Origin of the sequence: Mesorhizobium sp. M0437, from assembly GCF_040321335.1 — a bacterium.
Lineage (GTDB): Bacteria > Pseudomonadota > Alphaproteobacteria > Rhizobiales > Rhizobiaceae > Mesorhizobium.
Map to the genome: position 1 here is coordinate 1 of NZ_JAMYRK010000041.1, position 57,671 is coordinate 57,671.

Consider the following 57,671-nt stretch of genomic DNA (forward strand, 5'->3'; position numbering starts at 1 on the left):
CAGACTCAACTGACCCAGAACACGATCCACCATCGCGAATCTCCCTGCTCCAACCTCACAACAGAATCACTGATCGGCTTCTGTGCAAAGATCTCCCAAGGGGAGAAGGCAAGAACCTACTGCAAACTCGAACCGAAATCCTCATTGTCGCGCGCCAGCGCCATTTCGGTGATGGCGATCAGGGTCTCGGCGCGTGTCTTCAGATCGGCCGCTTCGAGCAGCGCCTGTTTCTCGGCCGGCCCGTAGGGCGCCATCATCGACAGTGCGTTGACCAGCATGGCGTTTTCGGCGCGGCTGACGCTTTCCCAGTCGGCCTCCAGATCGTTAGCCTGCAGATAGGCGCGAAACGCTTTGAGCAGCGCCGGCCGGTCGATCTCGGCGTCTGCCTGCTCCTCGTCGAGATCGGCGAGAAAGGGTGCCAACCGGCACTGCCGGAACGGTGTTTTGACCGTGAGCTCCTGGACAATACGGAACCGGCACACGCCCTGCAGCGAAATCAGGTAACGGCCGTCGCCGCTCTCGGACAGCGCAATGATGCGCCCGGCGCAGCCTACATTGCAGAGCTCCGGCTCGCCGTTGGGACGCAGCGCACCGTCAAGGCTGGGCTGGATCATGCCGATCAGCCGCGGCCCGGCGATCGCCTCGTCGACCATCTGCAGATAGCGCGGCTCGAAGATGTTGAGCGGCATGCGGCCTCCCGGCAGCAGCAATGCGCCCTCAAGCGGAAAGATCGGCATGGTCGACGGTAAGTCCGCAGCGAGCCGGTAATGCGCGTTTCCCGCCTGCACCTCAATCCTCCGATCGCTTTGTCAGGAAGCGCACAAATCCGTCTCCTCCCGGCCGGCACAAGGCGCAACACCGGAAACCTGAAATCGAACGCCGTCCGAAAACCTAATCTGGCGCAGCCGCGGCCCACCGCAAGCCCGCGCGACAAAACAGTCTGCGCCGGCTCAGGAAAACAGCAGCGACGACAGTTTGCGCCGTGCCGACAGCGTTGCTTCGTCGGTCATGCCCCATGCCTCGAAGAGCTGCAGCAACTGGGTTCTGGCGCCGTCGTCGTTCCACGAGCGGTCGGCCTTGATGATCGCCAGCAGATTGTCGGCCGCCGCCATGCGATCACCCTTGGCGTTCTGGATCATGGCAAGCTCGAACCGTGCCTGGTGATCCCCGGGGTTTTCGGCCAGCCGCCGTTCCAGTTCCGCCGGATTGCCGAGCACTGCTGCTTGCGCGGCGAGCGCCATCTTGGCCCGCAGCGCGGCGAGCTGGGGCGCATCCTTCTTTGCTTCCGGCGCCCGCGCCAGCACCGCCTCGGCACCTTCGGCATCGCCGGCCTCGAACAGCAGATCGCCCAAGCCAGCGATCGCCTCGATCGTCTCCGGCGCCTGTTCCAGGATGGCATCGTAAATGTCGGCCGCCGTCTGCACGTCCCCGGCGTCGCGCGCTTCGGCGGCCGCGGCCAGCGCCTCGGCAACTTGCGGCGCACCGCCGTTCTTGCCGCCGACCTTCTGGATGAATTGCGTGATCTGGCTCTCGGGAATGGCGCCCATGAAGCCGTCGACCGGCTGGCCGTCCTTGAAGGCAATGACCGCCGGTATCGACTGGATGCCAAGCTGGCCGGCGATCGATGGATGGTCGTCGATGTTCATCTTGACCAGCTTGACCTTGCCACCGGCGGCTTTCACCGCCTTCTCCAGCAGCGGCGTCAATTGCTTGCAAGGGCCGCACCACGGCGCCCAGAAATCGACCAGCACCGGCTGGTGACGCGATTCCTGGATCACGTCGGCGGCAAATCCAGCGGTCGTTGTGTCCTTGATGACGTCGGCCGGCGCCTCCGCAAGCGCGACCTTCTCACGCGCGGCATCGGTGCCGCCATATTGCACGGTGGTGGCATACCGGCCGCCATTGCTGCCAAATGGGCCGCCAAAGGGGTTGCTATCACTCATCTCTTCGCCTTTCGGTCGCGCCGCCGGCCAAGGGACGGGCGCAACATCCTTCTTTAGAACCCGGTTTCAGTCACCCATGTGGCGATCATGCCGAGACTTTCAAGATAACAGCATCATGTCCGGTTGCCTCGACGAACTTGACCAGGTCCGCGGCAGCGATGGAAGTCGTCGCTTCGTTGGTCAGCGGGTGGGCATTGACCACCGCATGGCTCATCAGCTCCTCGTCCAACACGACCTTGATCCTTCGCTCGGTGTCGTTGATCAGCCCGAACACCGTGACCGCGCCCGGGACGACGCCGAGAAGCTGCATCAGCATCTCCGGCCGGCCGAAGGACACGCGCCCGGCAGCGCCGATCAGATGGTGTATATGCTTGAGATCGACCACCGCCTCCTCGCCGACGCTGACCAGGAAGAAATTGTCCTTCTTGTCCTTGAGGAACAGGTTCTTGGTATGGCCGCCGGCAATCTCGCCGCGCAGCGCCTGCGAATCGGCGACCGTGAACAGCGGCGGATGCCGCCGCGTCGATACCTCGATCCCGAGTCCGGCGAGAAAGGCGAAAAGTTCGGCTTCGGTCTTCGGCATCGGTCTTTCTTCTGATGGCCCGCTTTCAACGGCTTGTTCGGCTAACGCCGTTTACGGCCAATGATGCGGCCAAGACAAGCCCGTCGCGCAACGCGGGGGTGATTGCCTTGCGACGTCCCGAGGAGCGCTTGTCCGCATTGCCGACGAAGCAAAAAGCCTGCGAATTCCCTGTTGCAATCGCCGCGCTCTTCAGCCATATAGGCGCGGCTTGCGGCCCAAAAGCCGCACGAGCGGGTGTAGCTCAGGGGTAGAGCACAACCTTGCCAAGGTTGGGGTCGAGCGTTCGAATCGCTTCACCCGCTCCAGTTTCCTTGAGGGGAACCAAGCGATTAAGAGGCGCCTTTCGGGGCGCCTTTTGCTTACGTGGCGAAAAGAGTGTCCCTGCCATGAGCGATGCGCGGAAAGCCGCACTGTGACCAGCAGGTGTCACAGCTCTTCTATTCCGTTGTGCTGGCTTTTTTTCTGCGCCGAATAGTGTGCGACTGCGCGACGGCCATTTTCAACTCGGGCGTGATCTCCAACGGTGCATTCTCTGCCCCATGTTGGTTCTGTAGCCCCTGGACCTGGACGGTCGGAAATGGGAGTTCGATGCCCTGTTCCTTGAAGACCTGGCGGAGGCGTACATAAAATTTGCGTTTCATACCGAAGGCACCTCCCGGCTTGGTTGTGGCCTTGACCCTCAATACGATGCCGTATTCGCCGAACTCCTGTACGCCCTGCATCTTGATCGGGTCGAGCACCCAGTGTTTGAACTCGGGATCTTCCGCCAGTTCGAGGCCGATCCGCTTGATCAGCTTGCGAGCGAAGTCGATATCGGTGTCATAACCAACGGTGATGTTGAATTTGTCGATAACCCAGTCACGGCTCTGGTTCTGGACTGCCCCGAGTTCACCGAAAGGTATTGTGAACAGCGGACCACGATGGTGGCGCAGCTTCACCGAGCGCAGCGAAAAGCTTTCCACAGTACCCTTGTAATTGCCCGATGAAATGTATTCGCCAACACGGAACGCATCATCGAGCAGAAAAAACACGCCTGAAATGACGTCCTTGACAATGGTTTGTGCCCCAAAGCCCACGGCGACGCCGACGACGCCAGCGCCGGCGATCAATGGGCCGATCTGGATACCCAGCGAGGCGAGCATCATAAGCACCGCCATCACGATGATCGATGCGAGCAGAATATTCTGGAGGATCGGCAAGAGCGTATGCAGCCGCGCCTGCTGCGGATCGAGGATCGGGACGTCCTCGTCGCTGATCACAGGGTGCGGTGTTTCGATGCCCAGCTTTCGTTCGATCAAAGCTTTGATGATCGACCAGCCGAAGTCGGCGGCAAGGGCAATGACCACGACATTGATCAAGCCGCGCAATATGAATGTTGTCGTCGTATCACTGCCCCGCATGGATTGCATGTCCAGACCCCAGACACGTGCGAGAAGGTAAGCCGCCGCCAGGATGAAAATCATTCGGATTCCGCGATCGATGACAGCGATCGTCACCGCCGGGATCGTGGGCCGGCCGACGTCTTCCGAACCTGGCCGCAGAACGAAATTAACCCCGCGCTGCGTCACCACGATTGCCAAAGGCAGGAAGAATGCGGCGAAGGTGAACCAGAAGTATGTATAAAGGCCGGCGATACGCTGCAGGAACAGGACGACGAAATAAGCAGTCAATAGCCATGTCGCTTCCGTGTGACCGATGTGGCGCGCACCGTCTCGCTGCGTTCTTGGCCGACGCCAAATGGCGAGCAGCAGGAGCAGCAGCAGCACGAAATCGGCGACCAGTGACAGGACCGTCATTCCGTCCTGATCGATGCCGAGACCTGGCAAGAGGATAAACGCGGCGCCGAAGAAGGCGAAGACGCCGACGATCCGGGGTAGCCAATAGGACCAATGGTCAGCCGCTTCGTTGGTGATCGGCAAAGCACGAACCTCGACGGCGTTCTCGACGTTCATGAAGGAAGGGACGAGCGTGGCCATGACGTACATGCGCACACCCCATGTAACGACTGCCGCCATCAGAAATGTCAGTACAATCTCGCGGATAAGCATCGGCCAGTCGAACAACATGAACGCGCCGGCGCTGCCCAGTGCGAAAGAGACTATCAGCATGCTGGAATAAAGCAGGCGGCCACCAATCTTCTTGGCTCGCCCAACGGGCGTATCCTTCGGTTGCGCGATAATCCAAAGACGAAATGGACGGGTGAGCTTGAACGTTGCCCAAGTGAGTGCCAGGCCGGCAGCGATGAACATTGCAATCAGCACAAATACGCCGGCGGGCCCCCTGCTGGACATATCCTCCATCGTCTCTGCCCGAACGCGCGCGAACTGGCCTGGCAGCAAGGGCAAAGTTCGCACGATTCTTTCGATATGATGCCTGATCCCATCGAGCGTCGAGGATGCCATCGTATTCATCTGGCCTGGTGCGGCCACGGCGCCGGACGATGCGTCGGTCGGCGAAGCCCCTCTCTCGGCGGGCGCTCCCGTTGACCCGGCGTCCTGATTTCGCTGTTCGGCCACCCAGGCCTTCACTGACGGATCGTCGAGAAGCTCGAACAATTGTTTGACCCTTTCAGGCGGGACGGTCGCCGGCGCCTGCGCTTGCGCCTGACCAGCCAACAAAAGGGCGATCCCAAAGACGAGCGGCCTGGCAATCAGGGCAAACATCGCAGTCAGGTCTCCGAGACGCCGTGCCGGGCGCGCCAGGTTCCTGGCTCCCAATCGTCGAGTCATGAGTGGCATCGTGCTGTTAACCTTCCGATCAGATCGGCGAGCAACGACATCTATGTCCGTTGTTGCCCCACCTTGAAGAAACCGATGTTGCGGTGCAAGACGTCATCGTTCCGAGCCAGACCGCTGTGCCGGGTACGTGGCGGTGTTTATTTAGCCGCCGGGGGCAGGGCATTCCGACCTCGGCCCAGGCCTCCGGCCGTTCTATGAACTGGGCATCGACGTTAAATCTCAGGAACTGATTTCCTGAGATGACCAGGACAGACCTTTGGCGGTCACTCGGTGGTCAACTGCTTCGCGCACCGCTGCGGACATTCGAAACCATGATGTTGCTTGAGATGCAATGCGCTTCCGGGTCGGCACTGCCATGCGGCAAATCAGGCCGGGAGCCGCCACATTCGCACACGACCTGTACCACGCAATTCCGTTTCCTGGAGTGGGTCGCAAGCAAAATTTGGTCCAAGCAGTTGACGAGTTGCATCCGAAATGCGGATTTCATCGGGCTCCGCGGACGTTTGGATACGTGCGGCGAGATTAACGGTGTCGCCCCATAGGTCATAGGCAAACCGCCTTTTGCCTATGACGCCCGCCACGATTGGTCCTGAGTGAATTCCAATTCTGAGTCTTATCGGTTCTCCTGCGAAGCGTTCGCGCTTAACCGCGTTCCGCAGTTCAAGTGCATAGTGCGCAAGGGCTTCCGCATGATCGGATCGCGCGGTGGGCAGGCCAGCGACCACCATCACACAATCGCCGATTGTCTTGATCTTTTCGCAGCCGTATCGCTCCGAGAGCAGATCCGCCGCCTTGAAGAAGTAATTTAAAATAGCGAGCGTCGTCACGGCTCCGACGCTCCGCGCTCTTTCCGTAAAGCCGACGATGTCGGCAAAAAGCACACTCACCTCCGCATGGTTGTCTGCAATTTGTTCGTGCGCTTTTAGCCGCTCCGCGATCGACGCCGGAAGAATGTTGAGGAGTAGGGCTTCGGCGCGCTGGTATTCACGCGACAATCCCTCTTGGCTCGCCCTCAACGCCTCGTTTGTCGATTGTAATTTCTCGTTGAGTTGACGCTCCCTCTCTTGCAGAAGCGTCATTTCATAAGCCTTCTGTTGAAGCCGCTGCCTATTGTCGCGTTCGGCAGTGGCGTCAAGAAAGAGCAGCCACACGCAGGCATTGTCAGCAAAAAGATGGAGGTCCGCGACACGCCCGCTGGGCAGTTCGACCATGGCCATATCATATGGAAGCTCCGGGCAGGGCAACAAACCTTCCATGAATTCAAGCTGCTCGGCAACAGGCTTACCTATGCGAACTGACGAGAGTCCGTAATGGTTAACGTTACCGCCCTTCGCAGCTATGCAAAGCTGGGCGTCGATTTTCAGATATGCGACCGAGCGCTCGTTGTAGAAGAAATCGTAAATCCAGCTTTTAACTTCTCTTGGCAAGACATTCATGGTTTATTTGCTGACCATCGAAGCAAGTTGACGAAACGCATCATCAACATGTTCGCCCGAAAGCGCACTTGTTAGATAGATTTGCCATCCAAGTTGCCTCAGTTCGTCAATTTCACTATCCGATATTGCCCACCGATCGGCCAGATCGGATTTGTTGAACAGCAATACAAACGGCATAGCGCCGAATTCAGCCTCGGCCCGCTCGCGCAACGTGAGCGCAACGGCAAGAGTAGCAGCGCGTGTTCCATCGACGACAAGCACGAGCCCACTCGCACCTCGCACATAGCTGACGCGGAATGAGCCGATATCGTCTTCGCCGGCCAAATCCCACAAAATCAGATCCACGGTTTTGTCCGGGAATGCGACACTCTTCTTGTCGATTTTCACTCCCACCGTGGTCAAGTAGGTTTCTGAAAAGATGCTTTGCACAAACCTGCGAACCAGACTCGTCTTTCCGACAGCGAACCCGCCCAACATGCAGATCTTCTTTTGCAATATCCTGGGCTCCGCCTAGTGGAAGTTTACCGTAACCGAAACTCTGCGGTTGGCGGAGTTCCCGGTTCGGCTATTTTCAATCTCCGCTGGCTCAAAGGTGCCCGCGCCGCGAACCAAGAGCAACTCCGGATTGACGCCGCGCTTCTTGAGAAGCGCACGAACTGTCTCCGCGCGCGCGGCGCTGATCGACAACTTGGCCGTTTCACGGCCCGTCTCGTCCGAATGGCCGGTCAACATGAACTGTGCTGTTACGCCTGCCTTGCGGGCGTCCTCGGCCAATTCCTTCAACTGATTCGCCAATTTGTCGAGAACCGGCAGTTGCTCTGGTCCCGGTACAGCCTTGCCAGAATCGAAGAAAATGTTGACCGCTTGAATAGCCTCCCTCAAATGAGTGAGTTGCGGAGGGGTCAACTCACGCAGCTCGGAGAGTTCTAGAGAGAGTCCGTCCGCGGAGAGCTGTTGGGCGGCGACCCGCGCCCGATCTATCCAGGCGGCAGGAGCTTCACCCTGGGCAACGATGCGATCCTTGATGATCGAAAGCCGTACTGAATCCGGCGGAGTCAGCGACGCCATCAGCCGCTTCACCACGAACTTCGGATCAAGGCTTTGATAGAATTGCCACTGTGAATGAACGCGAGCAGGATCGACCCCTGTTCCGGACAGCAGAGCCTTCGGGTCGGCGGCCTGCGGGTCTCTCAGGCCGGAAATATAGAAATGTCCCCCCCTCGCCGTTTGTTGGGCGACGATGATTCCCGCTTGGGCCTCCAGTCGCGACACATAAGTCTGCCAGTGCTCCGCCGCGCGTGCCTCGGGGCTCACATCACGAACCTTGGAGATGTCGAATTCCGGTCCGCCTGCCGAGAGCTGTCGGGCCGCTGCGCGTGCGCGGTCTATCCAGATGTCGGGAGCCTCACCCTCGGCAACGATGCGATCCTTGACGATCGAAAGCCGTACTGAATCCGGCGGGGTCAGCGATACCATCAGCCGCTTCAGGACGAACTTCGGATCAAGGCTCTGATAGAATTGCCACTGCGAATGAACGCGGGCGGGATCTACCTCCGTTCCGGACAGCAGAGCCTGCGGGTCGGCGGCAAGCGGGTCTCTCAGGCCGGCAATATAGAATTGGCCATCACGCACCTTTTGTTGGGCGACGATGATTCCCGCTTGGGCCTCCAGTCGCGACACATAAGTCTGCCAGTGCTCCGCCGCGCGTGCTTCGGGGCTCACATCACGAACCCTGGAGATGTCGAATTCCGGTCCGCCTGCCGAAAGTTGTTGGGCCGCTGCGCGCGCCCGATCTATCCAGGTGTTGGGAGCCTCACCCTCGGCAACGATGCGACCATTGACGATCGAAAGTCGTACTGAATCCGGCGGAACCAGCGACGCCGTTAGCCGCTTCAATACGAACTCCGGATCAAGACTCTGATAGAATTGCCACTGTGAATGAACGCGGGCGGGATCGACCTGCGTTCCGGCCAACAGCGACTGCGGGTCGGCGGCAAGCGGGTCTCTCAGACCGGCAATATAGAATTGGCCATCACGCACCTTTTGTTCGGCAACGATGATGCCCGGCTGGGTCCCCAGTCGCGACACATAGGTCTGCCAGCGCTGCACGGATTGCCAGGAAAGAAGGAACCAACCGCCTGCCGGAATCGAAACCAGCAGGACTGCAGCCACGACCAGCCACGGAAATCCCTGGTTTGATTCCTCCTGCTTCAGTTCAACGCAGGTCTGCAACTGCGTCTCTACGCCGGCCAACTGCGAACTGTCGCCGTCAAACTGCTCTAGAGCCTGTGAGCATTCATCATGGATGCGAAGCAATACATCGCGAATTATTTCATGTAATTCCTCCGGCGGATTTCCCCGGATCACCGCAACCAAGGTCGCAAACGGTCCAACTTCCGACCAGAGACGAAGCTCTCCGAAACGAATGGTATCTAGGCCGCTCTGTTCTTTCTCGTTAAATGAGTCTTTTACAAAATCTTGAATTGCACTAAGCATAGAAGAAATGAGTTGAGGATCTTCGCTAGTTGCATTAGCGGCAGTTACATGCGCTATCAAAAGCCCGGAATTGCGATTGATTAGAAAGACGTGTTCTACACGATAAACAAGAGAATGCTTAAGAACAACTTCTGAGAAGCTTGCTCCTGTTCTCCACGCTTCAAGTCTCCACTTGAGCCCGTGCCAGGTAAATATATGTCTTAAAGTTTCATTCAACGATTGAAAGGTCTGGTCGATCTTTTCGCCGATCGACTTGCGAATAGCCGGCAGAAACACCGGGTACAATATATCCGTCAGCGTACGCGGGCTCTTCTGGATGGACCGTTGCACGGCCCTCTCGACAGCTGGCGCAAGGGCCTCTCCGAGTTGCGCATGAGGCGCACGTGCGGCTGCACTGGGGAGAACGCTCCCCACTGCAGCCGCAAGCTGCTCGGGTTCGTCGAGCAGGTGCGTAACTCGTGAAAGCTCCGAAATTTCGCGGCCGACCAGCAACTGGCGCAGCGTTTCCATGCGAGGGTCGGCGGTTGGGATTCCGTCGAGACGCGCACGATAGTCCGGATCAACGTTCCGGGCAATTTCGATCAAAAGGCGAGCCAGCGCCTCGCGATCAATCTCTGTATCGTTCGAAGCTGCTCTTTGAGGGAGGCTGATTGAGTCGACAGTCGACGTCAAGTTCCGATCAACTCACTTTCCAGGTACGCTCCGAGTTGTTCTTGCTGCCGACGGGATCCTGATTTAGACATTTTGCAACCTCAACAAACAGGCCAGCCAAAAGATTTCGGTCGGTCTTGACATTGCCAAGATCGGAAAACATTTTCTCCATCAGCATCTGAATGCTTTCATTCTTTTGCTTGATTTCCTCACGCAGCAAATGATCGTTTCGATTTATCCGGTCCGCAACTTCCCGCTCAAGCTCGCTCAACTGATCCGACAACGCGCGCACCTGCTTTTCGAGCGCCTGATTTTGCTCGCGAAGATTCCGATCAATCTCCTTATCGGCGTCGGCTCGCGCGTCTTTTTCGTTCCGCAATTGCGCCGCAAGCGAGTCAACCTGCTTCTTTGCATTTGACTCGTACATTTCAAGATTGCGCTTGGCCTCGGATTCGACATCCTTGAAGCGCTGCAAGACCCGTTCTTCAAGCTTGGAAAAGCGGCGGTCATAGTCCTGCATCTGGTTGCCGAACAGCAGATCACGTATCTTGTCGACACCTACAGCGTCGCCGGGGGCTCCGCTCTCGCGAGCCTGGCCCGCCATGAAGGTCAGCCCGCTTCCGTCTGCATTACTTATCAGATTTGCGTCCGCTTTATTTGCCGAAGAAGCGGTACTCGAAGATTCCTTGGCCATCCCATGCCCCTTCTTTTGAACATTGCCACAGCGCTAATTTAGCAACTGGTAAACTTGCCAGTAAAATTGTCGACCCGCAAGCCGGAATCTTCGCGGCTTAAGTCGGTTCGAACGTCCCCATTGGGGTAGATTTCGACATGCGGCTCGATCCGGATCAGCTCGCGCTCGCGTCTTCGCCCGCGATCATCTTTATGCAGATGAAATGCGAGAGCGGAGATGCCCTGGCGCATCGACCCCAGCTCCAAGCCGTCGGGCATGCGCGCTGCCATTCAGCCTGTGTTCAAGTCTTTTTTGCCCGCCTCCAATTCGCCCTTATCTTGACAGGGCAGTGCTGCCAGCCGATGCCGTCATCCGGTTTTGACATTTGCCAACTCTTGCCGAAGAAAACGAAAGCTCGATGATCCAGGATGCTACCGCAGGGCGGTGTGGTACCGATGCTCAATGCCGAGCAAACCGTCGGCACAATGCGTGCCGGCATCCGCCGGCAGACCTGCCAGATACTGGATATAGTGGTGATGGACGATGGGTCGACGGACTGATCGGCGTCGATTGTGACGGCCTACGCCGAGAAAGATCAACACATCTTGTTCTACCTCGAACCAGGCGCGGGTAAGACGGCGTGGCGCATGATCCCTTGGTTTCAATCGTGGTTCCTGCGCACAACGCGGAGGTAACGCTGGCGCGCTCACTCGATTGCCTTCTTGATCAGGAAATAGTGGATTGGGAGGCGATCATCGTCGACGACGCCTCCACGGACCGCACCCCTGCGATCATCGCCGGTTATGTAGAGCACGATGCCCGATTTCGGATGTTGAGCTCTTGCGCGCATAGCCCCGCCGGCGCGCGCAATAGCGGGATTTCGAAGGCGCGCGGCCACTGGCTCATGTTTCTGGATGCGGACGATTGGGTGGATGCCAGCTTCCTTGCCAAAATGCTGGCCGCACTGAAATCCGCTCCCGATGCAGTGGCTGCCTATTGCGGTTCCCGACGCGTGATGCCCGATGGCGAACTCACGGCGTCGAGCATCGCAACGGAGGTTGCGATTCAACCCTTCGAAACGTTCGCCCGCCGGTGTGCCGTCCGCACTCACGCGCTGCTGGTCGATCGGGAGATAATTGTCGAGTTGGGCGGTTTCGACGTGTCGCTGCGCACCTGCGAGGACTGGGATCTGTGGCAGCGCCTCGCACGTCTAGGCAAAAATTGGGTGATGGTCGACGAGCCGCTCGCTTTCTATCGGGCCAGCCCCAACGCGCTCAGCCGCAATTCGGCGCAGATGCTGGCAGATGGCGAAGTCGTGATCGCTCGCGGCTTTTCCGCCGATCCCAGGGTCAAACACCCGCCATCGGCTCACGCCAATGGAGCGACCGACGCGAACGGCCACACCGCTTCAGAAGCACTCGCGTGGTTCGCGTTGTGGAACGCCGCATCGGATTGCGGCTGCGGCTCGCGCTCGATCAACCCGCAGTCCCTGCGCGCGCTCCCAGCAGGACGTAAGTGGGCGCGTGAGATCGCCAAGGTGGCCGTCGATGGCCTTATGGTAGGAAGCCTGTCGGTGCCAGCGCAATTGGCTGCCAGGTGGGACAGGTTCGGCGCTTCCCTCACCGAGTTGATCCTCGAACTCGGCAAGGTCTGGAATAATCCGGACGCGGCTCGCCGCGTGCAGTATCACTTTGAGCAAATGCTGCTCGATGTCGACGATCTTGCCGCGCCGCGCAGGCTGGCGCGGACACTTGGAATTCGTGTCGACGTGCGAAATCCGGCCTCGATCGAAGTACCGAAAGGAATCGATCAAATCTATGCCCATCTGATGATGGATGGCCAGATCGAGGCTCTCGTGCAGTTCGGCGTACTCGGGAGAGTGACGAGGCGTCATTGGATTGAATTGATCCTGAATTTCCTGCCCTCTGAGCGGCCTATGCACAGTGCCGCGCGACTTGCGAGGCGATCGCCTGTAGATGCACCGCAAAAGGGCGCCGGTGCCGACAAGTCAAACATGTCTGCAGCCGAGGCATTGTTGTCCATGGCGGGACGCCGGTCTGATCAGGACAGCCATTTCGGCAAACTTGCGGGATTGGCCGCGGAAGCGCAGGCGCTGGTTCGGTCGAGCGCCGAAACTAAAGAGCCTTTTGCAGCGCCGCGCCGTGCACGGGCCGCGGATGGGCGCGACAATGACCGCACATCTTTCTGGAATCGCCATTTTGCGATCGAGGATCCCTGGAACTACGGTTCGCCCTATGAGCAGGAAAAATATGAGCGGCAGCTCGAAATTCTGCCTGCCGGTCCCATCGGACGGGCGCTTGAGCTGGCCTGCGCGGAGGGCCACTTCACGCGGCAGCTGGCGCCGCGCGTGGGCCATTTGACCGCAACTGACATCTCCGCCGTAGCCGTCGGGCGGGCGGGCGCGCGATGCAGTGATCAGCCGAACGTTGAGTTCGGCGTACTGGATTTTTCTGCGGACACGCTGCCGGGCGAGATGGATCTGATCGTCTGTTCGGAAGTGCTCTACTACCTGGACGATCTCACCGAGTTGCGGCGCATCGCCAAAAAACTTGTTGAGGCGTTGGCGCCTGGTGGCAGTTTCATCAGCGCACACGCATTCGTGCTACGAGACAATGTTGAAAGGACGGGCTTCGACTGGAACACATTCGGTGCACAAGCGATCTCAGAGACGCTGGCAGCGACCCACGGCCTCGTTCTCGAGCAATCGATCCAGACCGAGCTCTACCGCATAGACCGCTTCCGCCGCCTGTCACCAGGCGACGTGGCGACGGAACCGACGATAGATCATGTGCCAATCCGCGCCCCCATCGAAATCGGAGTCGCGCGAAATATCGTCTGGGGCGGGGCGCGGGCCTTGCGCCGCGACGTCGCACATAGCGAGCGGCGGCAGCGTATCCCTGTCCTCATGTATCACAGTGTCTCCGATCAAGGTCCGGCCGCGCTCGCCCGTTTTCGGCTCGCGCCCGCCGCATTCGCCAGCCAAATGACATGGCTGCGCGCCAATGGCTTTCACGCGATTAGCTCCGAGCAGCTGGAATGGTTCATCGCCAACCGTCAGCCTTTCGTTGGCCGCCCAGTGCTCATCACCTTCGATGACGGCTTCCAGAACTTTGCCGACCATGCCTGGCCGGCCTTGCGCGCGAACGACCTGACTGCGGAAGTGTTCCTGGTGACGGACTTGGTGGGTGAAAGTGCACAGTGGGACGCCTACAGCGGCCCGCCGACGCAGCTTATGGACGCCGGGACGGTGCGACGCCTCGCCGGCGAAGGTGCGTTCTTCGGAAGCCATCTGGCGACGCATCGCGCGATCGATGGTCTGTCGAGCTCTGACTTGGCCGCCGAGCTCCTGCGCTCTCGTATGTTCATCGAACGGTGGACCGGTCGGCCAACCGCGGCGTTCGCGGCACCCTTCTCTGTCACCGACCGACGGCTTGGCAGGCTGGCCAAGGAGTGCGGCTATCGAATCGGCTTCGGCGGCAGACACGGACCGGCGGACCTCGATTGCGATCCCATCGACCTTCCGCGCATCGAGATTCGTGGGGATCGTTCGCTCGATGACTTTGTTGCCGTTGTCGAGGCCGTGCTCGCATGAACCGTGAACTTGTCAGTGTCTAGATTCGTAACAAATTGGTTCCGCTTTTTATTCCGTGTCCCGCCCGCTTACCTCGTTCGCAAGTCTATTGGGCGACTTGCGATACGGCTGACATCAGCTCCTGCGGGCTTGGCGCCCCAAACATGTATCGCCCACCCTCTGGAACCTCCGTGAAGCTCCAGCGGACGATCCCCTGCCGGTCCAGCAGGAACTGACCGACCAATTGTCCGTGTCCCGTTGCTAGCATCTGCTCGTCGGCTTCGGTCAGCTCGTAATGGTCCCTCTTGTTGAGCATTTCACTGGCCGCAAGAGGATCCATAGGACCGGGCAACTCGCCTGGTATGTCGACCCGCATATCCTTTGCCGCTGCCATCGAGACCTTGTACGGCCAGTTCGTCTCGTTTTGGGTGAATTCGAGATTGGGCAGTCCAAAAGCACGATGTGAAGCGCGTTCAGGATCGGAGGCCGCAAGCAGATTCGGCATCGGATGGTAGCGGAAATAGAGACGCGCCCGTTCGATCGGCGTGTTGACCACCGTCAGGCTCTCCACGCCCCTTTCGCGCAGCTCCGGATCAAGCCGCGCCTGGGCGGCGATATGGCGCCGGCAAAACGCGCAATGCAGACCTCGAAACAGGCCGACCAGCACCGGTTTTTGGCCGCGAAAATCGTCAAGCGCGATCTTGCCTTCCTGGGTAATGGCGTCGAGTACCACGTTTGGCGCACGGTCGCCCGGTTGAAGCGGCACCAAGTCACTACGCGCGGACATTTCCAACCTCCAACCCCGGCTAGTCGAGAAAAGGCAGCACCACAAGCGCTTCCGGGTCGAGCCCGTGCTGGGCGCATATACCCTGCGCCAGGGAAAAGTAGCGTTCGGCCTCGGCCAGATTGTCGAGATCGAGATTAAGCGTTGCGAGACCATCATAACACGGAAACAGCAGTTGGGGTTCGCCCGTTTCGCGAGCTACGTCCAGTGCTTCGTGGAACAACCCAACCGCCAGGTCCGGACGGCCGTTGCACTGGTGGATTTGCCCAAGCACGATCAAAGGCACCGGCAGGTGCTCGCGCTGGTCGAGCGCCCGGTCGATCTCGATGGCCTTCTCGGCAGCGGGTACGCCCTCCGTTGGACAGCGATCCGTGAAAGTACAACAAGCGACCGCCAGATTGGCGAGGAGGCGCGCCTGGAAACCCAAATCACCAATACGGCGCGCCACTTCAAGACCGCGCCGACAGACCTCCATCGCCTTTGCGGGATCGATGGTCGTGTAAAGCACGCCGAGATTGGTGTAGCCGCGGCAGGCCGCGCCCAGCAGACCGGCGGCTTCGGCCAATTCAATGCTACGCTCAACCTGACGCACGGCCTCACGGTTTCGCCCAAGGCGAGCCAGCGCGACAGCCTTGGTATTGAGTGCCTCGGCGGTCACAAGAGTGGCATCACACCTTGTCTCGGAGACATGCTCCGTTGTCAGTGTGCCTACGCAATCCAGCGCCGCGTCTGCCCATTTTGCCGCGAGAGCGTGATCTCCGCTACGGAACGCCTGTCGGCCACGTTCTTGCCACAGATGCGCCTGCTCGATCGGGGCATCCGCTCCATCGAGGAGCGCTGCCGCCTCAGCATAGCGGGGTTCTGCCTTGTCCCGCTTGCCGACATCCCAGAGTAGCCGACCGATCTTACGCAAAACTCGCGCCGAGGCGACGCGATTGGCTGACTCGCGGTATGCCTGCAACACCGTCTCATAGTGGTGGTGCGCGATCTCGCGGCGGCCTGCCGGGCCGCTCAAATCGGCAATGCGCTCTGCAATTGCCAGTTTGAGCGGTGTTTGCCCGATCGCGCCCAACGCAGTCAGTGCTCGCTCGTAGAAACGAAGGGCGTCGTCGTTGGCATATATCATGCGAGCGCGATCGCCTGCCGCCTGCAGGTAATGCGCGCCCTTCTCCCGCTCGGCGCTCTGTGCAAAATGATGACCGAGCACGGTCAAATCCTCGAGCCGTTCCGGCTCGTCGCCGCACAGTTGCTCCAAGGCAGCACCGATCCGCCCGTGGATTTCGGTCCGGCGTTGCAGGAGCAGATTCTGGTAGATCACGTCCTGCAGCAATGTTTGCGTAAAGCGGTAGCTTTGAGACGAGACCGAGCCTGATCCGGCAACTTCCTCGATGATTTCCGCATCGCAAAGCAGTTCGCAGCCGGCTTCGAGCCGGCCGGGGTCGGCTGTCACGGTTTTCAGAAGTGTGGCATCGAAGCGCGGGCCGATTACCGCGGCCTCCTGGGCCAACCGGCGCACCTCTTGGGGCAGCCGGTCGACGCGAGCAAGCAACATTGCCTGGATAGTGGCGGGGATGCCGGTTGCGACTTCGCCTGCCACAGTCCGCCATCGCTGGCCCTCTCGCACCAGTACACCGCGATCGATAAGGCCGCGAACGATTTCCTCTACAAAAAGGGGGTTGCCGCCCGCGCGCTCGAGGATCTGGTCGAGAAGCCCTCCCGCGGAGCTTACCCAGCTCTCGCCGAAAAGCGCTGCCAGCAGGCTGCGTCCGTCATCATTGTTGAGTGGCGGAAGCCTGAGCGCTGTGTGACTGACCCGACTTGAGTCGAGCTGGTCGTTGTCCGGCGCCGGACGATGCGTGACCAGCAACATCAACCGCGTGCGTTCCAACCTGTCCATCACGAAACGTAGTGCCTCGAGCGACACGGCGTCGGCCCAGTGCAGGTCTTCGACGACAATCAATAGCGGCGACAACGCAAGCCGCCGTTCGATGATTGTGCGGACTGCGTAGAGAATTTGCCGCCGCAGCTGCTCGGGCTCGACATGCTGCAAGGTGGCATCGGGGTCGCCAAGGCCAAGCACATGGTAGAGCAAAGGCATCAGCCGCTTCGCCTCCTCGCCCTGCAGGCCGAGATCGGCAAGCAAGCCTGCGAGCTTCCCCCGCATTTCGTCCCCATTGTCGTTTTGCATCATCCCGGCAGCGCTGCGCACCACTGCGCCCAAGGCGCCAAAAGATTGTTCACCCAGCGGTGAGCACGTGGCCTGCCGCACGGCGACGTTGCGAAAACGCTCGTCGTCGCCGACGCGGGCGACGAACTCACTCACCAGCCGCGATTTCCCGATGCCGGCTTCTCCGACGAGGCGGACAAGTTGGGCCGAGCCGCCGCACGCCTGGTCAAGGCTCGCCATCATTCTATTGAGCTCCGCACCACGACCTATTAGCGGCGCACTGAGGCCGAGCGCCTCGAGCCCGCGCGCTGCACGCGGCACCGCTAGCGGTGCGTCCAGTCGATGAACGAGCACGCTGCCAGCCTTGCCGCGAAACACGACATCACCCAGCGACTCATAAGAGAAGGCATGCCGGGTCAGCCTGTGAGTGAGCTCGCCTACCAGCACCTCACCCGGTGCGGCCAGCGATTGCAGGCGTTGCGCCGTATTCACTGTGTCGCCGGTCACGGAATAGGATCTGGCGGTGCCGACGCCCAATCCGCCAGTAACGACCGGACCAGTGTTTATGCCGATGTGGAGTAACAGAGGCGAGCCGGAGTGGGGGGTGCTTTCGCCGAGCCGCGCCGTCCGGGCGATCATGTCGAGAGCGGCACGAAGCGCGCGTTCCGGATCGTCCTCATGCGCGACCGGCGCACCGAACAAAGCGAGCAGCGCATCGCCGATGAATTTGTCGACGAACCCACCAAAGTTTCGCACGGCCGCCGTCAATTCCTTGAACAGTTTGTTCTGCAGCGCTTGCATGACCTCGGGGTCGAGCTGCTCGCTGAGTGTCGTAAAGCCGCAAAGGTCGGCGAACAGGACCGTTACCGTCCGGCGATCGGCGTCAGAGACGGGATGCAGCCCTTCTTCGCTTTCGATGTTCGGAAGCAGCGACGGAGTTCGAGAAGGCGACACAATGGTCCGGCTTGGTGCCGGAGCAGGCCGTTCGACGGCTTTTGCGGGCGCACCGACGCTTGCCCCGCATTTCGGACAGAACTCGAAATCAGGTGCGCAGGTGTAGCCGCAACTGGCGCATGGCACGGGCTGGCGCCTGCCACACCTCGGACAGAAGGCGTAACCGCCCTCAATCTCGAAACCGCAGCCCGAGCAGTCCATCGAACAAGACCTCACTAGTGGCCGTGACGGCGTGATCTCGCTCGCACTTCACGGCCAGGCTATTCACAAGGATGCACCGATAGCCGTCGGCGGGCAAGCGGCAGCGGGCGATCCGTGTGGGTCCGGTGGCAGACCGCTACCCATGACCTCTGATGCAACGGCTGGCTCGCAAACGCTGTCACCGACGTCTCGCGCGCGTTTCTGGCCGCCAGCTACGGTCATCTGGGCCGCTTCGCCGAGGCCCGCGCGCCATGGCAGGAGGTGCTTCGCGTCAATCGCGACTATTCGCTGGATACCGCTACAAAGTCTTGGTCTGCCACAAGAACCGGTCGATTTCGAACACGTGGTGGATGGGCTCCGCAAGGGCGGTGTGGTGCAATGACAGGTGAGGCCTGTGCGGCGGGGTCAGACGCCAGAGGCTCCCCGATGGATCGCCGTCGCTTGCGGTTGCGAATTAGGCTCAGGTCGGCTTGATCTCTGCCTGGCCGATCTTGCGCCATCTGGCGTTTTCGCGAACCAGTTTCAGGTCGTCGGTCGTCTCGGCAAATGTCCGCAATCGGTATTGCCGGAGCAGGTCCGGGAAGAGCGCTCCTTCCGGCAGGACGGCAAGCTGCTCGCGGACTGAGATCTTTTCATCGATGACCCGCATGCCCCAGGCATTTTCCCGAACCTGCAGTTCCGCGGCCAGATCGCGCTCTTCCGGCACGTTTTCGTCCAGCACGGCCAGGAGGATCGAGTGGAAAAGCGCTACATAGCCAATCTGTCTCAGGCCGCCCACGACCCGCACGCGCGGCAATATGGCAAGGACGAGGAACGTCAGGAACAAGTTCGGCAGCAGCACGCCGTCCAGCAGCGCCTGCCTGAGATACGGCCGCTCGAACGGGATGGAAAGACCTTGCGGCCTGTCGGGCTCGATCAGGTGCCCGTTCTCGAGAACGAGCTTGCGCACGCGCTCCTCGCGGATGCCCCAGAAATAGTCCGTGGCATTGGGCAGGAATCTGCCAAATGGGCTCGATGCGGCCTCTTGCCAGGCATGTTCGAGACGCTGGCGTCTTGCGGGTTCAATCAGCAGCCTGGAAAGAAGGCTGCCGTCATATTCTAGATGCCGCGCCATGGCAGCCGCGGCGACTCGATCATCGACGAAAACCGGCAGGGCCATGCCGGCACGATCCCAATTGGCGACCAGATCCTCATTCAGTTCAGTCAGCGCATCGGCGGCGGTTTCAAACACCTTGTCCCGGCTGGCAAGCAGTGTGCCCAGCCAGCGGCTGGCATCCGTTTCATCGCCCACCGCTTCGAGCGCGCGCTTGTCGATGGAGACGGGACCGGCCACGCAGGCGCTTTTGCGGCACAGTTTGTGGCGCCCCATGCCAAACAGGTTGACCTTGTCGTCGCCGACATCGAGCCATCCCGGCCCCTCCCGGCCAACTGTCTCCATGGTCATCGTCGTTCCCATGAAGCCGACGAAGGCCGACAGCCCGTTTTCGACCGCGCCGAGCCAGGCAAGCAGAAGGGCATCGAAGGTGATCCGGTCCATCAGAAGCAAGCAGTGCAGGCCGGACTGAATCACCGGTCTGTGCTCGAACTCGTCGAGGGCTTTGCCGATCTCCTCAGGCTGCATGATCCTACCGAGGCGCTGATGCAGGACTTCGCGCAGGATCGAGCGGGCAGCGATCGCCGGGCCCGATGCAGGCCTTGCCACCGGCCGCCACAGATGGCGGGCGTAATCGGAAACCGGTGCATTCCAGTTCTGCTCGATGTCGCGCACGACCTCCGGGCAGAGCAGCGACAGCACAGCCAGAATTTCCCGCGGAGGGGTAGGGGTTGGATCAAAGACGGCGGTCATTGGTCCCGTCTAGCCGCTTGCGGTGTAAACGCCAAGCGAGACCAGACTTGCTGGATGCGGCCGGCCCACATAGATCGTCAATTCGATCAAGGTGGTGTGAGACGAAATGACCGTATCCTACGCAGTTCTCCTTGAGCAATCCCCTGTTCGCTGCCTCGGCACGAATTGTCAGATTGGCCAAACAGCTAAGGCAAACAGCGGATCTTAGAACCGCAGCCGGGCCATGCTCAGGAGGTCGTGGTACTGCCCGTCGGTAAAGCCGGCCTTCACATGCCGGCCTTCGATCTCAAAGCCGTGGCTCTTATAGAGACGGAGGGCCGCTTCGTTGTCGGCATAGACGGTCAATTCGACTCGCTTCAGGGCGCGCCAGTTGTCGGCCACGTCAAGCAGCGCGCCAAGTATGGCAGAGCCGATACCTTTGCCGACAAAGGCATCGTCAAGGCCGATATTGATCTCGCCGATGTGCGAACGGCGCGGTGAACCTTGCACGACCAGGCTGCCATGGCCGACGACCTTGCCGTCCAGCTCGGCAACGATCCAGGTGGTTTCCGGGCCGGACTTGGCAATGCGCCGCGCCACCTGCTCCACCATCTCGAAAGGCATCCTGAGCGTGCCCCAGCGGAAGCCCGGCATGTTGAAGATAGCGCAAAGCGCCTCCGCATCGCTTGACCGGACGGACCGCAGCAGCGGCTGGATTTTCTCGGCGGGTGGCGAGGTCGTGCTGGTCATGGCGTTCCCGGCGAAGGCAATCGGCCCGGTACGATGCACCGGACGCCACCTGAAAATCCAGCCGTCTCTGACCTATGATACCGATTGCGGGCTAAAAATACCGGGAGGCAGCGTAGAGTTTGAACACGCCGCTGATGCCTATCCAGCCGAAAAGGGCGAGCCAGCACAATGTCCCGGTCGCCGTCCAGTCGATCCGGTGCACCGCAGCGTCGGTGATGACGACGCCGAGGATGGCAAGCAGGCCAACCAGAAACTGCGCCAACCCGATCACCAGCAGTTCCTCGCGCGGCGCGCTTCTCCAGACGAGATATATACCGCCCGCACCGGCGAGGAAGATGGCGCTGTAGACCTGAGCGTGGAAGGCATCGATCGGCCATGGCCAGATGCCACTGAATGTCAGGGGAAACAGCAACAGGCCGACGCCATAGAGCCCAAGGATCGCGGATTCCGCCGGCATGTAGCCGCGCCATGCGGGATTTAAGGTCACGCCTTTTGCGGAAGGACGGGCCCTGGCCCGCCACAGGAACAGCCCGGATAGCGCGGCCGAAGCAAGATAGACCAAAAACCACAGCCAAGGCGCTTTGCGCTCGAAGTTGAAATAGCCGAGATTGATGAACGAAGCCACCGACACGATGACGGTGAAGATGAAGGCCATGACGAGCACGAGCCTGCCGGGCGACCAGCGATTCCAGACCAGCAGTGCCGCCATCACGACCATTTCGGCGGTGTAGAAGCCACCGAGGAAGCGCGCATTGAACGGCGTGACGGCCCAAGGCCAGCCCGGTTTCACCAGCGCAGGCATGAAAAACAGGCCGGCGCCTACGATCAGGACGACGATGACCCCCGCAGAAAAAAGGCGCAGGACCGCGGGAAATGGCGGATTGTCTGATGTCGGCATGGAAGAAAATCCCAAAGATGAATGCTCCATGGACCATCATAGTGCTGCTTGCGGCCGGTTAAAATCCGCCGAATGGAAATTGAACGGTCACCAGGCTTATCCATTCGAATGGCCGTACGGTCCGTTTCGAAGTAAGATGGAACACTCGGACCAAAGATCGGTCCGGTCAAAACGCCTCGAGGTGCATTTTCCGGAGCCTGCACGATGAACGAAGCTCAGGATCTATTCTCACTTCTGCGACAATCGGCCGATGTCGATCCGCAGGCGATTGACGCGATGAAGCGAACCATCGCGGAGGGCGAGGACCGCGAACTTTGCCGCATCAATGCGCCAGCCTTCGCCAGCAAGCATGACCTCGACGAGGAGCGCGCAATAGGCGCCTTTCTCCATGCGGCGCGGGTGGGCATCTTCGACATTTCCTGGAATGTTCTGTGCCCCGGCTGCGGCGGTGTGCTCGACACCAACGCCACGCTGAAAACCCTGCAAAAGGACGAATACACCTGCGCGCTGTGCTCCGAGGGCTATTCACCGACTCTCGACGAGATGGTCGAGGTGACATTCACCGTCAGTCCCCGCGTGCGCAGGATTGCCGCACACAATCCACACGAACTGCCGGTGGCGGAATATTTCCGCCAGATCTACTGGGCGTCCGGCGTCGATCTGCCGGAAGAGGATTTCGTGAAAAAGCTGGAAGCGTTCTCGCTGGAGGATATCGAGCTTGCGCCCGGTGAAAAGGCGGTTCTGACCATACAGCTTCCGTCTGAATTCATCATCGTCTTCGAGCCGGTCACCCATTCAGCGCAGTTCATCGACGGGAAGGGCGAACCAACAAAGGAGCGCCGGAGCCTCTCTTTGGCCTTCGACCGCGACCATGTCCAGAACCAGACGCTGGAGATGCAACCCGGCCCGTTGCGCATTTCGCTGGAAAACCGGACCGACACCCGCGTGCTGCCGACAGTCTTCATCGCCGGCCAGACATTGCATGATTTCCTGGGCAAACGCCGGCCCTTCCTGACCGCCAAGCGCCTGCTCACCAACCAGACGTTCCGCGATCTCTATCGCACGGATACACTCGACATCAACCAGCGCCTGAAGATCACCAGCCTGACGTTCCTGTTCACCGACCTGCGCGGATCGACCGAGCTTTACGAGCGGGTGGGCGACCTTTCAGCCTTCGATCTCGTGCGCGAGCATTTCCAGGTTCTGCACGAGATCGTCACGGCGGAGGCAGGCGCGGTGGTGAAGACGATCGGTGATGCGGTGATGGCGACCTTCGCGACGCCTGATCGTGCGATTGCTGCAGCCCTCAGGATGCGCGATGCCATGCGTACGCTCAACGACAAGAGCGGCCGCGAGGATCTGCTGCTCAAGATCGGAGTCCATGCCGGCCCCTGCATCGCCGTGTCGATGAATGAGCGACAGGACTATTTCGGCCAGACGGTCAACATTGCTTCGCGGGTGCAGAACCTTGCCAACGCACAGGCGATCTTCGCCACTCGAGCGGTGGTCGACGACAATCTCACCGCCGATCTCTTACATAGGAACGCGCTGACGCCCGTGCCCCACGAGGTCTCGCTGCGAGGCATTGACCGGGAGATAGCAGTATACACGATCCCCTGAAGGCTTGGCCCCTGAAGAGTTGGCTCGTCCCGGCCCCTCACACGCGCCTACAGATAAAATAACGATCGGCGGCAATCGAAGGTGGCGGCGAGAGGCGTTGCAACTGCGGGTGATCGAGCGGCGTGCCGCTGACCGCGATGCCGCCGACGCGAAGCAGGCGCGCGGTCAGATCGGGAAGCCAGGTAGAGGTCACTGCATCGCGATCTTCATAGCCGGTGCCGATGTCGGCATGAACAAGAGCGGCGTCGATGCCAATGAACCTGCTCGCCGTCTCGCGTATTTCGCCGAGCACGAGGTTTTCAGCTTCGGGAATTGAGCTGGCGTGTGCGGCAAGTGCGCGATCGAACGCTACGATCCGGCGTCCGGGCAGGCGCTCGCGCAGATGGTGGAACGTCCGGCCATTGCCGAGGCCGAGCTCGAGCACGGGGCCCTCCATCTTCGCAACCTCGGCGCAGACATGATCGAGTATGTCGCGCTGTGCGGTCATCCTCCGGATGAAACTGTCAAGGCGACTCATGTGCGATTGTATGTCCAGAACCAGTTCACGAAATCAACTGCCCCCGACCAGAGCGTTTCGCGGCTGAAACCCAGGCCGACGAGCTAAACCCCGATCGAGTCTTGCCGCGTGTAGAGGCGAACGATGAACACTGCAACAAGCGAACAGGCTGCCGACAAGGATCATACCGGAATCGGCGGCGCAGCGCGCGGCGGAACAGCGATGTCATTTGTAGGGGTCCGCGGCGTCCCGCAACCCGTCGCCCAGGAAGTTGAACGCCAAGATGACGAGAACGACGGGGAGCATCGGCAAAAGCAGCCATGGATAGAACGCGATCACGCTGACGCTGCGCGCCTCGGTGAGCAGGATGCCCCAGCTGGTTATCGGTGCCCTCAGGCCGAGCCCGAGGAAGCTCAGCGCCGTCTCGCCCAGGATCATGCCGGGTATGGAGATCGTCGCCGTCGCGATCAGATGCGACATGAAGCCGGGAATGAGATGCCGCCCGATAATGCGGCTGCTTCTGGCGCCCATCAATTGCGCGGCCAGAACGTAATCCTCCTCGCGCAAAGCTAGAAGCTTTGAACGCACGGCCCGCGCCAGTCCGGTCCAGTCGAGCAGCCCGAGGATGACGGTGATGCCGAAATAGATCAGGATCGGACTCCAGGTTATCGGCATGATCGCCGCCAGAGCCAGCCATAGCGGAATGCTGGGGATCGATTGCAGAACTTCGATTATCCGTTGGACGATCAGGTCGAAGATACCGCCGTGATAGCCGGCCAGTCCGCCGATGACAATGCCGAGCAGGAAGCTGAAACTGATGCCGACGAGGCCGATTGTCAGTGAAATGCGGGCGCCATAGATGATGCGCGAGAGCACATCGCGCCCCAGCCTGTCAGTGCCGGCCAGAAAGAGCTGGCCGTTTTCGGCGGGGCAGACAAAATGCCTGTCACCTTCGATCAGGCCCCAGAACCGGTACTTATCGCCCTTGCAGAAGAAACGGATCCGCTGAACATCATCCTGGTTCTCGATGTAGTTCCGCTTGAGCGTGTCCATATCCAGCGTCATCTGGCGGCCATAGACGAACGGCCCGACGAACTCGCCGTTGTGGAACAGGTGCACCCGCTGCGGCGGCGAATAGATGTAGTCCATGTTGCGCGTGTGCAGATCGTAGGGCGCCAGGAACTCGCAGATCAGTATCCCGAAATAAAGCGCTGCCAGGAATATGCCGGATACAAGGGCAAGCCGGTGCCGACGGAATTTCCACCACATCAGCCGCAACTGCGACGCCTGAAAGACCTTCTCCTGCTCCGGCGTCATCGCCTCGACCGACTGCAGGTCAAAGGGCTCGATGGAAACGTAGTGTTGCAGTGGGGCACCCGGAGCGGGCAGCGGCGATTGCGTGTTCATTTGGTGCTGCCGCCTTGCAAACGAATTCGCGGATCAAGTAGCGCCAGCGCCAGGTCGGAAATCAGGACGCCGATGACCGTCAGGAAGGCGAGGAACATCAGGAACGACCCTGCGAGATACATGTCCTGGCTTTGCAGCGCCTTGATCAGCATCGGCCCGGTCGTTTCCAAAGACAGCACGATCGCCGTGATTTCGGCACCGGAGATGATGGCCGGCAGGATAGAGCCGATATCCGAAATGAAGAAATTGAGCGCCATGCGCAGCGGATATTTGACCAGCGCCCTGAAGGGATGAAGGCCTTTGGCGTGCGCGGTCACGACATATTGCTTATGTAGCTCATCGAGCAGATTGGCGCGCAGCCGCCGGATCATGCTTGCCGTGCCCCCGGTGCCGATGATCAAGACCGGAATCCAGAGATGGGCGAGGATCGATTTCGCCTTGGCCCAGCTCATCGGCTCGCCGAGATATTGCTGGTCCATGAGATGGCCGATAGACGTTCCGAACCAGATGTTGGCGAAATACATCAGGATCAGCGCCAGCATGAAGTTCGGAATCGCAAGGCCGAGAAGGCCGAAGAAAGTCAGGCCGTAGTCGCCCCAGCTGTATTGATGCGTGGCGGAGTACATGCCGATCGGAAAGGCGATGAGCCAGGTAAAGATGATCGTGACGAAGGAAACCAGCACCGTCAGCCACATTCGGTCCCCGACGACGTCGCGAACCGGCAGCTCATATTCGAAGGAATAGCCGAAATCGCCGTGCAGCATCCCGCCGACCCAGTAGAAGTAGCGAATGACCGGTGGCTTGTCGAAACCATATTCCTTGCGCATCATCTCGATGCGATCGGAATCCACCGCTTCGCCCTGAGCCCGAAGCTCGGCAACATAGCTGTCGAAATAGTCGCCTGGGGGAAGTTCGATGATCGTGAACACCAGTGCCGATATGACCAGCAGCGTTGGAACCATCACGGCGATACGCCAGACAAAATATCGAAGCACGCTCAGGACTCTCCAAGCCAGAATGTATCCGGCATATAGACACCGAAATAGGCGGTCGGGTCGTAGCCGTAGAGCGCCTTGTCAGGCAGATTGCGCAGCCGCGAGGATGCCAGAATCGGCTGATGCGTTCCGTTTACCGTGCCGATCGAAAACACCTGATCGGTATAGATCGACAGCATTGAATTCCAGATCTCGGCGCGCTCCGTGGCTTCGGTCGATGCGTTCCAGCGCTTGAGTAAAGCCATCAACTCGACCACGGGCGGAAGATCGGGCGCTTCGCCGACCTTGCCACGGGACAAGTAGTGAGCACCCCAGAGCGGCCATTGCAGCTGGTCATCGACGGTGGGGGCGAGTTGGTAGGGGTTCATGTCGGCGGTCGGCACGCCATTGTCGATGCCCGACCACATCGACATCATGATCTGGCCACCAAGCGCGCGGCTGCGGAAGATGTCGCGCTGCGAAGTCCGGATGAACAGGGCGATGCCGATCTTGCGCCAGTGATCGGTGATGAGCTCGAGCGCGTCCGTTTCCAGCGTGCTTTCGCCGGCCGTTTCCACTACGAGCTGCGCCGGGCGTCCGTCGGGGAGTATCCGCAGGCCGTCATCGTCACGCGCCTGAAGCCCGACCTCGTCGAGCAGGGCATTGGCCTGGTCGGGATCATGGGCGACCCAGGCTTTCGCGAATTCCGGCCGGTAGAGCGGGCTCTCCGGCAGGACCGTATCGGCACTTTCCTGCGCCAATCCGTAGAACACAGCCAAATTGATCTCGCGCCTGTCCACAGCGAGCGAAAGTGCGCGGCGCACGCGCACGTCACGAAAAAGGCCACGCCACACCTGGTCGGCACAATTCAGATTGGGCAGCAGCGCCAGCCGCGAACCTTGTGTGCGTTTCCAGAGATGCATCTTCACCGGGTAGCGCTTCTCCGCATCCTTCAGGAAGGAGTAATCGGTGAAGTCAATTCCCATGCCTTGCAGGTCGCTCTCGCCCGCACCGGTCTTGGCGGAAATGATCGCCGACGAGCTGACATTCATGACAATCCGGTCGACATAAGGCAGTTGCCGGCCATTCTCGTCTATTCGATGAAAGAACGGGTTCCGCTCGAAGACGAACTGCTCAGCCGGCGGCTTGGTCCGGTTCTGCCAGGGATCGAGCGTCGGCAGTTCCGGGTTCTCCGGGCGATACTGCCGCGACATGCGGATATGCAAGAGCGTCCATTTCTGGGCCCGGTTCTCCTTCATTAGGCCGGCGAGCCGGAATGGATCTTGGTATTTCTTGTGGAACTGCTTGAGATAGGCGGCCGGCAGAACAAGCGATAGGGGCGAAGCAGCGGCGAGCTTGGGCAGGAAGTCGGGATTGGGCGCATCCCAACTATAGCGGACTGTCAACGGATCGACGATCTCGAAGCGTGGCGGCTTGCCGTCCGCCAGCAGGGCCGGGGCGAGCCCGCCTTGCGAAAGCTCATCGTTCAGCCAGACATCTTCCCAGCAATAGCGAAAATCCTCCGACGTCAGCAGGCTACCGTCAGACCATTTATGTCCTTCTCGTATCTTGAAAGTGAAGACACGATCATCCGCTACATCGAAGCTTTCGAGAATGTCGGCTTGCAGGTTAAGCTTTTCGTCATAGCCGACCAGGCGAGCGTACCCGTAGATCGTCATCATCCGGATATCTTTCTGGCTGCCGATGATCGTGCGCAGCGTGCCGCCATATTGGCCGGGCTGCCGGCCCATCGCAGCGAGATTCAACGCGCGCGGGCGCTTTGGCAGGCGTTCGGCGAGTGCCGGCAGCGCTCTGGCCTTCAGCTGCGGCTCAAGAAATTCCGGCTCCAGATCGCCGGCGCGCAACGTGCCCGGCAGAAATGCCGAAGCCATGAGTCCAAGGACGGTGCGCCGGCTGATCAATGGCGTAGCTCGCTGAAATCGGCCGAATGTCGGGCCAGCACGAGGTGGCCGCCGCCAAGATCGAGCGGCGACAGCATATCCTCGTCGCCCTCGTCGCGGAATTGCGGTCCCCATGCGCTGGTGTCGGAAGCGCCGCTGAGTTTCAGCGTCTTGAAATCCATCGGCCTGTCGAGATCGGGGAAAGGTACTGCGGCGACCAATGAGCGCGTGTAGGGGTGGACCGGTTTCCTAAGCAGAATTTCGCGCGGCGCGAGCTCGACGATACGCCCGCCGCACATCACCGCGATACGGTCTGCCATGTAGTCCACCACCGCGAGGTTGTGGGATATGAACAGGTAGGTCAGGCCCAGTTCTTTCTGCAGGTCCTTCAGAAGGTTCAGGATCTGCGCCTGGACAGAGACATCGAGTGCCGAAACCGGCTCGTCGCAGATCAGGAGTTCAGGCCCCAGCGCCAACGCGCGCGCGATGCCGATACGCTGACGCTGCCCGCCGGAGAAACTATGCGGATAACGCTTTATGAAGCGCGGGTCGAGCCCGATTGCCTGCATCAGGCTCTTGACCGTGGCGAGTCGGGACGCGGCATTGCCACGTCGATGGATTTCCAGCGGCTCGCTCAAAATGTTCTCCACCGTCATGCGGGGTGAAAGCGACGAAACCGGATCCTGGAATACCATCTGGATTTTCGCGCGCAGCATGCGCAGGGCGTCTCCCTCGGCTTCCAAGACGTCGATCGGACCATCGCGGCCATTGAAGATCACAGAGCCGCCGGTAGGGGTGACAGCCCGCATGAGGATCTTGCTGACGGTGGTTTTGCCGGAGCCGCTTTCGCCGACAAGACCCAGGCACTCACCCCGCCTGATATCAAAGCTCACGCCGTCCACGGCGCGAACAGAGGTTTGATGATCTCCGCCGAACCATCCGGACTTGCGGATCGTGAAGGTCTTTGTCAGATCGCTGACCGATAGCAGGAGGTCGTTCGGCCCCTTCGATGCCGGCGCCGTCTGCTTGCCGAGCAGGTTCCCGACATTCACCGGCACCTCGCGGAGCGCCTTTAGCCTTTCGCCGGGCTTCAGGTCGAAATGCGGAACGGCTGCCATCAGGCCCTTCAGGTAAGGGTGGCCCGGCCGGCGGAATATCGCCTCCACGGGTCCCGCTTCCATGATCTCGCCATGGTACATGACCACCACCTCGTCGGCGACATTGGCGACTACGCCAAGGTCGTGCGTGATCAGCAGCATCGCCATGTTCAGCTTCGTCTGAAGCTCGCGCAGCAATTGCAGGATTTGCGCCTGGATGGTCACGTCCAACGCCGTCGTCGGCTCGTCGGCGATCAACAGGGCGGGCCGGCAGATAAGCGCCATGGCGATCATGGCGCGTTGACGCAATCCTCCCGAAAGTTCAAAGGGATACATGTCATAGGCGCGCTTGGGGTTGGGAAAGCCGACAAGGCCGAGCATTTCCTCGGTCCGCGCCTTGCGCTCCACCCGGGCCATGGGCGTATGAATCTGCAGGGATTCGCTGACCTGATTGCCGATCGTATGCAGCGGCGACAGCGATGTCATCGGCTCCTGAAATATCTTGCCGATGCGGCTGCCTCTCAACGCCCGGATTTCGGTTCCGTCACGCGGCATCTGCAGGATATCCTGCGTCGTACCGGGCTTTTTTGGATCGGAAAACAGGATACGGCCGCGAACATGGGCTGTGTTCGGCAAAATGCCCATCACTGCCTGGCTGAGAACCGATTTTCCGGAACCGGACTCGCCCACAAGCGCGGTAACCTTGCCGGGCAGGACGCGAAGATTTGCACGCCTGACAGCATGCAACGGTCCCCCTATAATGGCAAAAGAGATGCCAACATCCTCGATCCGCAGCAGATCAACGCCCAAATTCATTCTCACACCAGCCCCCACTCTGGCACGTCCAGAAGGCGAGACTAACGCATTGCCAGCCTAGAGCAACTTGGATTCGAACAGTCGCCAGTTCCCTGGCGGAACCGGCGACCGGACTGCATACCAAACGCGTTCGGATCAGAGCGTGGCGGTTACTGGAGCTTCCTCGGGTCGCCCGCGGACGGCCGCGCGGCATTGCGATGAAGCAGCATGACCTGCTCGGCGTCCGATATGCGGTCGTAAATCGGCTCCAGCGCACCATCTTCGTCGAGCGACAGAGCACCCGACAAATCGGGTGAAAGCACCGTTAGCTTCTGCCTGATGCCCGCCAGTTCCTCCATGCCGAGCGCCAGCCAGTTGTTGGCGCCGCAATAGCTGGCGAAGTCTTTGCTGGCGAGAACGCTGTGCGGATATTTCTTGGTCAGGGTCTGGAGGCGCTGGACCTCGTTTACAGCCGAGCCGAAGACAGAGAATGTGAGCCGGTCGGTAAGCCCGACATTGCCGAACATCACATTGCCGACATGCAGCCCGATACCATAGTTTATGTCGCTCAATCCCTGCTGCTTTCTGCGCAGATTAAGATCCATCATGCGCGCGGTGGCCTTGTGCGCTGCTGCAAGAGCAGCCTGGCAGGCGATCTCGGACTGTGAACGGTGCCTTGCGCAAGGGTAGACGGCAATGAAGCCATCACCTATGAAACTCATGATCTGCCCACCCTTGCGATTGAAAGGTGCAGCAGCGGCGTCGAAAAACTGGTTCAGCGTATCGATATAGACTTCGCGGCCGGAGGTTTCGGCAAGTCTTGACGACCCGCGCATGTCGCCCATGACCAGTGCCGCCCGGATTGTATCACCCTCGCCGCGCTTGATCTGGCCTTCGAGCACGCGCCTGCCGGCGTCGCCGCCGAGATAAGTGGTCATCATGTTGTCGGCAAGCTTGGTGAGCACCGCCATCTTGGTTGCGATAGCGAGATGGTTCTGGATACGCAGCAGCGCCGAAATCATGCTGTCGCTGAAGCCTGCAGCACTGTCGGTGGACCAAGACCCGATCATGCCCTGACTGGTGTTGCCGCTGAAGGGATGGACAAAAGCCATGTAATCGGTGACGCCCATCAGCTTGAGGTCATCGAAAACAGGAAATTCCGACGGCACCGACGGGTCGAGCCGGCGCCGCAGATGGTCCAGCTTATGGCTGAGCAGATGGTAGTATGGGCTGGTCAGGAATCTGTCGGAATGAACGCCGTTCTCCTTGCGGAAGCCTTCCACTTCCAGGCCCTGGCCGCGGAGCCAGGTGAAGCCGAGCGCGTCATAAAGCGGATGAAGCATCGAAAAGCTCAAATGCACCCGCTTCAACGGCAGGCCGGCAGCAGCCAGCCGTTCACAAAAGCCCCTTACCAATGTTTCCAGGTCGTTGCCCGCCAACGCCGATTGGGTCAGCCAATCGGCAACCTTATCCATGAGAATGGCAGAAATTTCTGCTTGCGCTGTGCTCATGCTATCTCGAAATCTCCTTGATCCGCCACAAATTCGCCGGCTCGGACGCCGTCAGGCCTTCACCACCGTCTCTCGGGCTAGCCCGAGGCGGCCAAAAACATTGCGTGTGTCGACGATCAGTAGAGCGTGATCCGCGATCGCCTGATAGTCGATCGCGTCGTGGTCGGTTGCAACGACGACAGCGTCGAAATCCTTCAAGGCCACCTCGGTCAATTCGACCGAGCGACGCCCCTTGATCGCCATATGCTCCCGTGTGGCCGGGATTTCGGTAACATGCGGATCGTGGAATTCCGCCTTGCCGCCCCATTCCTCGATGAGTTCAATGAGCCGCAATGAGGGGCTTTCGCGGATGTCGGGCACATTCTTCTTATAGGCGAGCCCGATGATGAGAATGCTCGAGCGGCTGAGCGCCTTGCCGCAGCGCCGGTCCAGCGCCTTCGCCAGTTCATCGACCACATGACGCGGCATGGCCGTGTTGATCTCTGCCGCCAGCTCGATGAAGCGGGTCGGCAGTTCGTATTCGCGAGCCTTCCACGTCAGGTAGAAGGGATCGATCGGAACGCAGTGCCCGCCAAGTCCAGGGCCGGGATAGAAAGGCATGTAGCCGAAGGGCTTGGTCTTTGCCGCCTCGATCACCTCCCAGATGTCGATTCCCATCGCACCGAGCACGATCTTCAACTCGTTGACGAGGGCGACGTTGACCGAGCGGAAGATGTTTTCCGTCAGCTTGACCGCCTCGGCGGTCGCCGTGGTGGAAACCGGAACGACGGTCTTGACCACGCCATGGTAGAAAGCCTGCACGAGCGTCGCCGCTTCAATGCCGTCACCTGCCACGACCTTGGGGATCGTCGCGACTTCAAAGCTGCGGTTGCCGGGATCCTCGCGTTCGGGCGAGAAGCCGAGGAAGAAATCTATCCTCGACTGCAAGCCGGTTTTTTCCAGGATGGGCTTGATCACGTCGTCGGTGGTGCCGGGATAGGTGGTCGATTCCAGCACGATCAGCTGGCCGAGACGCAGATGCTTCGCGATGGTGCCTGCGGTGTTCCTGACAAAGGAGAGATCCGGCTCGCGGTGTTTCGTCAGTGGTGTCGGAACGCAGATGATGATGACATCGCAGACGGCCAGTTCGGCAAAATCCGCAGTGGCGCGGAACTGTCCGCTTGCCACCTGGCCGGCAAGAGCTGTCGACGTCACCGCCTCGATGTAGGATTGGCCGTTGTTCAGGCTCTCGACCTTCTGGCCTTCGATGTCGAAGCCGGAAACCGGGAAGCCGGCGCGTGCGATCGCAACCGCCAGCGGCAACCCGACATAGCCCAGTCCGATCACGCCGACTTGCGCGGCACGCGTCGAAATCCGGTTCAGAAGACGGTCATATGTCGATCGTGAGGCGTCCAAAAATCTGCTTCCCGTCAATTCGGACAGGCCGTCCGCTTCCATGGTGAGGCTCACCGCTCACAAGAGCCCCGAGGCATATTGCGGAAAATCGATGTCCGCAAGCGTCAGACCGGCACCTTCGCCTTAAGGCTTGCGGCAGCCATCGCATAGCCGCCGGCGGCGCCATCGATGAAATGAACGTGATCGCGCTGCAGCGGCGATGCGACGAGGCATGTCATCAAGGCCGATTTCTGGCGGTGCAGGCCATAGTTGCAGATGCCCGCCTCTTCCGCCTGTTTCAGCCGGTCCTCGATCCGTTGCAACACATCCGCGTCAACGTCGATGGTCATCTTCAAGCCATCGTCGAACTTCCGGAAATCCGAATTGCTGGCCACTTCGCGTTTGTAGATCTTCGGATCGAATCTGCCGATCGTCCAGCCATATCTATCCGTAACAGCCGTAAGAGTCATTAGGAACACTATCCACAGCTTCGACAGCCACCGCCGTCCTGCCGGCGCCGTGGCTCGCGCTTCGATATCGAGGCCGGCGGGCAGCATACTGTAGTCCGGCCCGTTCACCGGCACCGGGTGGCCATCGCGTTCCTGCCTGCCGGCAAGGGCGATGATGTCGGAAACCAGAAACTGAAAACCGCGCAAGTCGCGCGACGCCCCCGGTATGGCTATGATCGAGACGATTTCGCCATGGCGGGCTTCGATCGGGTTCCAGCGGCACGAGAGGCCGGTCAGGTCCGGCCGCGCGCCGGCCGGCGCAGGATCGATGCGGTAGCGCCCCGCTTTCATCTCGGCTTCCGCCCAACTGCCACCACCTCCGGCGAACATGGCATAGAAGACCGCATCGGAGGCCTGGAACCTCGCCACGCGAACGTCGAGGCCTTGCGCTCTTATATCCTTTATCGGCACGATTGCGGCACGCAAGGTCAGGTCCAGTTCGTCCGCCACCCATCTCTGGACAGCCGCCAGCGCGTTGCGGGTGATCTCCAGCGCCGAGCCGGGAAACGCCACGAGCGCACCGTCGCCGCCGAAGACAAAGGGAAGATCTTGCCTACCCAGCGCATTGAGCAGCGCCGAAATGACGCTGGCACCGGCCATATTGACGGTTTTATAGCGCCCCGCCTCGATCGCCTTGGTCGAGCCGACGATGTCTGCGGTGGCCAGCGCCCAGCCATCGGGGAGAGGCCGATAGTTATCGATATCGGCAACGCTTTCGAACTTTGCGAAGACCGGCAGAGAAGCGACAAACGGATCGGACGCGGCAGCTGTTTCCATGAGCATCAAATAGCACATTCCAGTGCTTGAGGGTGAAGTCGATCATGCTTCGAAATTGACTTGCGCAGGCTTTCCGATGATAGGGTCCGGCGATGCGAATTGCCTTCTACGCGCCGCTGAAGTCGCCCAATCATCCCGTTGCCTCCGGCGACCGCCAGATGGCACGGATGCTGGTCAAGGCACTGGAGCATGGAAGGCATAGCGTCGAATTGGCATCCGAATTGCGCTTCTATCTACGCGAACCGGATTCGAAAAGTTTCGATGCGCTCAAGATCGAGGCCCGGGAGGAAGCCGCGCGGCTGGCAAGGCTTTGGGATCGTGACGGCAAGCCCGATCTGTGGTTCACCTATCATCCCTATTACAAGGCACCCGACCTGATCGGGCCCGAACTGGCGTTGGCCTTTGGTGTCCCCTATGTGACAGCGGAAGCCTCCTATTCGAGGCGGCGCAACACCGGTTTGTGGGCCGATACGCAAGCGTTGGTGGCGCGAGCCGTCGAACAGGCGGCGCTGAACATCTGCTTCACGCAAAGGGATCGTCAGGGACTGGCAGATGCGGTACCCGACGCCGCTTTCGGCATGCTTTCGCCCTTCATCGACACATCGCTATTCCGGGAAACGCCGGCGCGGGGTTGTCCGTCGCGCCTCGTTACCGTCGCCATGATGCGCCCGGGCGACAAAGTCGAAAGCTATGGCATGCTGGCGCAGGCGCTCGGTTCGATCGGTCACCTGCCCTGGACGATGTCGGTCGTCGGGGACGGACCTGCCCGCGAGGAGATCAAAGCGCAATTCGCCGGCTTGCCCGCCGACCGTATCGAATGGCTTGGCGCGATTGAGCCAGCCGCCGTGCCGGATGTCCTCTACAGTGGGGGAATTTACGTCTGGCCGGGTTTCGGCGAGGCCTATGGCGTTGCCTATCTTGAAGCACAGGCCGCCGGCCTTCCGGTTGTGGCTCAGGACATCGCCGGCGTGCCGGAGGTCGTGCGGGATGGCCAGGCCGGGTTTCTCACCCCGCCGGGCGATGTGGCGGCGTTCGCTTCTGCCATTGAAAGGCTTCTGGCCCGTAACGACGAAAGATCCATCATGGCCGCAGAAGCCAGACGTTTCATCCTCGAAGAACGTTCTATCGGTGCTGCGGCGGCGCGTCTGGCCGAACTTCTTGCAAAGATCCCGGCCTCATGACATCCGATCAGATCTGGCAACCCTTGGTGGAGGAACTGGCGAGCCGGCAACGGGCGGACCGTAAGGCAGAGTTCTGGCTGCGCGACGATGACGCCGTGGATCCGACGCCTGCGCTTGATCGGTTGCTCGACCTCACTGGTGAATTCGCGGTTCCGGTGACTCTGGCCGTCATTCCCGCCCTGACTGACGAGAAGCTTGTCGTTCGGCTTGACGAGGCGCCGCATGCCACGGTCGCCATCCATGGCTGGGCGCACCGAAATCATGCGCCCGAGGGCCAGAAGAAGCAGGAGCTCGGCGCGCATCGGCCACGCGAGGCGGTGCTCGATGATGTGGCTCGCGGGCTGGCGCACGTAACCGGCCTGCACGGCGCACGTGCCGTTCCGATGCTGGTGCCACCCTGGAACAGGATCGACGCCGGCTTGGTATCCGACCTTGGATCGATAGGATTTTCGGCATTGTCGGTCTACGGGCCGCCAATGCCGGCTTCACTTGCGGTCATCAACAGCAATGTCGACATCATGGATTGGCATGGCACGCGCGGGTGCCGCGATCATGGCCTGTTGGTTCAGGCTATCATCGCGCACTTGCAGCATGCATTCGATAGGGGCGAACCGGTGGGCCTGCTCACCCACCATCTCGTACATGATGAATCGGCCTGGCTCTTCCTCGAACGGCTGTTCACAGTCACCGCACAGACTGAAGCCTGCGCATGGCTTCCGATCAGGACATTGATCGGGCGCAGCGCCGGTGGAACAATTCCAGGAAAGTGTGAACGGTTTCCGTCCGGAATTGCGTCAAGACAAAGAGATAGAGGAAAATAGCTCAGCGCTTTTTGCGCAATGAGACTGGAATGTTGAGCGTCTGGCCATCCCGCGCGGCAAAAGCGCCGGTAAACCTGTCCTTGGCCAGTTTCTGGATCTTGTCCAGTTCCTTGTCGGTGCGTGTCGGATCGTGGTGAAACAGCGCAAGCCTCCGCGCACCTGCCGCCTCACAGAGTTTGACGCCCTGTTGCCACGTCGAGTGCCCGTAACCGCGGCGGCGTTCCATTTCCTCCTCGGTGTAGGTGCAATCGTAGATGACGAGGTCGGCATCTTCGATCAGGCCGAGCACCGTCTGATCGAGTTTGTCCGGGTCGTGCTCAGTGTCTGTGATCACCGCCACGACGCCGCCACCCCATTCGACCCGGTAGCCTATGCAGCCGCCCGGATGCATAAGACTGCCGGTTCGGACCACCACCCCTTCGCGCGGGCGAAGCACGTCTCCGGATACGAAATCGCGATAGTCGAGGCTTGCCTTGCAGGCCTCCAATTTCACCGGAAACCACGGCGGCCGCATGAACTCATCGACCATCTGCCGGGTCGTCATGTGTCCTGCAAGATGCCCGGACCAAAGCGTAACCTTGGCGCCCCGGTCATAGATCGGCGCAAAAGACGGCAGCCCGATGATGTGATCGTAATGGCAATGGGTGAAAAGCAGGTCGAAATCGGTCACGCCCAACGCCTGAAGCGCCGCGCCGGCAGGCCGTAGGCCAGAGCCTGCGTCGAACAGAAGCGTATGCTTGCCGCATCGCATCTCGACGCAGATTGAGTTGCCGCCATAGCGAGAGAATTCTGGCCCTGATACCGAAATGCTGCCGCGGACACCCCAAAACCTGACCTGGAAAACGTTGTCGTCCATGCTACCCCTTCGCCCATCATATCCAAACAACTGCTGCTAGGCGAGACAGGCTTTCTCCGGGTGATCTTCTCAGCGAGAGGACAGTGCCGTCACGACGGCGAGGATCGAGCGCACGTCCTTCGTTATTTGGCGCTTCGTGCGTCGATGAGATCCGCGGTCGTATGGCTTAGGCGATCGGCAAGAACCCGCAATATCTCGATGGTCATTTCCGGGAACTCCCTCATAAGCCTCAGGAAATGATCCTTGCGGATTCTCAGGGCTTCCAGCGGACTTGCCGCTCTGACGGTGGCAGTGCGGGAGCTGTTGCACAATATGGCGATCTCGCCAACGATCGAATTTGGCTCCAGTTCGGCAACTTTTATCGGTCCGCTGTCGGAATCGACAAGAATATCCGCCCTGCCTGAAAGGATGACATAGGCGGCGTCTCCCTCGTCGCCCTGCCGGAAAAGGATCTGGCCGGCGCTGTAGCTCACACGATCGGATGTGAACGCAAGCAGCTTGAGCTTTGTCGGCTCGATGGCAGAGAACAAGGGAACGCGTTGCAGCATTCCAACTTCATCCTTGAGCAGCATTGTCGCAAACCTTCCAAAATTCGCGTTTGCCAGACTAGAGCAACGGACGCCCAGATGGAATCAATTCTCTTTCCGGGATGGCGAGACAAACCACGCGAAAGGTGGCGAGCCCGATGTCGTGCACCGGCAGAATGATCCCATCTGAATGTCCGTTGCTCTATGACAACAGTTCCTTGAAGATACCGTTCCCTGCCAAAAGTGTCTCGTGTGTTCCGTCTTCCGCCAATTGACCCGAGTCGAAGACGATAACGCGATCGAACATCATCGCCATTGCCGGATTCGTCACGACCCACACAATTGCCGGCGAATGGCCGTCGCGCCTGGCTTCCTCGAGCACATTTCGCAGCACCTTATCCTGCATGCGCTGGTCGAGCGCCGACAGCGGCCGGTTGAGAATGAGAAAATCGGGACGCTTGAGCAAGGCCCGGGCAACATCGAGCTTCTGTCGCTGTCCACCGGTCAGCCGCCTGCCGCCGGAGCCGACGTTGAAGTCCAGGCCGACATCCAGAAGTTCGCCATAAAGCCCAAGTTCGTCAAGAATGTCATAGACGATGGAGCGTATGCGGTCGGGCGCGTCGGGATGATTGTTGCCCACACGCCCGAACAGGACATTATCCATGACGGTGGCCGCGGCAATGTATTTGGCAGGATCATACCGTTCGACCGCATTGTGCAGCTCGGGCGGCAGGTCTTCATAGAACCGGTTGCGTGCAGCGACGATCTTGCTCATCAGCTCGTCGCTCAGCAGGCCGAAGCGGTGCCGGGGCTCGATGTAGGCAAAGCTCAAGGTAACGATCATGGCGCGATCGTTCTCCGAAACCGCCTCGTAGGGACGGTTCTTGAGCCGTTGCAGCAAGGTTTCGTAGGCGGGTATCTCCTCCGCGCTCATGAAGGCGAGCTGCTGGAAGAACTGGTGATCGGGCGGCAGGTCGGCAAACAGCTCGATCGCCTGTTTGGCGATCTCCAAGCCCATTTCGTAGAGCGTTCGGTCGAGGCCGGCTTGCCTCAGCACGGAAGCAAAATAGGGATTGGCCGCCAGGGCCCTGTCGGCCAGTTCAGGGCCGGCGGCAGCGCCGAAGAGCAGGTTTTGGCCGATCGTTGCTTCCTTGTTGTAGGCGCCCGGTTCGAAAGGAACCACCAGTCCGCTCAGCCCCTCTTGTTCCAGCCGGGTCCGCAGCGCCGCACGCAGTTCGACGATCCGCCTGGCAAGCTCCGTGTGACGCGTGAGGTCGGCCGAAGAGCGCAAGCCGAGATCCAGAATGTCACGCGACAGAACAACCGCGTCGAGCACCCGGCGCACGGCTTCAAAGAGGTCGTGCGGGCCGGTAGCGCCAGCGGAAGCATAGTTGATCCAGTCGCTGTGGATATCAAGATCCGGATTGCCCGACCGGCGCGCCTCGTGAATGTTCCAGCGTTGCTGATCTGCCGCAGCACCGTCATAAGGCACCGATGTCAGCGGCGCATGCTTCAACCCGTAGAGCAGGTTGTCGCGGAGGCTTGCCTGGAACAGGAAAACATCCGACGAGGCATACGACATGCGCCGGCCGGTTACTGCTTCGGGGAGTTCAAGCAGGTCGTCGGTGCCCGAAGCGACCCTTCCGCTGTCCGGCCAGGTCAGCCGCGCGAAGGCTTCTGCAAGCGCCTCCGCTCCACCTGTTGCGGTACTGACCAGTGCCACCGTCTCACCCGGCTTGACCTGGAGGGAGATACGGTTGAGGAGCATTGCACCACCATCGTCTGCTACGGACAGATTGATCGCCGACAGCGGCTTGGTCATCGGATCGGGATCGTCGATCGTCAATGCCCCGATTTTCGGCGCGATGAGACCTTCGACGGTGAACTGTTCAACGACCTGTTGATATTTGACCTGGACATCCTGCCGATCCTGATCCCAGTCGATCAGTTCCTTCATCGGTCCGGGCAGGTCCTTGTAGGCGCCGATCACGGCCACGAGCTGGCCGACGTCCAGCCGCCCCTCAAGGACCAGATACCCGCCGATCATGTAGAACAGAAAGGGCGTGAGCTGCGCGAGAAAATTGTTGAGGAACTTCACCATGAATTTCCATTGGTAAAGATCGAAGCGGATCTTGAAGATGAGCCCGAGCCGGGCAGCTATGTCGGCGCGCTCGTAGTTTGATGTATCGTGGACGTGAACCGCGCCGATGCCGTCGACGATTTCGCCAACCCGGCCCGAAAGCGCGCGCGCCGTCAACTGCCGTTGGCGCCCGAGCACGATCAGCCGCCGCCGCATTCGCGGGATGAGCACGATCTGGATCGCCACGATCACGACCGCTATCATTCCGAGCCAGACGTTCTGGATCATGATGAACAGCATGGCCGTCAGCGCTTGGCCGCCGAGCAGTACCGGCTGCAGGAAGGCGTCGCCGATGAAGCCGCCCAGCGGCTCCACCTCGTCCTTCACCATGGTCGCCACTTCGGCGGATTTCACCCGCTTGAAATAAACCGGCGGAAAACGCAGCACACGGTCGACCAGATCGAAGCGGATACGCCGCAGCATGCGTTCGCCGAGGCGGCCCTTGTAGGTGTTGATGTAGAATTTGAACAGGCCGTTGATGACGACTAGCAAGAGGAACACAAGGCTCAGGGCAAACAGGGTCTCCTTGCGGTCGAGCTGAAAACCGGAGAAGAACTGGACCTCTCCAACGAACGGCAGGTTATAGTGTAGCCTCATGAATGGCTGGGTCGCGCCCGGTTGCTCGAAGCCGCGACCTTGGATCGGTCCGTTGACGATCAGCTTCGGCAGGTCGAAGGACATGAAATACGGGATCATCGAAAGCACGACGATCATCAATATCCAGAGTTGCTGCTTCTTGGTGTGCGTCCAGATATAGCGGGCTAGGCTGGCTTCCATATGCGACTGTGGACCCTTCAGTTGGAAGGATGCAGGATGTAAAAGCACCTGCTGGCGAATGGCGTATCGGCAATTTCTTCATCGCCAACGACAAGCTCGAAGCTGCTGTGCACGGACATTGTCCTGCGCTCAACGATGCAAGAAACCTGCGAGGCGGCGCGATCCAGTTCCGACGCATGGTCGATGGCATCGACATGGGCATTGTTGATCGGCGAAGACAGCGGCTGGCCAAACGGTCCGCGGCTTTCGTAGGGCTTTGGCGAACAGCCGAGCGGCACGAGGCCGCAGCTGCGCGGCTGGTGCTGGCGGATGGACGCCGATGATCCGGACAGATGCAACAGGCTCTCTCCGGCACCGGGCAATAGCCAAGCGGCTTGCAGCATGATCACGTCCGCGGAATCAAACAGTCTTGCGGGAGGCAAGATTGCGTTGTGTCGCCCAAAATCCCAACATACAAGACGAATTATGATGGATGTCACGCAACCACGCAATGCCATGGACTGGCACGAGCAAGCCTTAGACCTCACGCGGGGAATTGCTGCTTATGTCAACTGCCCTCTCGTGGCAGGGCTGGCGCGGGTCGTCGCCAAGCATCCGAAGGCCGATATCGCCAACGCCTTCAACCACAAGCAGGTCGCCTGCAAGATGTGGGCGCTCGACAGGCTGTTCGAAAGCGGCGGCGGCCGCTTCGGACGCATATGGGTTCTGGGTGGATGGTACGGCGTATTGCCGGCAATGCTTTTCAACGACGCCCGCTTCGACATCGCGGCGGTCGATAGTATCGACATCGATCCCGAAGTCGCGCCGGTCGCCCGGACCCTCAACCGGGAAGCCGGCGACCGGTTCCGGGCGCTGACGGCAGATATGTACGCACTCGACTATGCGGCCGGGCGGCCCGATCTGATGATCAATACGAGCTGCGAACACATAGCCGATCTGCGCGCCTGGCTTGCTCTGCTTCCGCCGGGCACGAATGTACTGCTGCAATCGAACGATTATTTCAGCGAGCCGACGCACATCAACTGCGTGGCTTCGCTTGCAGCCTTCGAGGAAATGGCGGCGCTACGGGAGGTGCGGTTCTCCGGCGAACTGCCGACAAAAAATTATACGCGCTTCATGCTGATTGGAACTGTTTAATGCATTTCGCCCAAAAGCGCGTAGCGGTTTGGGCCAACGACACGCATAAAAACAGGACTTGAAGCGCGTCGCACGAATCTCACCAGACGCGACGCGCGTTAGGGCATTTGCAGGAAAGTGTGGAAACGGCTTTCCGTCCGGAATTGCGTCAAAACAAAGAGACAGAGCGGTTCTGCGTGAAACGATGAACCGCTCTAGGATCTATCGTCTGTTTAATCATGAACTTTTCCGAAACCGGGCCCCACGTTTAGGGACCATGTTCGATGCCGCTCGCGCAGGATTTGCGCGGAGCGACGCGCGCCTTCCAGATCGAGACGATGCGCAGATGGCGTCGGTTCCACAAGCGCTTGTTCGACCGCTTGCGCCAAACCTTCAGGCGTCAGGTCCTTTTCCATCAGCACCGTTGCAAGACCGAGTTCTTCGAGCATCAGGGCGCGAACCGTCTGTTCGGTTTCCCCGCCGGCTGCAAATGGGACGAGCAGGGAGCGACAGCCCGCGCGCAGGACATCGCAGACCGTGTTGTAACCCGCCTGCGAGACTGACAGGCGGGCGCCGGTCAGCAGGCTGGCGAAATCCTCGCGGAACCGGAAGATGGACAGGCCCGGCGTGGCATCGCGTGCGATCGCGTCAAACTCGTCTTTCGGCAGGTTTGGGCCGGTGATCAAACACCATTTCCAAGCGTTGTTGGCATTCCGCGCCGCTGCGATGGTGGATCTGACAAGGCTCTTTCCGGCAGCCCCGCCGCCAACTGACACCAGAACGTCGAAGCGCTCGGAGGCCGCGGGCGACGGCGGCGCGGCAACGAGCCCCGTGTAGGTGACCTCGGCCCTGATCGCCCCAGCCAGTGGAAATGTCTTGTCGATGGTTGCGAAAGCCGGATCGCCGTGGACCATAACAAGATCGAAATGCCCGTTGATGAGATCGACCGTTTCCTCGTTTCGGCCCAGCTTGACGCGCTCCTGGAGGATATCACGGACGGACGTCGCCAGCAGCGGTCTGGGCGACGTCGCGTCGATGGCCTCGATCAGCGGCAAGAGTTCGAAACGCATCTGCCGGCGTCCAAATGGAAACGCCTCGACAATGACGATATCAGGCCTGCAATCCCGGAATGCCTGCAGCAGCATCTCTGAACGCCATTTCTTGAAATCATCGTCGATCGGGTTGCCTTGCAGGTCGACAAGTCCCGAAAATCCTTCATCACCGGAGGTGACAGGTGGCAGAGTTACAGATTGTACACCCAGTCCCGGAAACCCGGCGATCGGCGCTCCGCCGGTCACGACGGTAACGTCAAACCCGTCATCGACCAGAGCCGCCGCAATGCGGCTGGCGCGCGCGAGATGGCCGATGCCGAGCAGGTGCTGGACATAGAAGAAAGCGCGCAGCCGCTTCATTCGGCGGCCCGCCACTCCCGCTCGAACAGTTCCTTGAGCTGTCCAATGCTTGCCATATGATCGAAATTGCCGCGCACGCGCCGCTCTGCGGCGTCGCCGAGGCGGTCGCGGAGCACGGGATCACGGATCAGGCGCTCCAGCGCCTGTGCCAGGGCAATCGGGTCTTCCGTCGGAACCAGCAACCCCGTTTCATCCGGCGATAAAAGCTCCGGCACGCCGGAAATATCGGTCGACACGCAGGCAAGCCGCTGGCTAGCCGCCTCCACCAGAACGTTCGGCAGACCGTCGCGGTCGCCAGTTGCGGTGATCCTGCAGGCCAGGGCGAAGATGTCGGCACGGCGGTAGTGCTCAAGCACCTCCTCCTGCGCAAGCGCGCCTTTCCAAGAGACGCGACCATCCAGGCCGAGCTTTTGCGCCAGCGCCTTGCACCGTTCCAGTTCTTCGCCGCCGCCGATATGCTCGAAACGCCACGCCAAATCGCCGGGCAACAGGGCAAGGGCCTCCAGCAACGTATCGTAACCTTTCTTTTCAACGGCGCGCCCGACACTCAGAACGACAACCGGTTCGTCCGGAGCCGAGCCGTCATGCTGCTTTCGCGCCTCGCCGAAACTGCCGAAGCGATCAAGGTCGAGCCCATGATAGCTCAGATGCACAGACGAGTTGCCGTTAGCGAGTTTTTTCAGACGATCGAAGCCGGTTTTCGTGCAGGTGACCGTCCAGCGCGCCGAGGAAAGCTTGCCGGCCAGATCCCAGTCCGCCGAAGTCCAGATGTCCTTGGCATGGGCAGAGCAGGTCCAGGGCTGGCCACGAAGCTGGCTGGCATAGCGCGTCACCGATGCAGGCGTGTGCGCGAAATGTGCATGCAGCCAGCCCGCGTTTTCCGGCCATTCGGCCGCCAGCACGAGCGCTTGCCCGAAGCGGCGCGCGCGATTGCGCGTAAAGTCGCGGGGCATATCGGCAGCCAGCGATCCGAGCGCGCGCCAGAAGCCCGGACGCAGCACATAGGCAAACAGCGAGCGAAGCACGCGCAGCGGCTCTTCATGCAGATATTCCGGCAGATAATGGACGGGCGCTTTGATCTCGTCATGCACGGGGTGGCGTTTTTCGTCGGTCGGCCGCCTGAGCGCGACGAGTATCAGGTCGAACCCCGCACGCTCAAGACCGAGCAGTTCCTGCGCGATGAAGGTTTCGGACAGCCGCGGATAACCCTTCAGAACCACGACGATCTTGCGATGTTGCAACTCAGGTCATTCCTTCAATGACCGAAAGGTGATGGCCGGCCCGCCGGTCGAGCAGTTCCGCAACGATTTCGGAAATATGAGGCAGCCCTTCCAGCGTCAGATGCGGATTGCTCTGCGATGGGCGGGGCCGGTCCGGCAGCACCTTCAGTGCATCAGCAAACCGCCGGGAATCCTCGGCTTCTTCCGGCAAAAGCATCTCGATGAGGCCGAGTTCGGCTGCGCGCCGTGCGCGGATCAGTTGTTCCCGGCGGGGCTCGACGCGCGGCACGATCAGCGCCGGCTTGTCGAAAGACAGTATCTCGCAATAGGTGTTGTAGCCGCCCATCGCCACTACCGCCTTGGCGCCGGCAATCAGGTCTTCCATGCGGTTGTCGAACTCGATGATCTTGATGTAAGGGATCTTGGACCCCTTCTTGAGCAGCTTGTTGCGCTTGCGCGCCGGCATGTAAGGCCCAAGCACGATCAGGGCTCTATGCTGCAATTGCGGATCCTGCTGATAGGCATCGATGACGTCGTGGATCAGATCGGCGCCGTCACCGCCGCCACCGGTAGTAACGAGGATATAGTCGCCCTCGGGCCGGTGGCCGGGCAACTCGTTCCGCTGCAGGCTCCGTTGCAGGAACCCGACGAACCTCATCTTTGCCCTGACAGCCGGGGGCACATCCAAGCCCGTCAACGGATCGTAGAAATCCGGCGGACCATAGGCCCAGACCTTGTCATAGAAGACGCCTATCTTGCGCATCACGTCTCTGCGTGCCCACTCTGCTTCGAGCAGATGCGGCGCATCCATCACCTCGCGCAGGCCAAGCACCAGCGTGGTGCCCCGCGTCTTGAGGTAGGACAGCGTGTCCTCAATCTCACCGCGCAGGCCGAGCGGTTCCTTGTCGACGATGAAGATATCGGGCCGGAAGGTCTCAGCTGTATGGCGGATGATCGACTGGCGCATCCTTAGCGTCTCATGCAGATCGATGTCCTTTTCCAGCGAGGTGTATTCGCCGTTGCGCAGCTTGATGACGCTGGGGATCTTCACGAAGTCGACACGGGCGCGGTAATCGAAGGCGCCAGCTATAGTCGCACCCGAAATGATGAGCACCTGAAGTCCGCGGAAATCCTCGACCAGTGAATGCGCGATAGTCCGGCAGCGCTGCAAATGGCCGAGCCCGAACGTGTCGTGGCTGTACATGAGAATTCGAGCGTTTTCTGCGTGCTGGGTCATTGTTGAACGTCTCTTAGAATTCTCGCCTTGAGGACCGTGAGCGACCCGCAGGATTCGAAATCATCCTCGCGGGTCTACCGACCTGTTCTGAAACATGAGGGCGCAATTTTCAATTCGTATTACAAAGAGGGTCCATATGCTGAAACCAGGAAGCTACGTCTGCTCAGCGGCCTGCTTGCCACGTGGTCCAGAAGAACCTGCATCATTTCACTGGTATTGACCATCTCGGATTCTCGGCGGCCTTGACCGCTGCGAAAAACGTGGAAACTCCAGAATGGAATAAGATATGGGCTGGGTACTTCACTTCGAGCGTCTAAGCCAAGCTCCTAAACCATGATGTGCCTTGGCGGTGGGAAGCCGGAGCGTTGACGGAGTAGGGGACGCGTTCGAACCGCCTAGATCTTGACTTCTCAGACCAGAATCTAGGGGTCAGGAGTTCGACTCTTTTCGGGCGAGCCAATTGAACTCACTAGCTTTTTGGACGCCATGGGCGCATGAAATCGCCGATTGCAGGCGTGTCAAAGCTGACCTGTTTGCCGCCAACGACAGCGCCGGCCTTCGGGCCAGCATCCGAGTCTTCGATCCCTTTTCCGGTTGTACCGCGCAGGTAATATTCGGCTTCCATATATATTCGAGATTGAGGGCGAACCGGAAAAAAATGTCTTCGCCTTTGACCTCATCCTGTGCATAGGCCCGGGAAACCGGGGCAAGGCCGGTGGCCGAAGCGAGCGTTGCTCCCAGGCCAAACTGCAACGCGCGGCGGCGCGAAACACGAAATGCAGGCGTGACGCGGATCATGGCTTCCTCCCAAAAGCCCGCCGGCATCAAACATTTTGGCACCTCAAAAGCGCACCTGCGCTCCCAACTTCAGGAGATGTGGAATGTTTCTCAATCGCCTTGAATGATCTCACCGATGGTCGAGCAACTAGGTTTCCTCGACCCTAGCCTGATGTCAGCCGACGCACACTGCGCTGTAGCGGCGCCGGATCTGCCGGCAGCAAAAATCCCGCCGCTGCGGTCGTCCGAAGTACGCTGTCGATAAAATCCAGGACTTTTGCGTATCGATTTCGGACCAAGGTCCGTCTTGTAGAATACTGTATTTGAACAAAGCTAGGTAACAGCCGACTTTCGGATTCGAAAGTCCTGACGTTTTTCATCTGAAACCCATCCTGGCGGGAGGGCGACTCGAAGGAGGAACTATGAAAACGCGCACCTGTCTATTCGCGACTGTAGCCGCTCTCACCCTTGTCGCATCTCCGGTACTCGCTGCTCCCGGGGGCAATGGCAATGGCAACGGCAATGGCGGCAGCAACGGTAACGGCGGAAACTCGGCCGGGGCCGGCTCGCAGGGACACGGAGCCGCCACTTCCGCCGCGGCCAAGGACAAGTCGACGACCGGCGTTGCTCATGCAATGGCGGTCGTTGCCACGACACCGGCCTCACCGCAGGCTACGCTGGCCTTGCAGGCAGCGCTGGACAGGAAGGCCGCGAAAGACGCGGCAGACACTGCCGACGACACCTCTGACGAAACCGAGTAAGCATTCCAAACAGACCACTTGTCGCGTTGAAAGCCGTGGTTCGCCGCGGCTTTTTCGTTTCCCGACGACGAACTCTCAAGGTGAACAGCGCTTCCAGAAAAAAGCTGCTCCACGGCGGCACTGAAGCTACGCTAAGGCCAAACGACGCCGCATCGGCGTCGGATTCGAGTGCATTCGAGGAGATCCCATGGCCGGCTTTGTCGACCGCGAGCGCGCAACTGACCTGATGCAGCGCGCCGGCATCGAGGCGCTGGTGCTTTGCGAGCCCGAGGCGTTCCAATATGCCACCGGTGCCTGGATCGGCCCGGCCGGCCTGTTCCGGCGGGCCGGTGCCGGTTTCGTCGTTATTTCCAAGCGAGGCGACCTGCCGCTCGGCGTCGTGGTGGCGGATTTCCAGGCTGCCCGGCTCCGGGCGGCGATGGCCGGCGCCGTGCTGCGCACGCATGCGATCTGGATCGAATCGGCGTCGCTCGAGCCGGCGACGGCCGACCGGCCTGTTGCGCAGCGCATCGAGGCCGGCCTGGTTGGCCGCGCCCCCGGTTTTTCACGTCCGGCGACCTTCGAGCTTGCCCGCTCCGTCCGCGAGCTGAAAACGATCCTCGCAGAATTCGGGCTGGAGCGTGCGACGCTCGGCATCGAGCTGGATTTCGTCTCGGCCAGCGATTTTTCCGCGATGCAGGCAATGTTGCCGGGCACTGCCCTGGTCAACGGCTCGCCGGTTCTCGACAGGCTGCGGGCAATCAAATCGCAGAGCGAGATCGACCTTCTGCAGCAGGGCATCGCCCTGTCGGAAGCCGGCCTGTCGCGGCTGCAGCAGCATGCGACGACCGGCATGCGTCAGTCTGAGCTGGTCGCGCTTTACCGGCAAGGCGTCGCGGATGCAGCCGCCGGGTCGTCGCAGCAAATCTCGACGGCGGAATACGTCACGCTGGGCGCTCGCCCAAAAGGCGCCGACGTCGTCGCCGCCGCCGGCGATCCGCTGAAGGCCGACATGGTGTGCAGCGTGAACGGCTATGCCTCGGATATGTCGCGGAATTTCACCTTCGGGCCGCCGTCGCCCGAACAGGCCGAATTGCATGCGATAGCCGAACGCGCCTTCGCCGACGGGCTTGCCGCGCTTATGCCCGGAAAGCCGTTAGCCGCCGTGCATCGCGCCGCCAGCGAAAGCCTGGCGCGCCAGGGCCTGCGTTCCTATCGCCGCGGCCATTTCGGCCACGGCGTCGGCAATTCCGTGTTTTCCGAGCAATGGCCGTTCATCTCGGCCGACAGCAATGTCGTGATCGAGGCCGGCATGGTGCTGGCATTCGAAATCCCGCTCTACATCGACGGTCTCGCCAGCTTCAATCTCGAGGACCAGTTCCTGATCACCGCCAACGGGCCGTCGCCGATGAACCGCCTGCCGAGGCGCCTGGATATTATCGCTTGAATCCAGCCGTTATCTGGCGCTGGCCACGCCCCTGCGGAAATCCGACGGCGACATGCCGGAAAGCTTGCGGAACGACTTGTTGAAGGCACTGAGCGAGCCAAAGCCCGATTCCATGGCGACGCGCAGCACATTGGCATCCTGATGCATCAGCAGCGCCTGCGCGTAGCTGAGGCGCAGCAAGTTCACATATTCATTGAGCGTCATGCCGGTCGATTTCTTGAATATGCTCATGGCGTATTTGGGATGGATATCGGCCGCCGCGGCGATGTCGACGCAATCGATCTCGTAGAGGAAATTCTCGGCGATGAAGTCGCACATGCGCCCGACATTGCGCAGCGATTGCTGATCGAAGGGACTGCCTATCTCCTGTTCGACCGGGGTTTCGGGCACCAGCCGGTAAGGCTCGAAGCGCACCCGCTCCAGCCGCAGCAAAAGCTCGTTGACGGCATGCTCGGCCTTGACCGGGTCGCCGGAGCGGGCATAGCGATTCCAGCGCTCGAAATTGTGGTCGTCCGACCGGTCGGTGGCGTCGGTCACCAGCGTCGCGCCGGTCATCAGCCTGTTGCGGACATCGACGGGCAAATGCAGCCGGAAGAAATGCACCAGCGGCAAATGCGCGCCGGCATAGATGGCATCGTCGGACGCTTCGTCCATCTGGTGCGGCAGGCCGCCCCAGAACAGGCACATGTCACCCGCAGAAAGCGAAAGCCCGTGCCCGTCCATGCGGTAATGCACGGCGCCGCGCACGATGAAATTCACCTCGACCTGGGCGTGCCAATGCGGCTTTAGCATCACCAGGGGCTGGGTGTGGAACATCTGCAGCAGCAGCGGCAGGCCCTCCACGCTGCTGGCGCCAGGCTGGTAAAACGGCCTTTCCGGCATCTTACTTTCCGCTCATTTCTTATTCCCTTTGTCGCGGACAAGGCTTTCCCGAGGCCTAGTCTAGCCACGCTCGCAAACAGAGAGCAACTGAAATGGGAGGATTTCAATGCGCATAAAATTGACCTGCGCCGCGCTCGCGCTTGCCTTGGGCTCCAGCCCGGCCTTTGCGCAGTCCGGTGAAATCACGATCTGGAGCTGGAATATCGCCGCTTCGTCGCTGAAGGCCACCATAGCGGGCTTCAACAAGCAGTATCCCGACATCAAGGTGACGGTCGAGGACCTTGGCAACCAGCCGACCTACGACAAATCAATCGCCGGCTGTGCCGCCGGCGGCGAGGGGCTGCCTGACATCGTTACGATCGAGAACGGCGAAGCCGAAAACTACTGGAGCCAGTTCCCGGATTGCTTCGTCGACCTGCATACGCTCGGCTACACCGCGGAAGACCAGGCAAAATTCCCCGACTTCAAGCGTACCGAGCTCGAGGTTGACGACAAGGCCTATGCGATGCCCTGGGATTCCGGTCCAGTGGCGATGTTCTACCGCCGCGACTTCTACGAGAAGGCTGGCGTCGATCCGTCCTCGATCAAGACCTGGGACGACTTCATCGCCGCCGCCAAGAAAATCCAGGCCGCCAATCCCGGCGTCACGATGACCAACGCCGATTTCAACGGCGATTCCGAATTCTTCCGCATGATCTCCAACGAGCAGGGTTGCGCCTACTTCTCCGCCGACGGGCAATCGATCACGGTCAACCAGCCCAAATGCGTCGATGCCATGACCAAGATCAAGGAGATGAAGGACGCCGGCATCATTTCCTCTGCCGACTGGAGCACCAAGATCACCAACAACACCGCCGGCAAGGTCGCCACGCAGATGTATGGCGGCTGGTATGAAGGCACCGTGCGCACCGAATCGCCCGATGGGGCAGGCAAATGGGGCGTCTATCTGATGCCGAGCCTGACCGCCGACGGTCCGCGCGCCGCCAATCTCGGCGGCTCCTCGCTCGCCATCACCTCGGTGTCGAAGAACAAGGAAGCCGCCTACGCCTATCTGAAATACACGCTTGCGACGAATGAGGGCCAGATCACCATGCTGAAAGGCTTCGGCCTGGTGCCGTCGCTGATCTCGGCGCTCAACGACCCTTATGTCTCCGAGGGCCTGCCCTATTGGGGTGGCCAAGCCGTGTGGAAGGACATCCTCGGCACCTTGCCCAAGGTCGTCCCCAGCCGCGGCACGCCGTTCCAGAGCGACGCCGAAATCATCATCCGCGCGGTGCAGACCAAATATCTGGCCGGCGGCTATCCCGACGCCAAGGCAGCGCTCGACGATGCCGCAAGCCAGATCGCCGCGGCGACCGGCCTGCCCGTCAAGTCGTGATCTAGACGAGGCGGCTCCGAGCGCGCGGCGACGGATGAGGGGTGCTCCAGCTTGGCGCCGGCGGCACTCCGGCCATCACCCCTCAACCGTCTCGGCGCTACGCGCCGATCTACCTTCTCCCACAAGGGGAGAAGGCAAGAACTTGAAAGCAGAAAGGAGGAAACGATGCGCTACCAGAACGCCACGGCGTATCGCTTCCTCGCGCCGTATCTGCTGATTTTTTCGATCTTCTGGCTGTGGCCGATCATCGATTCCTTCCTGATCTCGTTCCAGGCGACGCGCACCGTGCCGTGGCGCTTCGCGCCGACCTTCAACTGGGGCCGGCTGATCGGCGATCCGGCCTTCTTCAATGCCTTGAAGAACACATTGCTGATCCTTGTCATCCAGGTGCCGGTGATGATTTCGCTGGCGATTGTGATGGCGGTGCTTTTGAATTCGCCACTGCTCAAGGCCCGTGGCCTGTTCCGCTTTGCCTTCTTCGCGCCGGTCGTGGTCGGCGAGGTCGCCTATTCGGCGGTTTTCCGGCTGATGTTCAATCTCGACTACGGCATCATCAACAAATTGCTGAACAGCATCGGCCTGCCCAGTGTCGACTGGTTTACCAACGTCACCCCGGCGATGGCGGTGATCATGATGGCGGTGACGTGGCGCTGGGCCGGCTACAACGCCATCATCCTGCTCGCCGGCCTGCAGTCGATTCCCGAGGATGTCTACGAGGCGGCGACCCTGGACCGGGTCAGCAAGGTCAAACAGTTCTTCTACATCACGTTGCCGCTGCTCAAGCCGATCATCGTGTTCTGCGCCGTGCTGTCGATCATCGGCACCATGCAGCTGTTCACCGAGCCCTTCCTGATCACCGAGCGCGGCGGGCCGGGCGGCGGCACCGAAACGCTCGGGCTGCTGCTTTACCGCCAGGGCTTCCGGTCGCTCAATTTCGGCTACGCTTCGGCCGTCGCCTACACCATGGCCGGGCTGGCGATCGCCATTTCGCTGGTGCAGATATGGCTGACGAGGGAACCGAAATGACCTCGCACTCAAGAGTCAGCCGCTCCCAGGCCAGATTGGGACGCAGCATCGCGCTGCATCTGTTCCTGACGCCGCTGGCACTGGTCTGGCTGTTTCCGCTATGGATGATGGTGGTTTTTTCGACGATGCCCGACAACGGCATCTTCAGCCCCGACATCGAGCTTTTGCCGCATGGCAATTTCCTCGACAATGTCAGCAATCTGCAGCGCGGCACCAATTTCATCGGCGCCATCGGCATCTCCGTCTCGGTGGCGGTGACCTATACCTTCCTGTCGGTGATGCTGACCTCGATGGCCGGCTGGGCGCTGGCGCGTTACAACTTCTTCGGCAAGGGCATGGTCGTCGCCATCATCTTCGGCACCATCACGCTGCCCTATGCGGTCGTGCTGATCCCGCAATTCATCATGGTGGCGCGCGACTTCAAGCTCGCCAACACCTGGGTGGCGCTGATCGTGCCGCCGCTGTTCAATTCGCTGGGCGTGCTCTTCATGCGGCAGAGTTTTTCGATGATGCCGCACGAGCTGTTCGACGCCGCCAAGGTCGAGGGCGTCAAGGAATGGCGGATATTCCTGTTCGTCGCACTGCCTCTGGCGCGGCCGATGCTGGCGGCGCTCGCCATCATCCTCTTCCTTGCCTCCTGGAACAACTATCTCTGGCCGCTGCTGATCAATTCCAAGCCGGGCGCGATGACCGCGCCCGTGGCGCTCGGCACGCTGATCGGTCTCACCAAGGTGTCCTGGGGCGGCATCATGGCGGGCGCGGTGATGCTGACGGCGCCAATGCTCGTCGTGTTCGTGCTTCTGCAGCGCCATTTCGTTGCCGGCATCGCCGCCGGCGCCATCAAGTAAGGATCAGCATGGCGGCAGTCACACTCAAAAACGTCATCAAGCGCTTCGGCGTCTTCGAGATCGTCCACGGTGCCAATATCGACATCGATGACGGCGAATTCGTCGTCTTCGTCGGCCCTTCCGGCTGCGGCAAGTCCACGCTGCTTCGGATGATCGCCGGACTCGAGGACATCAGCGACGGCGAGATCGCCATTGGCGGCAAGGTGGTGAACGACGTCGAGGCGGCCGATCGCGGCATCGCCATGGTGTTCCAGTCCTACGCGCTCTATCCGCACATGACGGTCGAGCAGAATCTGAGCTTCGGCCTGAGAATGACCGGCAACCCCAAGGCAGATACCGAGCGGCGGGTGAAGCGGGCTTCCGAAATCCTGCGTATCGCCGAGCTGATGAAGCGGCGGCCGCGGCAATTGTCGGGCGGCCAGCGCCAGCGCGTCGCCATCGGCCGCGCCATCGTGCGTGAGCCGCAAGTGTTCCTGTTCGACGAACCGCTCAGCAATCTCGATGCCGAGCTCCGGGTGCAGATGCGCGTCGAGATATCGCGCCTTCATAAGGAACTCGGCGTTACCATGGTCTATGTGACGCACGACCAGACCGAGGCAATGACGCTGGCCGACAGGATCGTTGTGCTCAACGCCGGCAATATCGAGCAGATCGGCGCGCCGCTCGATCTCTACGACGACCCCGCCAACCGCTTCGTTGCCGGCTTCGTCGGCTCGCCGAAAATGAACTTCCTGGCGGCAAAAATGGTCGGGGCCGACAACGGTGCGGCGGTCGTCCAACTGGTCAATCATCGCGGCGCGCGACTGCGCAAGCCGCTTTCGGATGCCTTGCCTGCAACAGGCGGCGATGTTGTGCTTGGCGTGCGGCCGGAGCATTTCTTCGACGCCGGCCAGGGCGATTGCGACCTTACCCTCAAGGCCGACGTCGCCGAGCACTTGGGATCGGTGAGCTATGTCTATGCCAATTCCGGTACCGGTGGCGGACGCGAGGAACTGATCATCGAGCGCGAGGCCTCGCGGCATCGCGCGAACGGCGACGACCTGGTGGTGTCGATCAAAGCCGACCGCTCGCTTCTCTTCGACGCCACCGGCGCACGCATTCGCTAACCCATCTTTCTTTTGTCCGATCGCGATTGCTCGCGGCCACCCCACGGAGATTTGACATGACGTCCAAACCAGAAAAAGTTCGCTGGGGCATTCTCGGGCCCGGCAACATCGCCAAGGCTTTTGCCGGGGGCGTCGCCCATTCGCGCACCGGCACATTGGTCGCCTTAGGGGCGCGCAATCCCGGCAAGTCGGGGCTCACCGAGGCTTTCCCCGGCGCCCGCATCCTGGACGGCTACGAGGCTTTGGTTGGCGATCCGGATGTCGACGCGATCTATATTTCGACGCCGCATCCGAGCCATGCCGAATGGGCGATCAAGGCGGCCGAGGCCGGAAAGCACGTGCTTTGCGAAAAGCCGCTTGGCCTGACCGCATTCGAAGCCGACGCCATGATCCATGCCGCGCGCAAGGCCGGCACCTTTCTCGGCGAAGCCTTCATGTACCGGCTGCATCCGCAGACGGCCAAGCTGGTCGAGCTGATCAGGGCCGGCGCGATCGGCGACATCAAGATGATCAAATCCAGCTTCGGCTTCGCCATGCCGGGCTTCATGCCGGAGCACCGGCTTTACGCCAAGGATCTCGCCGGCGGCGGCATTCTCGATGTCGGCGGTTATCCCGTCTCGATGGCGCGGCTGATTGCCGGCGCAGCAGTGGGAAAGCCCTTCGCCGAGCCGGACAAAGTCGTCGGCGCTGCGCATCTCGGCCAATCCGGCGTCGACGAATGGGCGTCGGCGCTGTTGCATTTTCCGGGCGGCATCGTCGCGGAAGTGTCCTGCAGCATCTCGCTCGCTCAGGACAATGTCTTGCGTATTCTCGGCAGCAAAGGCCGCATCGAGGTGGCGGATTTCTGGTATGCCGGCGGCCAGCAAGGCGGCACCGGCGAAATCCGCATCATCCGTCCGGGTGACACCGAGGTGGTCGAGGTCACGGAGGACGGCTGGCTGTACGCATTTGAGGTCGACGCCGCCGGCGAGGCCATTCTCGGCGGAAAGCAGGAGTTCGCCTGGCCCGGCATGGGCTGGGCCGACAGTCTCGGCAATCTGCGCGTGCTCGACAAATGGCGGGCCGCAATCGGGCTCGAATACGACATGGAGAAACCGGCAAAGCGCGTCAACACGATCTCCGGACGGAAGCTGCGCTCCGGCGGAACCGCCATCCCCAAGCGCAGCATTCCGGGCCTGCCGCGGCCGGCCTCGTGCCTGGCGCTCGGCTTCGAGGATTTCCGCACCTTTTCGTCGGGCGCCATCCTGCTCGATGCCTATTTCGAGGCCGGCGGCAATCTGTTCGACACCGCCTTCGTCTACGGTTCCGGCTATACCGAGACGCTGCTCGGCCAGTGGCTGAAGAACCGCGGCGTGCGCGAGCAGTCGGTGGTCATCGGCAAGGGCGCGCACTCGCCGCTCTGCTATCCCGACGTCATCGGCAAGCAGCTCACCCAGTCGCTCGAACGGCTGCAGACCGACCATATCGACGTCTATTTCATGCACCGCGACAATCCGGACGTGCCGGTCGACGAGTTCGTCGATGCGATGGACCGCGAGGTCAAGGCCGGCCGCATTCGCGGTCCGTTCGGCGGCTCGAACTGGACGATGGACCGCATGGACAAGGCGATTGCCTATGCCGAGCGCACCGGCAAGCAGAAGCCCGGCGCGCTTTCCAACAATTTCTCGCTGGCCGAGATGCTGGAGCCGATCTGGGCAGGCTGCGTCACCTCCTCCAGCGACGAATGGAAGGCCTGGCTCGCCGCCCGGCAGATGCCGAATTTCGCCTGGTCGAGCCAGGGCCGCGGCTTCTTCACCGACCGCGCCGGGCGCGACCGGCGCGATAATGAGGAGCTGGTCCGGGTCTGGTATTCGGAGAGGAATTTCGGCCGTCGCGACCGCGCCATCGAGCTCGCCAAACGGCTGGGCAAAAGCCCGATCCACGTCGCGCTCGCCTATGTGCTGGCGCAGCCGTTTCCGTCCGTCCCGCTGATCGGGCCGCGCACGCTCGACGAGTTGGAAGACAGCCTCCAGGCGCTCGACATCTCACTTTCGCCGCACGATCTCGCATGGCTGGATAGCGGTTCGGATCAGGCCCGCGCGCGGGCCTGACGGCAGCGGCAGTCGCTTCGGCCTACGCTGCGCCCTTAGCTTCCGGACTGTTTGCACGGCCCTTACCCTCTCCCGCAAAGAACCGGGAAAGGGTAAGAATGAGGTCAGCGCAAAGGCCACTGGAAGTTAGGCAAGACAGATGCTCGACATCGCACCGACGAAACAGGCTGCCACCTGGCTCGATTCCTTTGCCCGGGCGCTCGAGGCCGGCGACGTCGAGGCGGCAACCAATTTGTTCGTCGAGGACTGCTACTGGCGCGATCTCTTGACCTTCACCTGGAACGTCAGGACGATGGAGGGCCGCGTCGCGATCCGCGACATGCTGGCGGCGACGCTGGCAACGACAAAACCTGCCCGGTGGCAGCTCAGCGGCGAAGCGACTTCGGACGAAGGCACGATCGAAGCCTGGTTTTCTTTCGAGACGTCATCGGCGTGGGGCCAAGGCATCATGCGCCTCAGGGACGGCAAATGCCGGACACTGTTTACCGCGATGAGCGATCTCAAGGGGTTTGAGGAGCGCAAGGGCCCGGCGCGGCCGCTGGGTGTCCGCCACAAGGCCGATCCGGAGCGCGAGACCTGGCTGGAGGCGAGGGCGCGCGAGACGCGTGAACTCGGCGCCGGCCAGCAGCCTTATTGCCTGGTCATCGGCGGCGGCCAGGGCGGCATCATGCTGGGCGCCCGGCTCCGGCAATTGGCCGTGCCGGCCATAGTCATCGAGAAGAACGCTCAGGCCGGCGATTCCTGGCGCAATCGCTACCGCTCGCTCGTGCTGCACGACCCGGTCTGGTACGACCATCTGCCCTACATACCGTTTCCCGAGAACTGGCCCGTGTTCACGCCCAAGGACAAGATGGGCGACTGGCTGGAGATGTATACGCGCGTCATGGAGCTCAACTACTGGACCTCCACGACATGCGTGAGCGCGTCCTATGACGAGACCGAAAGGGTCTGGACGGTCGAACTCGATCGCGCCGGCGAGCGCATCACGCTAAAGCCGAAGCATATCGTCTTTGCGACCGGCGCCTATGGCCCGCCCAGGCGCATCGACCTGCCGGGTGCCGATGTCTTCAACGGCGAGATCCTGCATTCCAGCCAGTATTCCAGCGGCGAGAAATTCCGCGGCAAAAAGGTCGCCGTCATCGGCGCCGCAAGTTCCGGCCATGACGTCAGCGTCGACCTCTGGGAGAGCGGCGCCGAGGTGACGATGGTCCAGCGCTCGCCGACGACGGTGGTCAAGTCGGACACGCTGATGGAGATCGGTTTCGAGATCTTTTCGGAAAAGGCGCTGGCCCGCGGCATCACCACCGAGAAGGCCGACATGATCGTCGCCTCGACGCCGTTCGCGCTGCTGCCGCAAGGCCAGCGGGCGCTTTACGACATCATCAAGGCGCGCGACGCGGCCTTCTACGATCGTTTGCGCGGCGCCGGCTTCGCCATCGATTTCGGCGACGACGAGACCGGGCTCCTGATGAAGGCCTACCGCACCGGCTCGGGCTTCTACATCGATGTCGGCGCTTGCGACCTGATCATCGACGGCGAGATCGGCATCCGCAGCGGCGTCGGGATCAAGTCGCTGACGCAGACAGGCATCCTCTTCGACGACGGCACCGAACTGGCGGCCGACGCAATCATCGCCTGCACCGGCTATCTCTCGATGAACGAAACGGTGGCGGCGATCGTCTCGCGCGAAGTCGCCAACAAGGTCGGCCCGTGCTGGGGGATTGGCTCGGGCGTGAAAGGCGACCCGGGTCCATGGCAAGGCGAATTGCGCAACATGTGGAAGCCGACGGCACAGGAAGCGCTGTGGTTCCACGGCGGCAATCTGGCGCTGTCGCGCTTCTATTCGAAGTACGTCGCGCTGCAGATCAAGGCGAGGATGGAAGGCATTGCGACGCCGGTTTATGGAGCGGCGGGGCGGTGAAGCTGTGATCTCCCCCC

At 60.8% G+C, this 57,671-nt stretch carries 43 protein-coding genes, 1 tRNA gene and 2 pseudogenes; 15 read left to right on the forward strand and 31 right to left on the reverse strand.

All coding sequences use genetic code 11. The annotated features are described in order from the left end of the window. Positions 1 to 116: 116 nt before the first annotated feature. From NKI72_RS22795 to NKI72_RS22805, 3 genes are all read right to left on the reverse strand, one after another. Complete coding sequence (locus tag NKI72_RS22795; protein WP_352450238.1) at positions 117 to 788, reverse strand: LON peptidase substrate-binding domain-containing protein; 672 nt, start codon at positions 786 to 788, stop codon at positions 117 to 119. 162 nt (positions 789 to 950) lie between these two features. Further along, positions 951 to 1,943, reverse strand: a complete 993-nt coding sequence (gene trxA / locus NKI72_RS22800) for a thioredoxin (RefSeq protein WP_352458335.1) — start codon at positions 1,941 to 1,943, stop codon at positions 951 to 953. 85 nt (positions 1,944 to 2,028) lie between these two features. Next, positions 2,029 to 2,526 carry a prolyl-tRNA synthetase associated domain-containing protein gene (locus NKI72_RS22805; protein WP_352834859.1) on the reverse strand — a complete coding sequence of 166 codons (498 nt, stop codon included), beginning with the start codon at positions 2,524 to 2,526 and terminating at the stop codon, positions 2,029 to 2,031. A 230-nt stretch (positions 2,527 to 2,756) separates the two neighbouring features. Between NKI72_RS22805 and NKI72_RS22810 the strand changes: the two genes are divergently transcribed. Continuing rightward, positions 2,757 to 2,831: transfer RNA gene (locus NKI72_RS22810), tRNA-Gly, on the forward strand. A gap of 132 nt (positions 2,832 to 2,963) precedes the next feature. Here the strand turns inward: NKI72_RS22810 and NKI72_RS22815 are convergent. The 6 genes from NKI72_RS22815 to NKI72_RS22840 all read right to left on the reverse strand — a co-directional run bounded on the left by NKI72_RS22815 (position 2,964) and on the right by NKI72_RS22840 (position 10,798). Next, the gene (locus NKI72_RS22815; protein WP_352834861.1) at positions 2,964 to 5,189 is read right to left on the reverse strand and encodes a mechanosensitive ion channel family protein; all 2,226 of its coding nucleotides are present in this window, start codon (positions 5,187 to 5,189) and stop codon (positions 2,964 to 2,966) included. 440 nt (positions 5,190 to 5,629) lie between these two features. Then, a complete protein-coding gene (locus NKI72_RS22820; RefSeq protein ID WP_352834864.1) occupies positions 5,630 to 6,700 on the reverse strand; it encodes an adenylate/guanylate cyclase domain-containing protein in 1,071 nt (356 codons plus the stop codon). A gap of 3 nt (positions 6,701 to 6,703) precedes the next feature. Next, on the reverse strand, positions 6,704 to 7,195 hold the full coding sequence (locus NKI72_RS22825) for a Rab family GTPase (protein WP_254818889.1): 492 nt from the start codon (positions 7,193 to 7,195) through the stop codon (positions 6,704 to 6,706). 15 nt (positions 7,196 to 7,210) lie between these two features. Next, entirely contained in the window at positions 7,211 to 9,868 is a 2,658-nt protein-coding gene (locus tag NKI72_RS22830; RefSeq protein WP_352850956.1) for an OmpA family protein, read from the reverse strand. A gap of 7 nt (positions 9,869 to 9,875) precedes the next feature. After that, positions 9,876 to 10,541: a DUF3450 domain-containing protein gene (locus NKI72_RS22835; RefSeq protein ID WP_352470876.1), complete on the reverse strand. Its 666-nt coding sequence runs from the start codon at positions 10,539 to 10,541 to the stop codon at positions 9,876 to 9,878. Positions 10,542 to 10,579: 38 nt separating this feature from the next. Next, on the reverse strand, positions 10,580 to 10,798 hold the full coding sequence (locus tag NKI72_RS22840; protein WP_352500816.1) for a hypothetical protein: 219 nt from the start codon (positions 10,796 to 10,798) through the stop codon (positions 10,580 to 10,582). A 362-nt stretch (positions 10,799 to 11,160) separates the two neighbouring features. On the opposite strand from NKI72_RS22840, the gene NKI72_RS22845 reads away from it, so the two are divergent. Next, positions 11,161 to 14,133 (forward strand): trifunctional glycosyltransferase/class I SAM-dependent methyltransferase/polysaccharide deacetylase, encoded by a 2,973-nt coding sequence (locus tag NKI72_RS22845; protein WP_352834869.1) that lies wholly within the window; start codon positions 11,161 to 11,163, stop codon positions 14,131 to 14,133. 85 nt (positions 14,134 to 14,218) lie between these two features. Here the strand turns inward: NKI72_RS22845 and NKI72_RS22850 are convergent, their stop codons facing one another. Together NKI72_RS22850 and NKI72_RS22855 are read right to left on the reverse strand one after the other, a co-directional pair. Beyond that, a complete protein-coding gene (locus NKI72_RS22850) occupies positions 14,219 to 14,899 on the reverse strand; it encodes a peroxiredoxin-like family protein (RefSeq protein ID WP_352470916.1) in 681 nt (226 codons plus the stop codon). Between the two features lie 19 nt (positions 14,900 to 14,918). Then, positions 14,919 to 18,218, reverse strand: coding sequence for an adenylate/guanylate cyclase domain-containing protein (locus NKI72_RS22855; RefSeq protein ID WP_352834872.1), 3,300 nt, complete (start codon positions 18,216 to 18,218; stop codon positions 14,919 to 14,921). A 171-nt stretch (positions 18,219 to 18,389) separates the two neighbouring features. Here NKI72_RS22855 and NKI72_RS22860 point away from each other — a divergent pair. Continuing rightward, positions 18,390 to 18,600 (forward strand): annotated as a pseudogene (locus tag NKI72_RS22860) (adenylate/guanylate cyclase domain-containing protein); the annotation flags it as partial. A gap of 78 nt (positions 18,601 to 18,678) precedes the next feature. Here NKI72_RS22860 and NKI72_RS22865 read toward each other — a convergent pair. From NKI72_RS22865 to NKI72_RS22875, 3 genes are all read right to left on the reverse strand, one after another. After that, positions 18,679 to 20,064, reverse strand: coding sequence for a hypothetical protein (locus tag NKI72_RS22865; protein WP_352850957.1), 1,386 nt, complete (start codon positions 20,062 to 20,064; stop codon positions 18,679 to 18,681). Positions 20,065 to 20,268: 204 nt separating this feature from the next. Further along, entirely contained in the window at positions 20,269 to 20,793 is a 525-nt protein-coding gene (locus tag NKI72_RS22870) for a GNAT family N-acetyltransferase (RefSeq protein WP_352470882.1), read from the reverse strand. Positions 20,794 to 20,884: 91 nt separating this feature from the next. Further along, on the reverse strand, positions 20,885 to 21,691 hold the full coding sequence (locus tag NKI72_RS22875) for a hypothetical protein (RefSeq protein ID WP_352834874.1): 807 nt from the start codon (positions 21,689 to 21,691) through the stop codon (positions 20,885 to 20,887). Between the two features lie 204 nt (positions 21,692 to 21,895). On the opposite strand from NKI72_RS22875, the gene NKI72_RS22880 reads away from it, so the two are divergent. After that, on the forward strand, positions 21,896 to 23,311 hold the full coding sequence (locus NKI72_RS22880; RefSeq protein WP_352614639.1) for an adenylate/guanylate cyclase domain-containing protein: 1,416 nt from the start codon (positions 21,896 to 21,898) through the stop codon (positions 23,309 to 23,311). Positions 23,312 to 23,348: 37 nt separating this feature from the next. On the opposite strand, the gene NKI72_RS22885 is transcribed toward NKI72_RS22880, so the two are convergent. From NKI72_RS22885 to NKI72_RS22920, 8 genes are all read right to left on the reverse strand, one after another. Further along, positions 23,349 to 23,828 (reverse strand): class I SAM-dependent methyltransferase, encoded by a 480-nt coding sequence (locus NKI72_RS22885; RefSeq protein ID WP_352541938.1) that lies wholly within the window; start codon positions 23,826 to 23,828, stop codon positions 23,349 to 23,351. A gap of 204 nt (positions 23,829 to 24,032) precedes the next feature. Continuing rightward, positions 24,033 to 25,214, reverse strand: a complete 1,182-nt coding sequence (locus NKI72_RS22890) for an ABC transporter permease (protein WP_352470886.1) — start codon at positions 25,212 to 25,214, stop codon at positions 24,033 to 24,035. Then, a complete protein-coding gene (locus NKI72_RS22895; protein ID WP_023675966.1) occupies positions 25,211 to 26,209 on the reverse strand; it encodes an ABC transporter permease in 999 nt (332 codons plus the stop codon). Before NKI72_RS22895 ends, NKI72_RS22890 begins: the two co-directional genes overlap by 4 nt. 2 nt (positions 26,210 to 26,211) lie before the next feature. Next, complete coding sequence (locus NKI72_RS22900; protein ID WP_023675965.1) at positions 26,212 to 28,110, reverse strand: ABC transporter substrate-binding protein; 1,899 nt, start codon at positions 28,108 to 28,110, stop codon at positions 26,212 to 26,214. Beyond that, complete coding sequence (locus NKI72_RS22905) at positions 28,107 to 30,002, reverse strand: ABC transporter ATP-binding protein (RefSeq protein WP_352850958.1); 1,896 nt, start codon at positions 30,000 to 30,002, stop codon at positions 28,107 to 28,109. The genes NKI72_RS22900 and NKI72_RS22905 overlap by 4 nt, the downstream gene beginning before the upstream one ends. 149 nt (positions 30,003 to 30,151) lie before the next feature. Then, positions 30,152 to 31,492, reverse strand: coding sequence for an adenylate/guanylate cyclase domain-containing protein (locus tag NKI72_RS22910; RefSeq protein ID WP_352470889.1), 1,341 nt, complete (start codon positions 31,490 to 31,492; stop codon positions 30,152 to 30,154). A gap of 51 nt (positions 31,493 to 31,543) precedes the next feature. Beyond that, entirely contained in the window at positions 31,544 to 32,887 is a 1,344-nt protein-coding gene (locus NKI72_RS22915) for a nucleotide sugar dehydrogenase (RefSeq protein ID WP_352470890.1), read from the reverse strand. A gap of 104 nt (positions 32,888 to 32,991) precedes the next feature. Continuing rightward, positions 32,992 to 34,170, reverse strand: coding sequence for a DUF3095 domain-containing protein (locus NKI72_RS22920; protein WP_352470891.1), 1,179 nt, complete (start codon positions 34,168 to 34,170; stop codon positions 32,992 to 32,994). Positions 34,171 to 34,244: 74 nt separating this feature from the next. Here NKI72_RS22920 and NKI72_RS22925 point away from each other — a divergent pair, with 74 nt between their 5' ends. Continuing rightward, positions 34,245 to 35,333 carry a glycosyltransferase family 4 protein gene (locus tag NKI72_RS22925; RefSeq protein ID WP_352834878.1) on the forward strand — a complete coding sequence of 363 codons (1,089 nt, stop codon included), beginning with the start codon at positions 34,245 to 34,247 and terminating at the stop codon, positions 35,331 to 35,333. Further along, complete coding sequence (locus NKI72_RS22930) at positions 35,330 to 36,154, forward strand: polysaccharide deacetylase family protein (RefSeq protein WP_352834881.1); 825 nt, start codon at positions 35,330 to 35,332, stop codon at positions 36,152 to 36,154. The genes NKI72_RS22925 and NKI72_RS22930 overlap by 4 nt, the downstream gene beginning before the upstream one ends. Position 36,155: 1 nt before the next feature. Here NKI72_RS22930 and NKI72_RS22935 read toward each other — a convergent pair whose 3' ends face one another. The 4 genes from NKI72_RS22935 to NKI72_RS22950 form a co-directional block, all read right to left on the reverse strand. Further along, on the reverse strand, positions 36,156 to 37,010 hold the full coding sequence (locus NKI72_RS22935) for an MBL fold metallo-hydrolase (protein ID WP_352834883.1): 855 nt from the start codon (positions 37,008 to 37,010) through the stop codon (positions 36,156 to 36,158). Between the two features lie 122 nt (positions 37,011 to 37,132). Then, complete coding sequence (locus NKI72_RS22940) at positions 37,133 to 37,582, reverse strand: cyclic nucleotide-binding domain-containing protein (protein ID WP_023675957.1); 450 nt, start codon at positions 37,580 to 37,582, stop codon at positions 37,133 to 37,135. Between the two features lie 157 nt (positions 37,583 to 37,739). Next, positions 37,740 to 40,454, reverse strand: coding sequence for an ABC transporter transmembrane domain-containing protein (locus NKI72_RS22945; protein ID WP_352770398.1), 2,715 nt, complete (start codon positions 40,452 to 40,454; stop codon positions 37,740 to 37,742). 17 nt (positions 40,455 to 40,471) lie between these two features. Further along, positions 40,472 to 40,792: a hypothetical protein gene (locus NKI72_RS22950; protein WP_352491729.1), complete on the reverse strand. Its 321-nt coding sequence runs from the start codon at positions 40,790 to 40,792 to the stop codon at positions 40,472 to 40,474. A 130-nt stretch (positions 40,793 to 40,922) separates the two neighbouring features. Between NKI72_RS22950 and NKI72_RS22955 the strand changes: the two genes are divergently transcribed. Then, a complete protein-coding gene (locus NKI72_RS22955) occupies positions 40,923 to 41,591 on the forward strand; it encodes a class I SAM-dependent methyltransferase (protein ID WP_352470917.1) in 669 nt (222 codons plus the stop codon). A 212-nt stretch (positions 41,592 to 41,803) separates the two neighbouring features. Here NKI72_RS22955 and NKI72_RS22960 read toward each other — a convergent pair whose 3' ends face one another. The 4 genes and pseudogenes from NKI72_RS22960 to NKI72_RS22975 form a co-directional block, all read right to left on the reverse strand. After that, the gene (locus NKI72_RS22960) at positions 41,804 to 42,982 is read right to left on the reverse strand and encodes a glycosyltransferase family protein (protein WP_352834886.1); all 1,179 of its coding nucleotides are present in this window, start codon (positions 42,980 to 42,982) and stop codon (positions 41,804 to 41,806) included. Then, positions 42,979 to 44,223 carry a glycosyltransferase gene (locus tag NKI72_RS22965; RefSeq protein ID WP_352834889.1) on the reverse strand — a complete coding sequence of 415 codons (1,245 nt, stop codon included), beginning with the start codon at positions 44,221 to 44,223 and terminating at the stop codon, positions 42,979 to 42,981. Before NKI72_RS22965 ends, NKI72_RS22960 begins: the two co-directional genes overlap by 4 nt. 1 nt (position 44,224) lies before the next feature. After that, positions 44,225 to 45,439: a glycosyltransferase family protein gene (locus NKI72_RS22970; protein WP_352450264.1), complete on the reverse strand. Its 1,215-nt coding sequence runs from the start codon at positions 45,437 to 45,439 to the stop codon at positions 44,225 to 44,227. Positions 45,440 to 45,929: 490 nt separating this feature from the next. After that, positions 45,930 to 46,237: pseudogene (locus NKI72_RS22975) on the reverse strand (ferritin-like domain-containing protein); the annotation flags it as partial. A 401-nt stretch (positions 46,238 to 46,638) separates the two neighbouring features. On the opposite strand from NKI72_RS22975, the gene NKI72_RS22980 reads away from it, so the two are divergent. Further along, entirely contained in the window at positions 46,639 to 46,977 is a 339-nt protein-coding gene (locus NKI72_RS22980; protein WP_023675950.1) for a hypothetical protein, read from the forward strand. 187 nt (positions 46,978 to 47,164) lie between these two features. Further along, positions 47,165 to 48,403, forward strand: a complete 1,239-nt coding sequence (locus NKI72_RS22985) for a M24 family metallopeptidase (protein WP_352834892.1) — start codon at positions 47,165 to 47,167, stop codon at positions 48,401 to 48,403. Between the two features lie 9 nt (positions 48,404 to 48,412). On the opposite strand, the gene NKI72_RS22990 is transcribed toward NKI72_RS22985, so the two are convergent. Beyond that, complete coding sequence (locus tag NKI72_RS22990; protein ID WP_352491733.1) at positions 48,413 to 49,285, reverse strand: helix-turn-helix domain-containing protein; 873 nt, start codon at positions 49,283 to 49,285, stop codon at positions 48,413 to 48,415. A 106-nt stretch (positions 49,286 to 49,391) separates the two neighbouring features. On the opposite strand from NKI72_RS22990, the gene NKI72_RS22995 reads away from it, so the two are divergent. The 6 genes from NKI72_RS22995 to NKI72_RS23020 all read left to right on the forward strand — a co-directional run bounded on the left by NKI72_RS22995 (position 49,392) and on the right by NKI72_RS23020 (position 57,654). Next, the gene (locus NKI72_RS22995) at positions 49,392 to 50,663 is read left to right on the forward strand and encodes an extracellular solute-binding protein (RefSeq protein ID WP_023675947.1); all 1,272 of its coding nucleotides are present in this window, start codon (positions 49,392 to 49,394) and stop codon (positions 50,661 to 50,663) included. 165 nt (positions 50,664 to 50,828) lie between these two features. Next, entirely contained in the window at positions 50,829 to 51,689 is an 861-nt protein-coding gene (locus NKI72_RS23000; protein WP_254817930.1) for a carbohydrate ABC transporter permease, read from the forward strand. Beyond that, positions 51,686 to 52,537 (forward strand): carbohydrate ABC transporter permease, encoded by an 852-nt coding sequence (locus tag NKI72_RS23005; RefSeq protein ID WP_023675945.1) that lies wholly within the window; start codon positions 51,686 to 51,688, stop codon positions 52,535 to 52,537. The genes NKI72_RS23000 and NKI72_RS23005 overlap by 4 nt, the downstream gene beginning before the upstream one ends. A gap of 8 nt (positions 52,538 to 52,545) precedes the next feature. Further along, positions 52,546 to 53,643 (forward strand): ABC transporter ATP-binding protein, encoded by a 1,098-nt coding sequence (locus tag NKI72_RS23010; protein WP_352820759.1) that lies wholly within the window; start codon positions 52,546 to 52,548, stop codon positions 53,641 to 53,643. 56 nt (positions 53,644 to 53,699) lie between these two features. Then, a complete protein-coding gene (locus NKI72_RS23015; RefSeq protein WP_352850959.1) occupies positions 53,700 to 55,733 on the forward strand; it encodes an aldo/keto reductase in 2,034 nt (677 codons plus the stop codon). A 139-nt stretch (positions 55,734 to 55,872) separates the two neighbouring features. After that, the gene (locus tag NKI72_RS23020; RefSeq protein WP_352614661.1) at positions 55,873 to 57,654 is read left to right on the forward strand and encodes an NAD(P)-binding domain-containing protein; all 1,782 of its coding nucleotides are present in this window, start codon (positions 55,873 to 55,875) and stop codon (positions 57,652 to 57,654) included. Positions 57,655 to 57,671: the final 17 nt, after the last annotated feature.

Excerpts from the sequence above, each read along its gene's own strand:
- NKI72_RS22970 (WP_352450264.1), bottom strand. The coding sequence starts at position 45,439 with ATGACCCAGCACGCAGAAAACGCTCGAATTCTCATGTACAGCCACGAC.
- NKI72_RS22910 (WP_352470889.1), bottom strand. The coding sequence starts at position 31,492 with ATGAGCACAGCGCAAGCAGAAATTTCTGCCATTCTCATGGATAAGGTT.
- NKI72_RS22985 (WP_352834892.1), top strand. The coding sequence starts at position 47,165 with ATGGCCGGCTTTGTCGACCGCGAGCGCGCAACTGACCTGATGCAGCGC.
- NKI72_RS22925 (WP_352834878.1), top strand. The coding sequence starts at position 34,245 with ATGCGAATTGCCTTCTACGCGCCGCTGAAGTCGCCCAATCATCCCGTT.
- NKI72_RS22815 (WP_352834861.1), bottom strand. The coding sequence starts at position 5,189 with ATGTTTGCCCTGATTGCCAGGCCGCTCGTCTTTGGGATCGCCCTTTTG.
- NKI72_RS22850 (WP_352470916.1), bottom strand. The coding sequence starts at position 14,899 with ATGTCCGCGCGTAGTGACTTGGTGCCGCTTCAACCGGGCGACCGTGCG.
- NKI72_RS22820 (WP_352834864.1), bottom strand. The coding sequence starts at position 6,700 with ATGAATGTCTTGCCAAGAGAAGTTAAAAGCTGGATTTACGATTTCTTC.
- NKI72_RS22875 (WP_352834874.1), bottom strand. The coding sequence starts at position 21,691 with ATGCCGACATCAGACAATCCGCCATTTCCCGCGGTCCTGCGCCTTTTT.
- NKI72_RS22945 (WP_352770398.1), bottom strand. The coding sequence starts at position 40,454 with ATGGAAGCCAGCCTAGCCCGCTATATCTGGACGCACACCAAGAAGCAG.
- NKI72_RS22935 (WP_352834883.1), bottom strand. The coding sequence starts at position 37,010 with ATGGACGACAACGTTTTCCAGGTCAGGTTTTGGGGTGTCCGCGGCAGC.
- NKI72_RS22940 (WP_023675957.1), bottom strand. The coding sequence starts at position 37,582 with ATGCTGCTCAAGGATGAAGTTGGAATGCTGCAACGCGTTCCCTTGTTC.
- NKI72_RS23000 (WP_254817930.1), top strand. The coding sequence starts at position 50,829 with ATGCGCTACCAGAACGCCACGGCGTATCGCTTCCTCGCGCCGTATCTG.
- NKI72_RS22880 (WP_352614639.1), top strand. The coding sequence starts at position 21,896 with ATGAACGAAGCTCAGGATCTATTCTCACTTCTGCGACAATCGGCCGAT.
- NKI72_RS22865 (WP_352850957.1), bottom strand. The coding sequence starts at position 20,064 with ATGACCGCCGTCTTTGATCCAACCCCTACCCCTCCGCGGGAAATTCTG.
- NKI72_RS22840 (WP_352500816.1), bottom strand. The coding sequence starts at position 10,798 with ATGCCCGACGGCTTGGAGCTGGGGTCGATGCGCCAGGGCATCTCCGCT.
- NKI72_RS22905 (WP_352850958.1), bottom strand. The coding sequence starts at position 30,002 with ATGAATTTGGGCGTTGATCTGCTGCGGATCGAGGATGTTGGCATCTCT.
- NKI72_RS22890 (WP_352470886.1), bottom strand. The coding sequence starts at position 25,214 with ATGAACACGCAATCGCCGCTGCCCGCTCCGGGTGCCCCACTGCAACAC.
- NKI72_RS22885 (WP_352541938.1), bottom strand. The coding sequence starts at position 23,828 with ATGAGTCGCCTTGACAGTTTCATCCGGAGGATGACCGCACAGCGCGAC.
- NKI72_RS22990 (WP_352491733.1), bottom strand. The coding sequence starts at position 49,285 with ATGCCGGAAAGGCCGTTTTACCAGCCTGGCGCCAGCAGCGTGGAGGGC.
- trxA (WP_352458335.1), bottom strand. The coding sequence starts at position 1,943 with ATGAGTGATAGCAACCCCTTTGGCGGCCCATTTGGCAGCAATGGCGGC.
- NKI72_RS22955 (WP_352470917.1), top strand. The coding sequence starts at position 40,923 with ATGGATGTCACGCAACCACGCAATGCCATGGACTGGCACGAGCAAGCC.
- NKI72_RS22920 (WP_352470891.1), bottom strand. The coding sequence starts at position 34,170 with ATGTGCTATTTGATGCTCATGGAAACAGCTGCCGCGTCCGATCCGTTT.
- NKI72_RS22930 (WP_352834881.1), top strand. The coding sequence starts at position 35,330 with ATGACATCCGATCAGATCTGGCAACCCTTGGTGGAGGAACTGGCGAGC.
- NKI72_RS22960 (WP_352834886.1), bottom strand. The coding sequence starts at position 42,982 with ATGAAGCGGCTGCGCGCTTTCTTCTATGTCCAGCACCTGCTCGGCATC.
- NKI72_RS23010 (WP_352820759.1), top strand. The coding sequence starts at position 52,546 with ATGGCGGCAGTCACACTCAAAAACGTCATCAAGCGCTTCGGCGTCTTC.
- NKI72_RS22995 (WP_023675947.1), top strand. The coding sequence starts at position 49,392 with ATGCGCATAAAATTGACCTGCGCCGCGCTCGCGCTTGCCTTGGGCTCC.
- NKI72_RS22855 (WP_352834872.1), bottom strand. The coding sequence starts at position 18,218 with ATGGACTGCTCGGGCTGCGGTTTCGAGATTGAGGGCGGTTACGCCTTC.
- NKI72_RS22870 (WP_352470882.1), bottom strand. The coding sequence starts at position 20,793 with ATGACCAGCACGACCTCGCCACCCGCCGAGAAAATCCAGCCGCTGCTG.
- NKI72_RS22980 (WP_023675950.1), top strand. The coding sequence starts at position 46,639 with ATGAAAACGCGCACCTGTCTATTCGCGACTGTAGCCGCTCTCACCCTT.
- NKI72_RS22835 (WP_352470876.1), bottom strand. The coding sequence starts at position 10,541 with ATGGCCAAGGAATCTTCGAGTACCGCTTCTTCGGCAAATAAAGCGGAC.
- NKI72_RS23005 (WP_023675945.1), top strand. The coding sequence starts at position 51,686 with ATGACCTCGCACTCAAGAGTCAGCCGCTCCCAGGCCAGATTGGGACGC.
- NKI72_RS22805 (WP_352834859.1), bottom strand. The coding sequence starts at position 2,526 with ATGCCGAAGACCGAAGCCGAACTTTTCGCCTTTCTCGCCGGACTCGGG.
- NKI72_RS23015 (WP_352850959.1), top strand. The coding sequence starts at position 53,700 with ATGACGTCCAAACCAGAAAAAGTTCGCTGGGGCATTCTCGGGCCCGGC.
- NKI72_RS23020 (WP_352614661.1), top strand. The coding sequence starts at position 55,873 with ATGCTCGACATCGCACCGACGAAACAGGCTGCCACCTGGCTCGATTCC.